Origin of the sequence: Streptomyces sp. ISL-99, from assembly GCF_018614005.1 — a bacterium.
GTDB lineage: Bacteria > Actinomycetota > Actinomycetes > Streptomycetales > Streptomycetaceae > Streptomyces > Streptomyces flavidovirens.
Map to the genome: position 1 here is coordinate 1 of NZ_JAGGPC010000005.1, position 56,731 is coordinate 56,731.

The 56,731-nt window shown below is 70.4% G+C and carries 53 protein-coding genes and 1 pseudogene (1 of these 54 cut by a window edge); 30 read left to right on the forward strand and 24 right to left on the reverse strand.

Going from position 1 to position 56,731, the window contains the following annotated elements:
* The first annotated feature begins 436 nt into the window (after positions 1-436).
* From J7E91_RS02680 to J7E91_RS02695, 4 genes are all read left to right on the forward strand, one after another.
* Positions 437-661, forward strand: coding sequence for a type A2 lantipeptide (locus tag J7E91_RS02680; RefSeq protein ID WP_214898802.1), 225 nt, complete (start codon positions 437-439; stop codon positions 659-661).
* A 183-nt stretch (positions 662-844) separates the two neighbouring features.
* On the forward strand, positions 845-1,651 hold the full coding sequence (locus J7E91_RS02685) for an HlyD family efflux transporter periplasmic adaptor subunit (protein ID WP_214898803.1): 807 nt from the start codon (positions 845-847) through the stop codon (positions 1,649-1,651).
* Positions 1,648-3,915 carry an NHLP family bacteriocin export ABC transporter peptidase/permease/ATPase subunit gene (locus tag J7E91_RS02690; RefSeq protein ID WP_214898804.1) on the forward strand — a complete coding sequence of 756 codons (2,268 nt, stop codon included), beginning with the start codon at positions 1,648-1,650 and terminating at the stop codon, positions 3,913-3,915. The genes J7E91_RS02685 and J7E91_RS02690 overlap by 4 nt, the downstream gene beginning before the upstream one ends.
* A 1-nt stretch (position 3,916) precedes the next feature.
* Positions 3,917-6,751 carry an NHLP bacteriocin export ABC transporter permease/ATPase subunit gene (locus J7E91_RS02695; protein WP_214898806.1) on the forward strand — a complete coding sequence of 945 codons (2,835 nt, stop codon included), beginning with the start codon at positions 3,917-3,919 and terminating at the stop codon, positions 6,749-6,751.
* 6 nt (positions 6,752-6,757) lie between these two features.
* Here the strand turns inward: J7E91_RS02695 and J7E91_RS02700 are convergent, their stop codons facing one another.
* The gene (locus J7E91_RS02700; protein ID WP_214898808.1) at positions 6,758-7,453 is read right to left on the reverse strand and encodes a type 1 glutamine amidotransferase domain-containing protein; all 696 of its coding nucleotides are present in this window, start codon (positions 7,451-7,453) and stop codon (positions 6,758-6,760) included.
* Between the two features lie 50 nt (positions 7,454-7,503).
* Positions 7,504-7,828: pseudogene (locus J7E91_RS02705) on the reverse strand (putative quinol monooxygenase).
* Between the two features lie 313 nt (positions 7,829-8,141).
* Here J7E91_RS02705 and J7E91_RS02710 point away from each other — a divergent pair.
* From J7E91_RS02710 to J7E91_RS02730, 5 genes are read left to right on the forward strand one after another with little or no spacing between them, the layout of a single operon-like run.
* Positions 8,142-9,722 carry a sensor histidine kinase KdpD gene (locus J7E91_RS02710; protein WP_214898811.1) on the forward strand — a complete coding sequence of 527 codons (1,581 nt, stop codon included), beginning with the start codon at positions 8,142-8,144 and terminating at the stop codon, positions 9,720-9,722.
* 4 nt (positions 9,723-9,726) lie between these two features.
* The gene (locus J7E91_RS02715) at positions 9,727-10,137 is read left to right on the forward strand and encodes a roadblock/LC7 domain-containing protein (RefSeq protein WP_214898813.1); all 411 of its coding nucleotides are present in this window, start codon (positions 9,727-9,729) and stop codon (positions 10,135-10,137) included.
* Complete coding sequence (locus J7E91_RS02720; protein WP_028812113.1) at positions 10,134-10,502, forward strand: DUF742 domain-containing protein; 369 nt, start codon at positions 10,134-10,136, stop codon at positions 10,500-10,502. The genes J7E91_RS02715 and J7E91_RS02720 overlap by 4 nt, the downstream gene beginning before the upstream one ends.
* On the forward strand, positions 10,483-11,103 hold the full coding sequence (locus tag J7E91_RS02725; protein ID WP_308375973.1) for an ATP/GTP-binding protein: 621 nt from the start codon (positions 10,483-10,485) through the stop codon (positions 11,101-11,103). The genes J7E91_RS02720 and J7E91_RS02725 overlap by 20 nt, the downstream gene beginning before the upstream one ends.
* Positions 11,100-12,389 (forward strand): cytochrome P450, encoded by a 1,290-nt coding sequence (locus J7E91_RS02730; RefSeq protein ID WP_214898815.1) that lies wholly within the window; start codon positions 11,100-11,102, stop codon positions 12,387-12,389. Before J7E91_RS02725 ends, J7E91_RS02730 begins: the two co-directional genes overlap by 4 nt.
* A 57-nt stretch (positions 12,390-12,446) precedes the next feature.
* Here the strand turns inward: J7E91_RS02730 and J7E91_RS02735 are convergent, their stop codons facing one another.
* The 3 genes from J7E91_RS02735 to J7E91_RS02745 form a co-directional block, all read right to left on the reverse strand.
* Positions 12,447-13,472: a 7-epi-alpha-eudesmol synthase gene (locus J7E91_RS02735; protein WP_214898817.1), complete on the reverse strand. Its 1,026-nt coding sequence runs from the start codon at positions 13,470-13,472 to the stop codon at positions 12,447-12,449.
* Positions 13,473-13,688: 216 nt separating this feature from the next.
* Positions 13,689-15,482 (reverse strand): ABC transporter ATP-binding protein, encoded by a 1,794-nt coding sequence (locus J7E91_RS02740; RefSeq protein ID WP_214898998.1) that lies wholly within the window; start codon positions 15,480-15,482, stop codon positions 13,689-13,691.
* Positions 15,483-15,619: 137 nt separating this feature from the next.
* Positions 15,620-15,871, reverse strand: a complete 252-nt coding sequence (locus J7E91_RS02745) for a hypothetical protein (protein ID WP_214898818.1) — start codon at positions 15,869-15,871, stop codon at positions 15,620-15,622.
* A gap of 384 nt (positions 15,872-16,255) precedes the next feature.
* Here J7E91_RS02745 and J7E91_RS02750 point away from each other — a divergent pair, with 384 nt between their 5' ends.
* From J7E91_RS02750 to J7E91_RS02780, 7 genes are all read left to right on the forward strand, one after another.
* Complete coding sequence (locus J7E91_RS02750) at positions 16,256-16,825, forward strand: TetR/AcrR family transcriptional regulator (protein ID WP_214898820.1); 570 nt, start codon at positions 16,256-16,258, stop codon at positions 16,823-16,825.
* A gap of 89 nt (positions 16,826-16,914) precedes the next feature.
* Positions 16,915-18,099 carry a GDSL-type esterase/lipase family protein gene (locus tag J7E91_RS02755; RefSeq protein ID WP_214898821.1) on the forward strand — a complete coding sequence of 395 codons (1,185 nt, stop codon included), beginning with the start codon at positions 16,915-16,917 and terminating at the stop codon, positions 18,097-18,099.
* Positions 18,100-18,232: 133 nt separating this feature from the next.
* A complete protein-coding gene (locus J7E91_RS02760; RefSeq protein ID WP_214898822.1) occupies positions 18,233-19,780 on the forward strand; it encodes an MFS transporter in 1,548 nt (515 codons plus the stop codon).
* A 118-nt stretch (positions 19,781-19,898) separates the two neighbouring features.
* Positions 19,899-20,891: an alpha/beta hydrolase gene (locus tag J7E91_RS02765; protein ID WP_374224604.1), complete on the forward strand. Its 993-nt coding sequence runs from the start codon at positions 19,899-19,901 to the stop codon at positions 20,889-20,891.
* Positions 20,884-22,050, forward strand: a complete 1,167-nt coding sequence (locus J7E91_RS02770; protein WP_214898823.1) for an acyltransferase — start codon at positions 20,884-20,886, stop codon at positions 22,048-22,050. The genes J7E91_RS02765 and J7E91_RS02770 overlap by 8 nt, the downstream gene beginning before the upstream one ends.
* 25 nt (positions 22,051-22,075) lie before the next feature.
* On the forward strand, positions 22,076-23,404 hold the full coding sequence (locus J7E91_RS02775; RefSeq protein ID WP_214898824.1) for a sensor histidine kinase: 1,329 nt from the start codon (positions 22,076-22,078) through the stop codon (positions 23,402-23,404).
* Complete coding sequence (locus J7E91_RS02780) at positions 23,401-24,069, forward strand: response regulator transcription factor (protein ID WP_214898826.1); 669 nt, start codon at positions 23,401-23,403, stop codon at positions 24,067-24,069. Before J7E91_RS02775 ends, J7E91_RS02780 begins: the two co-directional genes overlap by 4 nt.
* Positions 24,070-24,086: 17 nt before the next feature.
* Here J7E91_RS02780 and J7E91_RS02785 read toward each other — a convergent pair whose 3' ends face one another.
* Positions 24,087-24,695 carry a TetR/AcrR family transcriptional regulator gene (locus J7E91_RS02785; RefSeq protein ID WP_214898828.1) on the reverse strand — a complete coding sequence of 203 codons (609 nt, stop codon included), beginning with the start codon at positions 24,693-24,695 and terminating at the stop codon, positions 24,087-24,089.
* A gap of 143 nt (positions 24,696-24,838) precedes the next feature.
* Between J7E91_RS02785 and J7E91_RS02790 the strand changes: the two genes are divergently transcribed.
* Both J7E91_RS02790 and J7E91_RS02795 read left to right on the forward strand, forming a co-directional pair.
* Positions 24,839-26,230 carry a cytosine permease gene (locus tag J7E91_RS02790; RefSeq protein WP_251015089.1) on the forward strand — a complete coding sequence of 464 codons (1,392 nt, stop codon included), beginning with the start codon at positions 24,839-24,841 and terminating at the stop codon, positions 26,228-26,230.
* A gap of 53 nt (positions 26,231-26,283) precedes the next feature.
* Entirely contained in the window at positions 26,284-27,936 is a 1,653-nt protein-coding gene (locus J7E91_RS02795) for an amidohydrolase (protein WP_214898829.1), read from the forward strand.
* Here J7E91_RS02795 and J7E91_RS02800 read toward each other — a convergent pair.
* Positions 27,931-29,019 (reverse strand): magnesium and cobalt transport protein CorA, encoded by a 1,089-nt coding sequence (locus J7E91_RS02800; protein WP_214898830.1) that lies wholly within the window; start codon positions 29,017-29,019, stop codon positions 27,931-27,933. The two genes, J7E91_RS02795 and J7E91_RS02800, sit on opposite strands and share 6 nt — an antisense overlap.
* Positions 29,020-29,436: 417 nt before the next feature.
* On the opposite strand from J7E91_RS02800, the gene J7E91_RS02805 reads away from it, so the two are divergent.
* On the forward strand, positions 29,437-30,930 hold the full coding sequence (locus J7E91_RS02805) for a UDP-N-acetylmuramoyl-L-alanyl-D-glutamate--2,6-diaminopimelate ligase (RefSeq protein WP_214898831.1): 1,494 nt from the start codon (positions 29,437-29,439) through the stop codon (positions 30,928-30,930).
* Here J7E91_RS02805 and J7E91_RS02810 read toward each other — a convergent pair.
* The 3 genes from J7E91_RS02810 to J7E91_RS35620 all read right to left on the reverse strand — a co-directional run bounded on the left by J7E91_RS02810 (position 30,917) and on the right by J7E91_RS35620 (position 32,177).
* The gene (locus J7E91_RS02810; protein WP_214898832.1) at positions 30,917-31,300 is read right to left on the reverse strand and encodes a hypothetical protein; all 384 of its coding nucleotides are present in this window, start codon (positions 31,298-31,300) and stop codon (positions 30,917-30,919) included. The two genes, J7E91_RS02805 and J7E91_RS02810, sit on opposite strands and share 14 nt — an antisense overlap.
* 92 nt (positions 31,301-31,392) lie before the next feature.
* The gene (locus tag J7E91_RS35615; RefSeq protein WP_308375978.1) at positions 31,393-31,779 is read right to left on the reverse strand and encodes a glycoside hydrolase family 16 protein; all 387 of its coding nucleotides are present in this window, start codon (positions 31,777-31,779) and stop codon (positions 31,393-31,395) included.
* Positions 31,776-32,177: a hypothetical protein gene (locus J7E91_RS35620; RefSeq protein ID WP_251015092.1), complete on the reverse strand. Its 402-nt coding sequence runs from the start codon at positions 32,175-32,177 to the stop codon at positions 31,776-31,778. The genes J7E91_RS35615 and J7E91_RS35620 overlap by 4 nt, the downstream gene beginning before the upstream one ends.
* Before the next feature lie 146 nt (positions 32,178-32,323).
* Here J7E91_RS35620 and J7E91_RS02820 point away from each other — a divergent pair, with 146 nt between their 5' ends.
* Together J7E91_RS02820 and rox are read left to right on the forward strand one after the other, a co-directional pair.
* Positions 32,324-33,292 (forward strand): DUF4331 family protein, encoded by a 969-nt coding sequence (locus J7E91_RS02820; RefSeq protein WP_214898833.1) that lies wholly within the window; start codon positions 32,324-32,326, stop codon positions 33,290-33,292.
* A 225-nt stretch (positions 33,293-33,517) separates the two neighbouring features.
* Entirely contained in the window at positions 33,518-34,951 is a 1,434-nt protein-coding gene (gene rox, locus J7E91_RS02825; protein WP_214899004.1) for a rifampin monooxygenase, read from the forward strand.
* Here the strand turns inward: rox and J7E91_RS02830 are convergent.
* A complete protein-coding gene (locus J7E91_RS02830; RefSeq protein ID WP_374224605.1) occupies positions 34,919-35,785 on the reverse strand; it encodes an AraC family ligand binding domain-containing protein in 867 nt (288 codons plus the stop codon). The genes rox and J7E91_RS02830 overlap by 33 nt on opposite strands.
* A gap of 49 nt (positions 35,786-35,834) precedes the next feature.
* Here J7E91_RS02830 and J7E91_RS02835 point away from each other — a divergent pair, with 49 nt between their 5' ends.
* The gene (locus J7E91_RS02835) at positions 35,835-36,326 is read left to right on the forward strand and encodes a DUF2000 domain-containing protein (RefSeq protein WP_251015093.1); all 492 of its coding nucleotides are present in this window, start codon (positions 35,835-35,837) and stop codon (positions 36,324-36,326) included.
* 16 nt (positions 36,327-36,342) lie between these two features.
* On the opposite strand, the gene J7E91_RS02840 is transcribed toward J7E91_RS02835, so the two are convergent.
* The 5 genes from J7E91_RS02840 to aroQ all read right to left on the reverse strand — a co-directional run bounded on the left by J7E91_RS02840 (position 36,343) and on the right by aroQ (position 40,684).
* Entirely contained in the window at positions 36,343-36,702 is a 360-nt protein-coding gene (locus J7E91_RS02840) for a hypothetical protein (RefSeq protein ID WP_308375980.1), read from the reverse strand.
* 61 nt (positions 36,703-36,763) lie between these two features.
* Complete coding sequence (locus J7E91_RS02845; protein ID WP_214898834.1) at positions 36,764-37,435, reverse strand: TetR family transcriptional regulator; 672 nt, start codon at positions 37,433-37,435, stop codon at positions 36,764-36,766.
* A 51-nt stretch (positions 37,436-37,486) separates the two neighbouring features.
* Positions 37,487-39,295, reverse strand: a complete 1,809-nt coding sequence (locus J7E91_RS02850) for a bifunctional sugar phosphate isomerase/epimerase/4-hydroxyphenylpyruvate dioxygenase family protein (protein WP_214898836.1) — start codon at positions 39,293-39,295, stop codon at positions 37,487-37,489.
* 31 nt (positions 39,296-39,326) lie between these two features.
* Entirely contained in the window at positions 39,327-40,232 is a 906-nt protein-coding gene (locus J7E91_RS02855; RefSeq protein WP_214898837.1) for a shikimate dehydrogenase, read from the reverse strand.
* The gene (aroQ, locus tag J7E91_RS02860; protein WP_214898838.1) at positions 40,229-40,684 is read right to left on the reverse strand and encodes a type II 3-dehydroquinate dehydratase; all 456 of its coding nucleotides are present in this window, start codon (positions 40,682-40,684) and stop codon (positions 40,229-40,231) included. The genes J7E91_RS02855 and aroQ overlap by 4 nt, the downstream gene beginning before the upstream one ends.
* 216 nt (positions 40,685-40,900) lie before the next feature.
* Here aroQ and J7E91_RS02865 point away from each other — a divergent pair, with 216 nt between their 5' ends.
* Both J7E91_RS02865 and J7E91_RS02870 read left to right on the forward strand, forming a co-directional pair.
* Positions 40,901-42,097 carry an MFS transporter gene (locus J7E91_RS02865; protein WP_214898839.1) on the forward strand — a complete coding sequence of 399 codons (1,197 nt, stop codon included), beginning with the start codon at positions 40,901-40,903 and terminating at the stop codon, positions 42,095-42,097.
* 593 nt (positions 42,098-42,690) lie between these two features.
* The gene (locus tag J7E91_RS02870; RefSeq protein ID WP_308375982.1) at positions 42,691-46,185 is read left to right on the forward strand and encodes a phosphodiester glycosidase family protein; all 3,495 of its coding nucleotides are present in this window, start codon (positions 42,691-42,693) and stop codon (positions 46,183-46,185) included.
* A gap of 127 nt (positions 46,186-46,312) precedes the next feature.
* On the opposite strand, the gene J7E91_RS02875 is transcribed toward J7E91_RS02870, so the two are convergent.
* The 6 genes from J7E91_RS02875 to J7E91_RS02900 form a co-directional block, all read right to left on the reverse strand.
* Entirely contained in the window at positions 46,313-46,723 is a 411-nt protein-coding gene (locus tag J7E91_RS02875) for a PTS-dependent dihydroxyacetone kinase phosphotransferase subunit DhaM (protein WP_214898841.1), read from the reverse strand.
* Entirely contained in the window at positions 46,720-47,397 is a 678-nt protein-coding gene (dhaL, locus tag J7E91_RS02880) for a dihydroxyacetone kinase subunit DhaL (RefSeq protein WP_214899009.1), read from the reverse strand. Before dhaL ends, J7E91_RS02875 begins: the two co-directional genes overlap by 4 nt.
* Positions 47,398-47,421: 24 nt before the next feature.
* Complete coding sequence (gene dhaK, locus J7E91_RS02885) at positions 47,422-48,414, reverse strand: dihydroxyacetone kinase subunit DhaK (RefSeq protein ID WP_214898843.1); 993 nt, start codon at positions 48,412-48,414, stop codon at positions 47,422-47,424.
* A gap of 765 nt (positions 48,415-49,179) precedes the next feature.
* Positions 49,180-49,260, reverse strand: coding sequence for a hypothetical protein (locus tag J7E91_RS36655; protein ID WP_374224612.1), 81 nt, complete (start codon positions 49,258-49,260; stop codon positions 49,180-49,182).
* Positions 49,261-49,343: 83 nt separating this feature from the next.
* On the reverse strand, positions 49,344-49,934 hold the full coding sequence (locus J7E91_RS02895) for a YncE family protein (protein WP_374224613.1): 591 nt from the start codon (positions 49,932-49,934) through the stop codon (positions 49,344-49,346).
* Positions 49,935-50,115: 181 nt separating this feature from the next.
* Positions 50,116-51,312, reverse strand: a complete 1,197-nt coding sequence (locus J7E91_RS02900; RefSeq protein ID WP_214898846.1) for an alginate lyase family protein — start codon at positions 51,310-51,312, stop codon at positions 50,116-50,118.
* Between the two features lie 206 nt (positions 51,313-51,518).
* Between J7E91_RS02900 and J7E91_RS02905 the strand changes: the two genes are divergently transcribed.
* Entirely contained in the window at positions 51,519-52,286 is a 768-nt protein-coding gene (locus tag J7E91_RS02905) for an NPP1 family protein (RefSeq protein WP_214898848.1), read from the forward strand.
* Positions 52,287-52,447: 161 nt separating this feature from the next.
* Here the strand turns inward: J7E91_RS02905 and J7E91_RS02910 are convergent, their stop codons facing one another.
* Positions 52,448-52,828 carry a hypothetical protein gene (locus J7E91_RS02910; RefSeq protein ID WP_214898850.1) on the reverse strand — a complete coding sequence of 127 codons (381 nt, stop codon included), beginning with the start codon at positions 52,826-52,828 and terminating at the stop codon, positions 52,448-52,450.
* A 647-nt stretch (positions 52,829-53,475) separates the two neighbouring features.
* Between J7E91_RS02910 and J7E91_RS02915 the strand changes: the two genes are divergently transcribed.
* From J7E91_RS02915 to J7E91_RS02935, 5 genes are all read left to right on the forward strand, one after another.
* Positions 53,476-54,309 (forward strand): alpha/beta fold hydrolase, encoded by an 834-nt coding sequence (locus J7E91_RS02915; protein ID WP_214898852.1) that lies wholly within the window; start codon positions 53,476-53,478, stop codon positions 54,307-54,309.
* A 314-nt stretch (positions 54,310-54,623) separates the two neighbouring features.
* Positions 54,624-54,977 carry a VOC family protein gene (locus J7E91_RS02920; RefSeq protein WP_214898854.1) on the forward strand — a complete coding sequence of 118 codons (354 nt, stop codon included), beginning with the start codon at positions 54,624-54,626 and terminating at the stop codon, positions 54,975-54,977.
* 22 nt (positions 54,978-54,999) lie between these two features.
* Positions 55,000-55,170 carry a hypothetical protein gene (locus J7E91_RS02925; protein ID WP_214898856.1) on the forward strand — a complete coding sequence of 57 codons (171 nt, stop codon included), beginning with the start codon at positions 55,000-55,002 and terminating at the stop codon, positions 55,168-55,170.
* A gap of 555 nt (positions 55,171-55,725) precedes the next feature.
* On the forward strand, positions 55,726-56,214 hold the full coding sequence (locus tag J7E91_RS02930) for an isochorismatase family protein (RefSeq protein ID WP_308375985.1): 489 nt from the start codon (positions 55,726-55,728) through the stop codon (positions 56,212-56,214).
* Positions 56,215-56,340: 126 nt separating this feature from the next.
* Positions 56,341-56,565, forward strand: coding sequence for a hypothetical protein (locus J7E91_RS02935; RefSeq protein WP_214898859.1), 225 nt, complete (start codon positions 56,341-56,343; stop codon positions 56,563-56,565).
* A 22-nt stretch (positions 56,566-56,587) separates the two neighbouring features.
* Here the strand turns inward: J7E91_RS02935 and J7E91_RS02940 are convergent, their stop codons facing one another.
* On the reverse strand, positions 56,588-56,731 hold the 3' end of the coding sequence (locus J7E91_RS02940) for a (2Fe-2S)-binding protein (protein WP_214898860.1). 708 nt of this gene lie beyond the right edge of the window; 144 of the gene's 852 nt are visible here — the last part of the coding sequence; its start codon lies beyond the right edge, outside the window; its stop codon occupies positions 56,588-56,590.

The following is a 56,731-nucleotide window of genomic DNA, read 5'->3' on the forward strand; positions in this document are numbered from 1 at the left end:
CCGCGGCTGCAGTACTAGGCAGCCCGTTCCGGCAGGAAGTCGCGCAGTTTCTCCCCTCGTTGTGAAGTGGCTTTCCGTAATGAGCGGGTCACGCCAGCGAATCTGCACATCGAATGCGCAGGCGGCACACGGTCTCCAGATAACTGCACCCGATCTGACCTGCGGCTATGCGTGTCTGGGCGGTAATGTCCCATTCGGTCCGGCGCTGGGCGAAGGCCGTCCCGCATTCACCTCGGGCGATCTCGTGAAGAACCTGTCGCCAAGTCATGGACGGCCGCGCACGTCGCGGTAATTTCACGCAGAGATGTGCCCGGACCCGCAATGGCCCGACTGGCTGCCCAACAGGCTCACGTGCTTTGATCCTTCGCACTGAGGGCCGGTCCGTCAGGGCCGGTCCCGGTAATTCGAATATTCACCGCGAAGGGAAACTCGCATCATGAACTTCTCCCAGGTTGCCACCCAGGAAATCTCCGACAACGACCTGGACAACGTGTCCGGCGGTCTCCTGGGCGGCGTGGTCGGCAACGCCACCGGCGTCCTGAACTCCGTCGTCCCCGTCTCGGGCACCGTGGGCTCCGCCGTCGGCACCGTCGAGGGCGTCACCGGCCTCAACACGGGCGCGGTCACGGGCATCGCCACCGCCACGGTCGCCGGCGTCTGATTTCGCCCAGCGCCGCCGAGTGGCGCGGTCACCAGCGGTGACTACGGCCCGTCGGCGACCCCTCCTTGCCGACAGGCCGGGCCGTACGCCCCCGGATCCACCCAGGGTCGGGGGCGTACGGCCGTCCTGAATTTCCTGACAGACCATTGCAGTCGGCCCATTTGCGGTTGAGGGAAGAGTGTCGTGCAGTTTCGCCAACAGGCGCTTTCCAAGCTGCAATCGCCCGAAGAAATTGATCTGCCGGTGCGATTCGCCCGCCCCCAGGGCTGGCTTGTTCTGACCGTCACGGTCATCGTCATGATCGCCTCGGCCGTGTGGGCCGTGACCGGCACCGTGTCGTCCACACTCGGCGCCCCCGGAATCCTCACCCACGCCCAGGGCAGTTACGTCCTCCAGAGCCCCGTGGCCGGCCAGGTCACCGCCGTACTCGCCGAGGAAGGCGAGCGCGTCGCCGCCAACGCGCCCCTGCTGAAGGTCCGTACCGCGCAGGGCGACGCCGTCGTGCGCACCATCGCCGCCGGCCGGCTGACGACGCTCGTCGCCGCCATCGGTTCCGTGGTGACCACCGGAGCGGATGTGGCGGCGGTGGAACGGGTGGAGAAGGCCGGCGACCCCCTCATGGCGATGCTGTACGTACCGGCCGAGCGCGGGGCCACCGTGCCCGTCGGCGCCGCAGTGGACCTCACCGTCCAGTCGGTCGCGACGCAGCAGTACGGCGTACTGCGCGGCCGGGTCAAATCCGTCGGCAGGACCGCCCAGACCCGCCAGCGGATCACCGGCTTCCTGGGCAGCAGCCAGCTCGGCGAGGAGTTCTCGAAGCAGGGCCAGCCCGTGTCCGTACTCGTACAGCTCGACCGGTCGGAAGCCACGAAGTCGGGCTATTCCTGGTCGAGTTCGCAAGGCCCGCCGTACGCCGTCGAATCCATGACCCTCGCCACCGGCGCCATCCACCTCGCCGAGCAGCATCCGATCGATTGGCTGCTTCCGTGACCGCACCGAACGATTCCGCGGCCCCGCAGCAGCAGCAGCCGGGCCGCCGCAGGCACCGCCCGGAGCCCGCGTCGGGCGGGCGTCGCCGGGCGCGGCCCGTCCAGGTCAAGAAGCGCAAGGCCGTCCGCACGCCCACCGTTCTCCAGATGGAGGCCGTGGAGTGTGGCGCCGCCGCGCTGGCCATGGTCCTCGCCCACTACGGCCGCCACGTGCCGCTCGAAGAGCTCCGCATCGCGTGCGGGGTGTCGCGCGACGGCTCGCGGGCCAGCAACCTGCTGAAGGCGGCCCGCAGTTACGGCCTGCAGGCCAAGGGCATGCAGATGGAGGCGACGGCGCTCGCCGAGGTGCAGGCGCCCGCCATCCTCTTCTGGGAGTTCAACCACTACGTCGTCTACGACGGCACGGGGCGCAGGTTCGGCCGCCGGGGCGTCCACATCAACGACCCCGACAAGGGCCGCCGTTTCGTGCCGACGGAGGACTTCGACACCAGCTTCACCGGCGTCGTCCTCGTCTTCGAACCCTCAGAGTCCTTCCGCCGCGGCGGCCGCAAACCAGGCGTCATGAGCGCCGTCCCCGCACGCATGCGCGGCACCACGGGCACCCTGCTGGCCGCGCTCCTGGCCAGCCTGCTGCTCGTCGCCGTCGGCGCCGCCGTGCCCGCGCTGAGCCGTACGTACATCGACATGTTCCTGATCGGCAACCAGACGTCGATGCTGGGACCGCTCTTCGCGTCGATGGCCACGATGGTGGCGCTCACCGCCGTGCTGACCGGGCTGCAACAGGCGAACCTGCTGCGCGGCCGCATCATCTCCTCCACGCTGAGCAGCGCCCGGTTCCTGCGGCACCTGCTGAGGCTGCCCGTCACCTTCTTCGCGCAGCGCAGCCCGGCCGATCTCGTACAGCGGCTGCAGTCCAACGACGCCGTCGCCGAGACGCTGGCGCGCGACCTCGCGGCCGCGGGGGTCGACGGGGTGGTCGTGATTCTCTACGCCTTCCTGATGTGGTCGTACGACCCCCAGCTGACGTTCGTCGGAGTGACCGTCGCGCTGCTCAACGTGGTCGCCATGCGCATCGTGATCCGGCTGCGGGCCACGCACACGCAGAAGCTGCGCGCGGACAGCGCACGGCTGACCAACACCTCGTACACCGGTCTCCAGCTGATCGAGACGATGAAGGCCACCGGAGGCGAGAACGGGTTCTTCCGCCGCTGGGCGGGACAGCACGCGACCACCCTGGACGTGCAGCAGCGGCTCGGCGTACCGAGCGCGTTCCTCGCCGTCGTCGCACCGACCCTCGCGACCCTCAACAGCGCGCTGATCCTGTGGATCGGCGGACTGCGGGCCGTCGAGGGCCACATCTCCATCGGCCTGCTCGTCGCCTTCCAGGCGCTGGTGGCGCGCTTCACCGCGCCCATCAGCCGGCTCAACGGAGTGGCGGGCCGCATCCAGGACTTCGCCGCCGATGTGGCCAGGCTGAAGGACGTCGAGAGCTTCCCGGTGGATGTGCTGTACTCGCGCCGCGAGCCGGACGAGAGCACGCGCAGGCTCAAGGGACACGTGACGCTCGAAGACATCACCTTCGGCTACAGCCCCCTCGACAAACCGCTGCTCAACGGCTTCTCGCTGGCGGTCGGACCCGGGCAGCAGGTCGCCCTCGTCGGCGGCTCCGGCAGCGGCAAGTCGACCGTCTCCCGGCTGATCTCGGGGCTCTACATCCCCTGGGAGGGGACGATCCGTATCGACGGACAGCGCCTGGAGGACATCTCCCGCAGCGCACTGGCCGCCTCCGTCTCCTTCGTCGACCAGGACGTCTTCCTCTTCGAGGGCACGGTCCGGGACAACGTGGCGCTGTGGGACCCCTCGATACCGGACGAGGCCGTCGCCGCCGCCCTCCAGGACGCCGCGCTGTACGACGTGATCGCGCGGCGCCCCGACGGCATCCACAGCCGCGTCGAGCAGGACGGCCGCAACTTCTCCGGCGGCCAGCGCCAGCGCCTGGAGATCGCCCGGGCGCTGGTCAGGCGGCCGAGCATCCTCGTACTCGACGAGGTGACGAGCGCGCTGGACGCCGAGACCGAGCGCGTCATCATCGACAACCTGCGGCGGCGCGGCTGCGCCTGCGTCGTCATCGCCCACCGGCTGAGCACGGTGCGCGACAGCGACGAGATCGTCGTACTCGACCACGGTTCGGTCGTCGAACGCGGCCGCCACGAAGATCTGGTCGCCGCCGGCGGAGCGTACGCCGAGCTGGTCAAGGAGCACTGACATGTCGTCCGTACACCCGAACGCGGTCGAGGGCCGTTTTGCCGAAGTCGACGCGGTGACCTACGCGCTGGGCGGACTCGGCGCACCCGTCGACTGCGCCGGTCTGCGCAGTCTGCCGCTGGAGGGGCCGCAGGTGCTGTGGCTCGTCGTGGGCGGCGCCCTCGACCTGTTCGCGGTCGACGCCGTCGAGCAGGGACACTGGCACTTCCTAGGCCGCCTCGAAGCGGGAGCGCTGCTGCTCGGCCCGGTCGAAGGCCCGCAGCACACCCTGCTCGGCAGGCCGTCGCAGGACTGCCTGCTGCGGCGGATCCCGCTGCGGGAGCTGTACCGCCCGCCGGAGTACGCCGATGCCTACGCGGCGTACGAGAGCCCGCTGGACCACGCCTTCGCCCTCGGCATCGGACGCAGCCTGGGCGTGCTGTTCCAGGCCCCGCTGGACGGCCGTCCCGACATCGAGGGGGCCGTGGCCGACGACGACGTCCTGTGGATGCCGGTCTCTCCCGGCAGCGTGCAGTACGGCGCCTCCTACAGCCACGACGCCGCCGGTGATCTGCTGATCGAAACGGCGATGTGGCAGCAACTGGTGAACCAGCAGTACCGGCTGCTGTCCGCCGTCGACCACTGGATCGAAGAGCTCGAACGCGCCCACGAGGACCGTACGGCGGCCGGCATCAAAGCGGGCGCGGCCGTCCGCGCGCGGGCGGACCAGGCCCTGGTCGCCTCCATCGGCCGCCCGGACCGGTCCGGGCGCGCCACGGCGGGCACCGACCGCGCCACCGACGACGCCACCTTCGCGGTCTGCCGCCGGGTCGCGGAGGCGGCCGGGATCACGCTCACCGAGCCGCCGAAGGGCGGCGCCGTCAACGACCGCGTCACCCCCGTCGAACGCATCGCCCTGGTCTCCCGGGTCCGTACCCGCGCGGTCCGGCTCGACGGGCGCTGGTGGCGGACCGACTCCGGACCCCTGGTCGGACACCGGGCCAAGTCCGGAGCCCCGGTCGCGCTGCTGTGGCGCCGCGGACGGTACGAGGCGGTGAACCCGGCCTCGGGCATGCGGATACGGATCGGCAAGGACAACGCGGACGACTTCGAGCCGCGCGCGGTCATGTTCTACCGCCCCCTGCCCGAACGCCCCATGACCCCGTGGAGCCTGCTGCGCTTCAGCCTCCGCGACACCCGCGTGGACATGCGCAACCTGCTCCTCAGCGGGCTGGTGACGGTCGGCCTCGGCGGACTGGTGCCGATCGCGACCGGCCAGGTGCTCGGCGTGTACGTACCGAACGCCGAGAGCGGCCTCATCGTCCAGGTCTCCCTGGCCGTCATGATCACCAGCATCGTCACCGCGTCCTTCATGCTGCTCCAGAACCTCACCATCCTCCGGATGGAAGGCCGCATCGAGGCCACCCTCCAGCCCGCCGTCTGGGACCGGCTGCTGCGGCTGCCCACGAAATTCTTCGCCGCCCGGTCCACCGGCGAGCTGGCGAGCGCCGCCATGGGCATCAGTGCCATCCGCAGGGTGCTGTCCGGGCTCGGCCCGGTGGCCGTACAGGCGAGCACGGTCGGCGCGATGAACGTCGCGCTGCTGTTCTGGTTCAGTGTGCCGCTGGCGCTGGCGGCGATCGCCATGCTGGTCGTCATCGGCGGGGTGTTCCTCGCGATGGGCCTGTGGCAGGTGCGCTGGCAAAGGCGCCTGGTGGAGCTCGGCAACAAGCTCAACAACCAGGCGTTCCAGACCCTGCGGGGACTGCCCAAACTGCGGGTCGCGGCCGCCGAGAGTTTCGCGTACGCCGCCTGGGCCCGCGAATTCGCCCGGTCCCGCGAACTCCAGCAGCGCGCGGGCCGCATCAAGAACCTCACCACGGTCCTCGACGCCGTCTATCTGCCGCTCTGTTCGCTCATCATGTTCATGCTGCTGGCGGGACCGGCCCGTGGCAGCATGTCGGCCGGCGCGTTCCTGACCTTCAGCACGGCCGTGACCATGCTGCTGACGTCGGTCACCCAGCTCACCGGCGCGCTCATCTCGGTCGCCGCGGTGCTGCCCATGTTCGAGCAGATCAAGCCGGTCCTGGACGAGGCTCCGGAGGTACGCGGCGCGAGCGCGCAGCCCGGCACCCTGTCCGGCGCCATCGAGGCCAGGAAGCTCTCGTTCCGCTACACCGACGACGGGCCCCTGGTCCTCGACGACGTGTCGCTCGAAGTACGGCCGGGCGAGTTCGTGGCGATCGTCGGCCCCAGCGGCTGCGGCAAGTCGACCCTGCTGCGGCTGCTCATCGGCTTCGACAAACCGGTATCGGGCAGTGTGCTGTACGACGGCCAGGACCTCGCGGCGCTCGACCAGGCCGCAGTACGCCGTCAGTGCGGCGTCGTCCTCCAGAACGCGCAGCCGCTCAGCGGATCGATCCTGGACTGCATCAGCGGCGCCGAGGTCTTCTCCCAGGAGGAGGTGTGGGAGGCCGCCGAGATGGCCGGGCTGGCCGAGGACATCAGGCGTATGCCGATGGGGCTGCACACGATGATCTCCGGCGGCGGGGCGATCTCGGGCGGGCAGCGGCAGCGTCTGATGATCGCTCAGGCGCTGGTACGCCGCCCGCGCGTCCTCTTCTTCGACGAGGCCACCAGCGCGCTGGACAACGAGACCCAGCGCATCGTCATGGAGAGCACCCGCAGGCTGAGCGCCGGCCGCCTGGTGATCGCCCACCGGCTGTCCACGGTCATGGACGCCGATCGTGTGATCGTCATGGCCGACGGCAGGATCGTCGAGCAGGGCCCGCCCGCGCAGCTGCTCGCCGACACGGGCGGCCGCCTGCACGAACTGGTGCGGCGCCAGCTTGCGTGAAGAGCCTCAGCGCAGCGCCTTGAGCATCTCCCGCGCCAGCGGCCCGGACGACGCCGGGTTCTGACCGGTGTAGAGATTGCGGTCGACGACCGTGTACGGCGCCCAGGGCTCGCCCTCGCGGAAGTCGGCGCCGAGCTCCACGAGGCGGTCCTGGAGCAGCCACTTCGCCTTGTCCGCGAGACCGGCCTGGGACTCCTCGGCGTTGGTGAAGCCGGTCAGCCGGTAGCCCGCGAACGGCGAGCTGCCGTCGGGCAGCTTCGCGGCCAGCAGCGCGGCAGGCGCGTGGCACACGACGCCCAGCGGCTTGCCCGACGCCAGCGCGTCGGTCAGTACCCTGCCGGATTCGGCGCTGACCGACAGGTCCTCCATCGGGCCGTGGCCGCCGGGGTAGAAGACGGCGTCGTAGTCGGCCGGATCCACCTCCTCCAGCTTCAGCGGCTGCTGAAGCCCGGTGAAGGAAGCGAGGCCTCTGACGACCCGGTCGGCTCCCTCCGGGCCGCCGTTGGCCTCCGGGGCGAGGCTGGCCCGGTCCACGGTCGGCACGACGCCGCCCGGGGTGGCGACCACGACCTCGTGGCCCGCGCCGGTGAACGCCTCATAGGGGGCGACGACCTCCTCGGCCCAGAAGCCGGTGGGGTGGCGCGTGCCGTCGGCCAGGGTCCAGTGGTCGGCGCCGGTCACCACGAAGAGGATTTTCGACATGTTGCACTCCCTTGTCGGTCAGCCGGTCAGCGGGTCAGCCGGTCAGTCGATCAGTCGATCTTGAGTTCACCCATCGCGCTCCACCCGTCGGCGCCTTCGATGGTCGTGCTGACGATGTCGGGCGTACGGCGCACCAGCGGGCGCATCGTGTCCAAGGCGGCCTTGAAGTGACCGGAGTTGACATGAGCCGCGGCCGCGTCGTCCTGGAACGCCTCGACCAGGACATACGTGTTCGGGTCCTCGACACCGCGCGACCATTCGAACCAACAGGTTGCCGGGCTCTGCCCTGGTGGCCTCGGTGAAGGCTTCGACGTGCTGCGGCCACTCGTCGGCGTACTCGGGCTTTACTGGAAACTTGACAACAATGAAGATCATTCGGTCATTCTATGCCGCACTTGTTCAAGCTGCGCCAGTCGACCGTCCCAGCCGCAGGCCCGCCCCCGTGATCCTCCGGGGGTGTCCATCGATGCGGAAGGCAGTTGATCACTTCACTTTCCGACCCGCTAAGCTCCCTTGGAGCGCTGCCAGTTGACGTGACCCTGACCCCGTCGTGTCCTGCTGTGCAGCCACGCCTGTCGCGACGCGGATCACCCCCGTGGTCCGGCGAGTGCCGCCACACCGAGGCACCAGCCACGCGACGAGGGCGCCCTTCACTTCCCTGTTCGATCGCGTGGGTTTGAGGATGCAGATGGAACTTGCCACTACGCCGCAGGCGGCCCGGGCCCCGGCCGCCCGGCACACCTGGTGGCTGCTGCCACTCGGATTAGGCGTCGCCTCCGTCGTCGCCGTGGCCGCCGGACCCGAACACGTGCGAATACCCGCCGGCCTGGCTGGGCTCGCGGCCACAGCGGCGACCGCCGCCTGCGTCCGGCTCCTGCTCCGGTCCCAGCTACGACTGCGCCAGTCCGCCGGAGACTTCCTGGCCAGGCAGGCGCAGCACTCCCAGGAGTGGCAGCAGCACATGATCGTCCTGGAGGGGCAGCGGGCCGCCGAGCGCACCGCCCAGGAGGCGCGGCTCGCCGAAGAGGCCCGGGCCTGGCAGGAGCGGCTCGAATACCAGCGGGCGCTCGTCGCCCGGCTCGGGGACGAATTCCTCCCCGACGCGCTGAAGCGGCTGCGCGACGGCGAATCGATCGACGACGTACTCTCTCCCCTCGCCCAGGACCCGGACGCGTCACCGGAGTTCAGGCGCGAACTGCGCAAGATCCTGCGGACCGCGCTGATCGCCGTCGAGGAGGAGTTCAACCGCAGTACCTCCGCCGAACAGGCCGTCATCAGCATCGGCAGCCGCATCCACGTCCTCACCAGCAAGCTGCGCGGCCGGCTGCACGAAATGCAGGGCGAACACGGCCGTCTGCCGGCCGTGGCGCAGGGCCTCATGGACCTGGACCAGGAGATCGGCCCCGCGGACTGTCTGGCCGCGAGCATCGGCGTCCTCGGCGGATCCGACCGCCCCGGCCGTCAGTGGCAGGAGCCGCAGCGGCTGCTCAGCGTGGTCCGCGGCGGCGTCGGACGTATCAAGGACTTCGACCGCGTACAGCTGCGCCACCTCCCCGAACTGGGCGTGGACGGCGGTCTCGTGGACCACCTCACGCTGATCTTCGCCCACCTCCTGGACAACGCCACCCGGTACTCACCGCCCACCGAGCCCGTGATCGTGTCGGGCAGGGAGGTGCCCAACGGCGTCGGCATCGAAATCCAGGACGCCGGAAAGGGGCTGACCGAGGAGAAGAAGCGCCAGGCCCTGGAGTCGCTGGAAGGCGTGGCGGCGGGCCCCGGCCTCGGCGGCCTGTCGGAGGACGCGAACCTGGGCCTGCGCGTCGTGGGCAAGCTCACCCGCAAGTACGGGATCAGGGTGACCTTCGCGGACTCGCCCTGGCTGGGCACCTCCGTGGTCGTGGTCGTACCGCACAAGTACTTCAGCCCCCTGCCCGCGGGCCGGCTGGCCGACAGCCCGACCGGATCGGTGGCGATCCCGGCGCTGAGCGGCCGACCCGCCTCCGCCACCTCCCCGGCCGGGCCGTCCGCAGGCCTCCGCCCCGAATCCGCCACCGAGACCACTCCGGGCGGCCTGCCGAGGCGCAGGAGCCGGCGCGGCGAACCGGCGAAGGCGGCAGCACCCGCGGCCGGCGCCCCGGCCGTCGGACCGACCGCCGCCGCCGACGCCGCGGCCGTGCCGCCGGATTCGTCCTTCTCCGGCCTGGCCGCCTTCGCCACCACCGCCGGACGTGACACACACGAGAAGTCCCGCACCGAAGAGAGCGACTAGCCCCATGACGCAGCAGCACACCGACGTGAGCTGGGCGCTCCGCGACCTGACGGAGAGCATCCAGGAGATCCGCTTCGCCCTCGTGGCGTCCAGCGACGGCAAGGCCATCACCTCGTACGGCGCCGAGGACCCCGACGACGTCGACCGCTTCGCCGCCGTCGTCGCCGGCCTCCAGGCGCTCGCGCAGCCCGTCGCCGCGCAATTCCCCAAGTACAGCGGGCAGTTGCGCCTGGCGATGATCGAAGTCGACGGCGGACACCTCTTCGTGGTCCGGGCCGGGGTGGAGACGTACCTCGGCGTCCTCGCCAGGGAGGGCCTCGACCAGGGCCTGCTCGGCCACCAGATGAGGGACCTGGCCCGCAGGATGGGCGAACTCCTCGGAACCACACCGCGGCTGGAGGAGCACTCTGAATGAGTGACCCCCACCGGCCCACGGACCCGTCCGGTCTCGAGCGCTACTACGTCCTCACCGGCGGTCGCAGCGGACCGGGCGGGGCCGCACTCGGCCTCGACGTGGCGACCCTCGTCGTGTCCCGCTCCGCGCCCGTCGCGGGCATGCAGCACGAGCACGAACAGATCGTGCGCTGGTGCCGCGATCCGCTGTCGGTCGCCGAACTCGGCGCCCACCTCGGACTGCCCTTCAACATTCTCGCGGTGCTGGTGGCCGACCTGCTGGAAGCAGGCCGGGTGGAAGCCCGTGACCCCATCCCGGCATCCGCCGGCCACGGGCCGGACTTCGCGCTCCTCGAGGAGGTACTCAGTGGATTACAAAGGCTTTGACCGCCCGGACTGGCCCAAGCCGTCCGGATCACTGCCGGCCGAGAGCCGTTCGGTCAAGGTGATGATCGCCGGTGGCTTCGGCACCGGCAAGACCACCATGGTGCGCTCGGTGAGCGACATCAAGCCGCTCACCACCGAGGAGACCCTGACCCAGGCCACCGCCGGCGTCGACGACCTGGTCGGCGTGGCGGACAAGGAGAAGACCACGGTCAGCCTCGACTTCGGCCGGATCGGCCTGAGCGAGCAGCTCGTCCTCTACCTCTTCGGTACGCCCGGCCAGGAACGCTTCTGGTTCCTGTGGAACGGCCTGTTCAAGGGAGCACTCGGCGCCGTCGTCCTGGTGGACACCCGCCGCCTGGAGTCCAGCTTCCGGGCCATCGAGGAGATGGAGCGCCTCGACGTTCCCTTCGTCATCGCCCTCAACGTCTTCCCCGATTCCAGGGACCACCCCATCGAGGAGATCAGGGACGCCCTGGACATCACCGACCGCATACCGGTCGTCGCGTGCGACGCGCGCGACCGGGGATCGAGCCGTGACGTGCTCGTCGCTCTGATACGTCATCTCAAGGAACGCTCTGCCGCCGCTCTGGAGCCCCGATGAACTCCCCGTCCGAACACGGTTCGTACGCCGGCACACCGCCCGAGACCGCGCCGGCCGGCTGCCCCGTACGCTCCGCCGAATCCGGCGGGATCACGCGGCTGTACGGGCCCGAGGCGTCGGTCGACCCGCACGGCATCTACGCCGGGCTGCGCGAGCAGTACGGCGCGGTGGCCCCCGTACTGCTCGAAGGTGACGTCCCGGCCTGGCTGGTGCTCGGCTACCGGGAGAACCGGCGGGTCCTGGACAACCCGCGTCAGTTCACCCGCGACTCCCGGATCTGGCGCGACTGGGAGGAGGGCCGGATCGAGAGCACCTCACCGCTCATCCAGATGCTGGGCTGGCGCCCCGACTGCGTCTCGCAGGACGGCGAGCCGCACCGGAGGCTGCGCGGGGCGGTCACGGACAATCTCCAGGCGCTGGCCGGGCGCGGCATCCGCCGTCATGTCACGCACTTCGCGAACAAGCAGATCGACGCGTTCGCCGGGTCGGGGCGGGCCGACCTGGTGGCCGAGTACGCCGAGTACCTGCCCATGCTCGTACTCACGCGGCTCTTCGGCCTCGGGGAGGGCGAGGGGCGGCGACTGGCCACCTCCTGCGCGCAGGTCATCAAGGGCGGCGAGGACGCCCTCCACCACAACGACGTCATCATGCAGGTCCTCGCGGAACTCGCCGAGCGCAAGCGCGACGAACCGGGTTCCGACTTCACCACCGGCCTGATGCAGCATCAGGCGGGCCTGGACGACGAAGAGGTACTGAGCCACCTGCGCCTGGTGCTGATCACCGCGCACACCACGACCAGCAACCTGCTGGCGCGGGTGCTGCAACTGCTCCTCACCCACAGCTCGCACCTGTCAGGACTGGTCAGCGGGCAGCTGAACATCTCCGCGGTGGTGGAGGAAGTCATGTGGAACACGCCGCCGCTGGCCGTGTGTCCGGGGCGGTTCGCCACGGCCGACCTGGAACTGGGAGGCCGGCGCATCCAGGCCGGTGACCTGCTCGTACTCGGCCTGACGGCCGGGAACCTGGACCCGGAGATCCGGCCGGACGCGGGCGTGTCCATCCAGGGGAACCAGGCGCATCTCGCGTTCAGCAGCGGTCCGCACGAGTGCCCGGGCCAGAACGTCGGCCAGGCCATCATCGAGACGGCCGTCGACGTCCTGCTGCACCGGCTGCCCGGGCTGCGCCTCGCCGCCCCGGCCGAGGAGCTGACCTCCACCGCTTCGACGTGGGAGGCGCGACTGGACCGTATCCCGGTCGAGTTCGTGCCGCAGGCCGCCGGGGTCTGACCGCTCCGCCCGCCGGCCGGACCGCCCCTGGGGCGGGATCCGGCCGGCGGCGGTGCGTCAGACCGTGAGCAGGTCGTCCAGGGAGCCGCGGCCCGCCAGTTCGGCGGCGGCCGCGGGCCCGTTCTTCGCGGCGGCGTAACGGCCGGTGGTCAACGCCCATTCGTAGTTGCCGCTGATCCAGTGCCGGATGGCTTCCACGCCCATCCACACCCGGTCGCGTCCGTCGGCGTCGAGGCCGAGCTCGTCGCACATCGCGGGCACCCGCGCCTCCAGCCTCACGTACGCGTCGAGACTCTCACCGGTCATCCGGAACGCCTCGGTGGCGGCCTTCTCCCACGAGTACCCGCGCTCACGGTGGAGCACGGCGATCAGGTTGTGGCCGTCGCCCCGGCGCTTCTCCCGCTCGAAGGAGTGGATGTCGTTCATGAAGCCGATGGTGTCCGCGGCGGCGTCCCGCAGCCCCTCCATGACCGGGTGCGCCTGTGCCTGCGCGGGAACCTCGAAGCGGCGGCTGCGCTCGCCCGCGTCGATGCTGTGGTGTATGCCCACGGTTCGCCTGCGGAACGCGGTGTACGGGCCCACGCCGAGCAGGGTGCCCCGGGCGGCCAGGTCGACCTCCTCGGCGTGCGCGGCGAGAAAGCGTCCCCAGGAGGCGGCGAAACGGGTGCACCAGGTCAGCGACATGCCGTCGGAGAGCTGTTCCCAGACCTCGGCCCAGGCGAGCGTGATCGGGCAGACGACGCGCGGGCGAGTGCCGGCGGGGCGCAGCGGGGTCACGATGAGTTCCCTGGCGACCTCCGTCACCCGGTCGGCGCGGTCGGGACTCGCCGCGTCGAACTGGTCGTCGAAGAGGAAGGCCAGCGAGAACCAGTTCATCAGGACGACCATGTCGTCGGGCGACGCGTGCGGGTAGGTACGTATCGCGGCCTGCGGCAGGTCCCAGGACTGATACTCCTCGAAACCGGCCTGGCTCCTGACGAGTCCCATGTCCCGGACCCATCGCAGATGCTGTTCCCTCGCGTACTCCAGGTGTGCGCTGACCGGGGTGGAGAAGGGGAGATCGAAACGGACGTCCTGCGGCACTCGGGTGCTCCTTGGCGGGGGAGGGCGCGCAGGTCCCCCCGCCTGCGAGCGAAACGGTTTGTCATGCCCATTGATCGAATGGCGCTACCAGCCTGCCCCGCGCGTAAACGATCTATGCCGGAAAGATCGATTCTGCATGCGCCCGGAACGCGAGTCCGTGGACCCGGCGTGCGGGCGCCGGGTCCACGTTCGCGTGATCAGCGGGGCCGAGTGGGCTCAGCGGTCCTGGGACAGGGCGTACAGCTCCGAGAACAGGCCTCCTTCGGCGCGCACCAGCTGATCGAAGCTGCCTTCCTCCCGGATGCGGCCCTTGTCGAGTACGAGGATCCGGTCCGCCATGCGGACGTTCTCCAGCCGGTGGGTGACGACGAGGGTGATGCGGTCCGGTGCCATCTCCCGCAGCGCGTTGAAGATCTGGTGTTCACCGCGGGCGTCCATCTCGCTCGTGGGCTCGTCGAGGATGAGGAAGCCCGGCCGCCGGTACAGGGCACGCGCGCACGCGAGCCGCTGCCACTGCCCGCCGGACAGTTCGTGGCCGCCCCACAGCGACCGGGCGAGCAACGTGTCCATCCCGTCCGGGAATTCGGCCACCGCCTCGCTCATGCCGACCCGCTCGGCGGCCTCCCAGACCAGCTCGTCGCCGTGCCGGCGGGGCTGGCCGAGCGTGATGTTCTCCCTCACCGCGAGCGGCCAGTGCCCGTTCGTCTGGGGTACGAGCCCGATGTGACCCCACACCGATTCGGCGTCCGCCGCGGCCAGATCGGTGCCGTCCCACAGCACACGGCCGCCGGTGGGCACAGTGAGCCCGGTCAGCAGGCGTACGAGCGTGGACTTGCCGGCGCCGTTCTCCCCGACCAGCGCGACCACCTCTCCCCGGCGGAGGGTGAGCGACACGGGGTGCAGCGCCGGCGCGGTCTTCTTCGGGTAGGTGAACGACGCCTCGTCGAGCCGGATTTCCGCCGGAGCCCGCACGGTGACGCTGCCGCGCCGGGTGGTCGTCTCGCGGGCCTGCGCGAGGAACTGGTGATAGTCGTCGAGATAGAGACCGTGGTGGAACATGGCCGCCCCGTACCTGACGATCGAGTTGAGCGCCCGGCCCGCAGTCTGCGAGGCCACGATCGCCGTGCCGGCGATGGCGAGCCCCATCTGCCCCGACAGCACCAGCCCGGCGAGCGAGGCCCACATGCCCACGATGAATACGCCGCTCAGCGTCGCGGCGGCCAGGTTGACGCGGAGGTACTGCGGCGCTGCCGCGAGCGCCTTGCCCTCGATGCGGTCGCACATCGTGCGGTACCAGAAGTGCAGGTAGGGGCGCATGGTGTTGGCACGCAGCTCGTCCGCGAGCGTTGGCGTCGTCAGATACCAGCGCATCATCCCCCGCACGTTGCGGGCGGAGACCGACGCGTCGAACACGCGGTAGTCGATACGGGCGGCGATCACGCCGCCAAGACCGCGCGGGACGACCGACAGCATGAGCACCACGAGCAGAAGCGGGTGCAGAACAGTGAGCACGGAGGCGGCGGAGACGAGCTGCACGAAGCCGTTCGTCAGCGTCTTGGCGTCCTCCGCGATGTCGGCGGCCCGCAGCGCACCGATCTCGGCGGCCTGGCTCCGGTCGGTGAAACCCTCCTGGTCGTACGTCGACAGCTCGACCTTCATGTGCAGGTCCACCATCGTCATATCGGCCGCGGACGCCACCTGGGGGTTGAGGCGGCGCGTCGCCCAGTCGGCCAGGATCCACGACAGCGCTCCCGCCGCCAGCGCGACGGCCGCGACGATCAGCGCCGGGCGCGCCTCGTGAAGCCCGGCCCTGGCGTCGACGGATCCGAAGAGCGGCCCCATGGCCCTGGCGACCGCGGTGAGCATCACAGCCGTACCGATCCCGGACAGCAACTGGCAGACCAGAACGGTGACGACCATGCGCCGGTCCACCGACCAGGCGAGCCGGAAGGTCTGGCCGAGCGCTCCTGGGATGCGCCGCGCCATTTCCCACAGCGTGGCGCCCTGCATGGCGTTGCCGTGGGCGCGCCCGTTGTAGCTGAGTTCGGGCGGCGGGGGCGGCTGAGGCCTGTCGTGCTGCTGAGCGGGGATCACGGCCTCGGGCGAGCCGGGACCGGTGCCGTCGCTGTTGCCGCGTGCGGTGCTGCTCAACGTGGCCTCCTCGGGTGGGCGGTGCTGACGTACGACGGGCCGGCGACACCGAACTGGCTCAGGACGTCCTTCGCGTACGGATGGCGGTCCGGCGGAGGATTGCCGGGCTCGGCCCACACCAGGGCCGTGTGCTTGCGGTGCTCCCGGTTGTACGGCTCACCGCGCCGGCGCCGGGCGGTGAAAGGGAAGCGGATACGGCGCTCGTCCTCCGGGCCCCGGTGGACGACGCTCGTGCGGCGCCCGGTCACGCGAGGGTGTCCATCGCGTCAACCGGGCGCATGCGCCGGATGCGCGGGGTGGGGCCGTACTCGAACGCGAAATGTCCGCCGACGGCACAGACGGTAGCGGGTACGGGATGCATGGTTCCTCCTGGATCGCAGTGCACGCGGACTGGCGGTCGGACAACGCACCTGATCAAGGGGGCGTAACGGGAGGCGCCGGGCGAACTCTCGCGCGGAGATTCGATTGCGGCGCCCGCTGCCGGTCGGCGTCCGGGATGCCCGGCTGTTATGCGGCGTTCGATCACCCGGAAGAGGCCGGGCACCCGATCAGGCGATTGCGGACACCTGTCGCCATTTGCCTAAAGCTATTAGGCAAATGCGTAATCGGTTACGCCGAATGAGAGGACGGGCATGGTACGCATAGGACTGACCCCGGAACGCCTGGCACAGGCAGGGGCGGAGCTGGCCGACGAGGTCGGCTTCGGCCAGGTGACCGTCTCGGCGCTCGCCCGGCGGTTCGATGTCAAGGTCGCGAGTCTGTACTCGCACCTGAAGAACTCCCAGGACCTCAGGACCAGGATCGCCCTGCTCGCCCTGGAGGAACTCGCCGACCGGGGCGCGGCCGCTCTGGCCGGGCGGGCCGGCAAGGACGCCCTGACCGCCTTCGCGAACGTCTACCGCGACTACGCCCGCGAGCATCCCGGCCGCTACGCCGCAGCCCAGCTCAGGCTCGATCCGGAGGCGGCGGCCGCCGGCGCCGGCGGGCGGCACGCGCAGATGACGCGGGCGATCCTGCGCGGCTACGACCTGACGGAGCCGGACCAGACCCACGCGGTGCGGATGCTGGGCAGTGTTTTCCACGGCTACGTCAGCCTGGAGATGGGCGGAGGCTTCAGCCACAGCGCCCCCGATTCGCAGGAAACGTGGACACGGATCCTCGACGCCCTCGACGCCCTGCTGCGGAACTGGCCCGCGCCCTGACCAGCCAGCCCGAGGCCGTCGACGGGCGGCGTATGCGGCGTATTGGCGGATCAGAGCAATCCCACCATTTCGATCAACAGGCTGAGGCAATGGACACCACGCACCACTGGATCACCACGCCCATCACCGCGGAACTCCTGCGCGGCGCCCTCGACCTGGAGCGCACCGCGCACGGTGTGCTGCCGCACCGGCTGCCCGCCCGGGCCCGCGCCCAGTGCGCGGACGGACAACTGGCCATGGCCGAGGCCCAGCCCTCCGGCGTACGACTGGTCTTCCGCACCCGCGCCACGGCCGTCGAACTGGACACGCTGCCCACCAAGCGCGTCTACGTGGGTGCCCCGCCCCGCCCGGACGGCGTGTACGACCTGCTCGTCGACGGCCGCCTGGCCGGCCGGGCCGGCGTGACCGGCGGCAACACCCTGACCATCGACATGACGACCGGCTCCGCCACGCACCGGCCCGGCCCGGCCGGCACCCTCCGCTTCACCGAACTGCCCGACGGCGAAAAGGACGTCGAGATCTGGCTGCCGCACAACGAGACCACCGAACTGGTCGAGCTGCGCACCAACGCCCCCATCGAGCCCGCACCGGACCGGGGCCGCAAGGTGTGGCTGCACCACGGCAGTTCGATCAGCCACGGCTCCGACGCCGCCGGCCCCACCACCACCTGGCCCGCACTGGCCGCCTCCCTCGGCGGCGTGGAACTGATCAACCTGGGCCTGGGCGGCAGCGCCCTGCTCGACCCGTTCACCGCCCGCGCCCTTCGGGACACCCCCGCCGACCTGATCAGCATCAAGATCGGCATCAACCTGGTCAACACCGACCTGATGCGCCTGCGCGCGTTCACCCCCGCCGTCCATGGCTTCCTCGACACCATCCGCGAAGGCCACCCCACCGCACCGCTGCTGGTCGTCTCGCCCATCCTGTGTCCCATCCACGAGGAGACGCCCGGCCCCAGCGTCCCGGACTTCGCCGCCCTCAGCAGGGGCCAACTCCGGTTCCGGGCCGCGGGCGATCCGGCGGAGCGGGCGAGCGGGAAGCTGGCTCTGGGCATGGTCCGCGAGGAACTGGCCCGGATCGTGGAGCAGCGGGCGGCCGAGGACCCGAACCTGTACTACCTCGACGGCCGTGACCTCTACGGTGAGGCCGACTCCGCCGAGCTGCCGCTGCCCGACGAGCTCCACCCGGACGCCGCCACCCACCGCCGTATCGGCGAACGATTCGCCAAGCTGGCCTTCACCACCAACGGCGCCTTCACGGATCGCAGCGCCTGAAGCCTCGAAGCGGGTGCAGGGGTGCTCTCGGGTAATGGATGTGCGCATTGCCGTCTTGTTTGAGACACTGGTGTCTCAAGCGAGACCGTACGGTGTCACCAGGCACCCGCGGCACGACCCGAACAGGACCCCAATGCACCCCGCCCCCGCCCGGCAAGACACCCGGGCTCAGCTCGATCCCCGGCGCTGGGCCGTTCTCACGATCCTCTCCGGCAGCCTGCTGCTGATCGCGATGGACACCACGATCCTCAACGTCGCCTTCCCCTCCCTCGTCGCCGACCTGCAGCCCAGCTCCGTGCAGCAGCTGTGGATCATCGACGTGTACGCGCTCGCCCTGTCCGGTGTGCTGGTCACGGCCGGCGCGCTCGGCGACCGCTGGGGACGCAAGCGCATGCTGCTCATCGGCTTCGGCGTCTTCGCGCTCGCCTCGCTGATCGCCGTGTTCGCCACCGCACCGTGGCAGGTCATCGCCGCCCGCGCGCTGCTCGGCGTCGGCGGCGCGGCCATCATGCCGTCGACCCTGTCGATCCTGCGGCACGTCTTCACCGACGCCCGTGAGCGCGCCCTCGCGTACGCCGTCTGGGCCGCGGTCTTCGGCGGCGGCATGGCGCTCGGCCCGGTCGTGGGCGGTCTGCTCGTCGAGAAGAACGGCTGGCAGTCCGCGTTCCTGCTCAACGTGCCCGTCGCGCTGGCCGTCATCGCCTTCGGCCTGTGGCTGCTGCCCGAATCGCGTCAGCCACGGGAGGGCCGCTGGGACTGGTGGGGCGTTGGCCAGTCGGTCGTCGGCATGCTTGCCCTCGCGGGCGGCATCAAGCAGCTCGGCAAGGGCGGCCCCGCCGACCCGGTCGCCTGGACGCTGCTGGCCCTGGCCGCGGTCGCGCTGACCGTGTTCGTACGCCGCCAGTTGAGGCTTGCCCAACCGTTGTTGCGGGTACGGCTGTTCGCGAGCCGTTCGTTCAGCATCGCCGCCGCAGCGATCTTCCTCGGGATGATCGCGCTGGGCTCGGCGCTGTTCCTGATCACCCAGTGGTTCCAGTACGGCGAGGGCTACACCCCGCTGGAGGCCGGCATCCGGCTGCTTCCCGCGCCCCTCGGGCTGGTCGTCACCTCGCTGGTGACCCCTGCCCTGATGCACCGGCTCCCGATCCGCCACATACTCGGCGGCGGCCTGCTGATGATGACCGCGGGCCTCGCGCTGCCCTGGATCTTCCAGCAGACCGGCGCCCTCGGCTACCCGTCCGTCGCCTTCGCGCTGGCCGTACTCGGCTGCGGCGTCGGCATCGCCACCACGGTCGCCTCGGTGACCCTGATGGCCTCCGCCCCGGCGCGCGACGTCAGCGGCGCCGCCGCCATCGAGGAGACCTGCTACGAACTCGGCGCGGCGATGGGCGTCGCCATCCTGGGCAGCGTCGCCTCCGCCCTGTACCGGGCCCACCTGCCCGAACTCGGCCTGGACGGCGCACAGACGGCGGCCGTACGCGACTCCGTGGGCGAGGCCGCGCACCTGGCCGGACAGACCGGCGGCCCGGCCGGGGCCGCACTGCTCGAAAAGGTCTCCGAGGCCTTCACCGCGGGCATGACGCCGACCTTCCTGCTCGCCGCGGTGCTGCCCCTCGCGGCGGCGGCGCTCACCTGGGCGAAGATCCCCAAGGACCTCCGCCCGACCGAGAACGCGCACTGACGGCGCGCGGCAGCACGCACCCCCTACTCGTAGTACTTCAGAGCTACGCGCAAGGTGCACTCCCTGGTGGGACGCCGACCACAAGGCGTGATCCATAACTTCCGTACCGGAAGCACGCATGACATCCGGTACGGAAGGACCCCCACCCGCCATGTCGCCCCGCCCGCGCCGCACCTTGATCGCCGCACTCGTCATCGCCTCGGTGGCCGTGCCGGTGTCGGGTGCGGCCCGCCCCTCGGCTGTTCCGGCGCCCGTCCCGGCCGCCCTCGCCCCGCTGCGGACAGCGACCCCGGCGGCCCTCGCCGAGCGGTACGCCGCCGGCCGGGACCGCATCCTCGCCGCCGAGCGGACGGCCGCCGGACACGGCGACCGGAAACGGGCAGCCGCGCTGCGCGCCATGGCTGACCCGGCGCGCCACTTCCTCTCCTTCGACGGCCGCGACGGCGGCCGCACCGCCGAGGTCTTCGGCGACCTGTCCCGCGCCGAGCGGATCGCCGTGCTGGTCCCGGGGTCGGACACCAGCCTCGACCGGTACGGACGCCTCCGGGCCGGCGCCGCGGCGCTCCAGCGGGGGCTGGGCGGCGGGTCCGCCGTCGTCGCCTGGCTCGGATACCGGACTCCGGGCACGGTGAGCCCCGAGGTGCTGACCCCCGGCCGCGCCGACGACGCCGCCCCCGCACTGCGCCGGTTCGTGGCGGAGCTGGCGGCGGCAAAGCCCACCGCCCGTACCTCACTCCTCTGCCACTCCTACGGCGCCGTGGTCTGCGGCCGGGCCGCGCACGGCCTGGAAGTCGCGGACATCGTCCTGTACGGCAGTCCCGGCACCGGCGCCGACACCGCCGCCGGGCTGCGCAGCCGCGCCACTGTCTGGGCCGGCCGGGGCGCCGGTGACTGGATCGCCGAAGTACCGCACGCGCGACTCCAACTCCCTTTCACGACAGTCGGGTTGGGGCCTGATCCACTGTCGCCGGAGTTCGGCGCCCGGATCTTCGCGGCGGGCGACGGCGGCCACAGCGACTACCTGAAGCCCGGTTCCGCATCCCTGGAGAACATCGCCCGGATCGTCTCGGGCCGGACCCCTCACGACGCCGGGGAGGGCAGCCGTGCGTGACCTCGTCCGCCGGATCGACTCCGCGACCCCGCCGGGCCGTGACCGCGCCGTCGACGCGCTGCGCGCCCTCGCCGTCCTCGGCGTGGTCCTCGGCCACTGGCTGGTGACCGCCCTGGTCGCGGACAGCGGCACGGTGCGCGCCGCAAGCCCGCTCCAGTACATGCCCCAACTCGCCCCCGCCTCCTGGATGTTCCAGACCCTGGCGGTCTTCTTCCTGGTGGGCGGGCTGGTGGGGGCGAAGAGTTACGCCGCCGGCCGCGCCCGGGGCGCCACGTACGGGCAGTGGCTCGGCGCCCGGACGGCCCGGCTGAGCCGGCCGGTCGTCGCCGTGCTGGTGGTGTGGGCCGTGGCGGCGGGCGTGATGCTCGCCTCCGGGGCGGGGGTGGAGACCGTACGCGCGCTGCTGAAGCTGGTGCTGTCCCCGCTCTGGTTCCTGCTGGTCTTCGCGGCGCTGACGGCGGCGACCCCCCTGGTGGCGAAGCTGCATCCGCTGTGGCCGCTCGCCGTCGTACTGCACATCGACCTGGCCCGGTTCGGCCTGGGCGGTCCCGCCTGGCTCGGCTGGATCAATGTGGCGGCCGGCTGGCTGGTCCCGTACTGCCTGGGTGCGGCCTGGGCCCGCGGCGGCCTGCGGAGCCGTACGACCGGCCGGGTGCTGCTGGCCGGGGGCGCGGCCGCCACCGCGCTCCTCGTCCTGTTCGCCGGCTACCCGGCGTCCATGGTCGGCGTGCCCGGCGCCGGAATCTCCAACCTCAACCCGCCCACTCTCGCAGCCGTCACCTTCGGCCTCGCCCAGTGCGGCGCGGCACTGCTGCTGCTCGGCCCGCTGCGACGGGCGCTGCGACGGCCCGCCGCCTGGGCGGCGGTGGCGCTGGTCAACCTGTCCGCGATGACCGTTTTCCTCTGGCACCAGACCGCGATGATGGCGGTCACCGCGACCGGCCTGCTCGCGGGCGGCGCGCTTCCCGGCCTGCACACCGTCCCGGACGGCTCCGGCTGGATCCTCGCCCGGCTGGCCTGGCTGCCGGTGTTCGTGGCCGCGCTGTTCGTGTGCTGGGCCGCCTTCCATACGTACGAACAGGGGCGGCCGCGCACGAGCGGCAGCCGGGTCGTACGCGAAGGGCATCCCGGCCGGGAGGCGGCGGTGCCGCGCGCCTAGGGTGGATCTTGTGAAGGGGGAGGGCATGACGAAGCGGCTGGTGGCGGCGGTGCGGGCAGTGCCACGCAACCTGCGCGAGGACCTGTGGACCGGGGCCACGACCCCGCTGCCGCGCGACAGACGGCCCGGCTGGATCATCTGGCAGCCGGTCATCGTGCTGGCGCTGGTGCTGTGCGCGGCAGCCCTCACCCTGTACAGCGTGAACGATCTCGCCTTCGACTGGGGCCACGGGGTGGGCACGAGGTACGCCGTCCTGCTCGGCGGGGCCCAGTCGGTGGCGCTTGTCGTCGCCGCGTTCCGGCCGGTGCCGGCGTGGTGGGTGGCGACGGCCGTCATGGTCGTCGTCGCGGGCGTCTCAGGGAACCAGGTCCCTGACAGCCCGATGTACCCCTGGACCGGTGCCGGACCAGGGAATCGGGTCGCCCACGACCTGCTGTTCCCCTGGACCGGCGCCGGGGTCGCCGCGCAGGCCGGCGTGCTGTTCCTGCTGGCGCTGCGGCTGCGCCCCCGCGCCGCGTTCGAGGCGCTGGCGGTCAGTGTCCTGACGGGAGTCGCCTGCGGCATGCTGGTCGAGCAGGCCCCCCTCACCGGGATCGGCCCCGCCGCCGGGATTCTCACCGTGGCGGTGGTGGTCGGCGCCGCGCTGCGCGGCCGCCAGGTGGCCCGTACCCAGCTCGTCGTACAGGAGGAGCTCACCGCCGAGGAGCGGTCCCGGCGCACTCTCCTGGAGGAGCGCAACCGGATCGCCCGCGAACTGCACGACGTCGTCGCCCACCACATGTCGGTCATCTCCATCCAGGCGCAGGTCGCCCCGCACCTGGTCGAGAACCCGTCCGACGAACTGAAGGAAAGCCTCGCAGGCATACGGGAGAACGCCGTCGAGGCACTCACCGAACTGCGCCGCGTACTCGGCGTACTGCGCTCCGAGGACGCCCTGTCGAAGGCGGCGCGGCACGCCCCGCAGCCCACCCTCGACCGGCTGGACGAACTGGTCGACAATGTGCGCGGCGCCGGGCTCACCGTGACCACCCGGACCACCGGAGAGCCCCAGCCGCTGCCGCCCGGCGTCGAGCTTTCGGCGTTCCGTATCGTGCAGGAGGCGCTCAGCAACGTGATGCGGCACGCGCCCGGAGGGGAGGCGCGGGTGGAGATCGGGTACCACGCGGCCGGTCTCACCGTACGGGTCACCAACACCGCGCCGGACGTGGCCGCCGCGCCCTCGCGGAACGCGGGCCACGGCCTGCTCGGCATGCGGGAACGCACCACCATGCTGGGCGGTGAGTTCGCCAACGGGCCGCTGCCCGAAGGCGGTTACGAAGTACTGGCGACGCTTCCCCTGGAGGGCAGTCCATGACCATCCGCGTGCTGATCGCCGACGACCAGATGATGGTCCGCCAGGGCTTCACGGTACTGCTCAACGCCGAACCCGGCATCGAGGTCGTCGGCCAGGCCGTGGACGGCCTCGACGCCGTCGCCAAGGTCGCCGAACTCGGCCCGGACGTCGTCCTGATGGACATCCGGATGCCCGTGCTCGGCGGCATCGACGCGACCCGCCGCATCACCGAACCGGCCGGCGCCACCGTCAAGGTCCTCGTCCTGACCACCTTCGACCTGGACGAGTACGTGTACGAGGCGCTGCGCGCGGGCGCCTCCGGGTTCCTCCTGAAGGACGCCTCGGCCGCCGAACTCGCACAGGCCGTGCGGGTGGTGGCGGCCGGTGACGCCCTGCTCGCCCCGAACATCACCAAGCGCCTGATAGCCGAGTTCTCCCGGCTGACCGACGCGCCCCGCGCCCCGCTCAAGGACCGCGTCGGCGACCTGACGGAACGCGAGACCGAGGTGCTGTCCCTGATCGCGCAGGGCCTGTCGAACGCGGAGATCGCCACGCGGCTGGTGGTGGCGGAGCAGACCGTGAAGACCCACGTGAGCCGGATCCTGGTCAAGCTGGGCCTGCGCGACCGGACCCAGGCCGCGGTCTTCGCGTACGAGACGGGACTGGTGCGCCCGGCCGGATACTGAACCACCGGGCCACCCGGCTACCGGCCTGTCCGGGGAATCAGCCGGCCCGCGGCCGATCGCGCCGCCGTCAGGGCCTGGCGCCGGTCGCCGCCCCGCTGGCCCAGTACGACCCGCGTGCTCAGCCCGTCCAGCAGCGCCAGCAGTTCGGAGGCGTGCGCCGGTATGTCCATCGGCGCGAAGCGCGACCGTGCCACGCCCTTGGTGAGCAGCGCCTCCAGGTCCTCCTGCCACGCCCGGTCCATGGCCTCCTGGGCCTGGCGCAGGTCTTCGTTCGCCGGCGTACGGGCCCACAGCTCGATCCAGAGCATCCAGCGCGGGTCGCGCGGCCCGCGCGGCAGATACAGCTCCAGGAACTGGTCGAGCTTGCGCTCCGCCGTCGTCGGGCGGCCCAGCAGCGCCCGGCGTTCCCCGGTGAGTTCGGTCTCGCTCCAGCGCAGCGCCTCAAGCAGCAGCCGGTCCTTGCTGCCGAAGTAGTACAGGATGTGGCCGCCGCTGGTGTCCAGCCGCTCGGCCAGTGCCGACATGGTGAGCGCGGCGAGGCCGTGCTCGGCGATGACCGCCATGGCCTCTTCGAGCATCCGCTCCTGGGCGATGTGCCCGTCGCGCCGTCGCGCCGCTCCTGCCACCGGTTTCGCCTCCACCGTCCGTACCCGATGCCACGACCTTAGCCGCGGATTCGCGCCGGGGTCTTGACGGGTGGGGGAGCGGAACCGCATCTTGAATGCCGTTCTAACTATTAGAACGGCATTCAAGATCTGGCGGGAGTGGCATGGCGATGCACATGGCGGAGCAGCAGCGGAGCGACGAGGTGTTCCGGGTCGAGACCCATGGCATCGACCCGATCCCGGACGAGGAGCGGCACGGCAGCGCCAAGGACCTCTTCTGGCTCTGGTTCGGCTCGAACCTGACCTTCACCTACGTCATCAACGGCGCGCTCGCCGTCGCCTTCGGCCTGTCCTTCTGGCAGGCGACCGCCGTCGTGGTCGTCGGTGGCCTGGCCTTCTTCGTCATCAGCGCGGCGGGCCTCAGCGGCATCCGTACCGGGACGGCCACCCTCGTGATCTCCCGTGCCGCCTTCGGTACGCGCGGCAACTGGCCCGCCGGAGTGCTCAACTGGATCGTCAGCATCGGCTACACCATCGTCAACACGGTCGTCGGCACGCTCGCCCTCGAAGTCTTCTTCGCCGAAATCGGCTGGCAGGGAGGTGACACCGCCCGCGCCCTCGCCCTCCTGATCACCCTCACCCTGACCTTCGCGGTCGCCATGTGGGGCCACGCCACCGTGCAGTTCGCCGAACGCTGGATGGCCTACGCCCTGGCCGCCGGCTTCGCCGCGCTGCTCGTCTTCGTCCTGCCCGGCGCCGACACCACCGTCCCCGCCGTCGGCCCCGGTGCGGCCGGCTGGAGCCTGGCCTTCGTCGTCATGCTGTCCAGCCCCTTCTCGTACGTCCCGATGCCCGCCGACTACACCCGCTATCTCCCCAGGACCACGACGCTGCGCTCCATCACCTGGAGCGGGGCCCTCGGCGGCTTCCTCTCCTCGGTGGCGCTCGGTGTCGCCGGTGTCGCCGCCGCGACCCAGACCGACATGACCGACGCGGTGGCGGGCACCGAGAAGCTCCTGCCCGGCTGGTTCCAGCCGGTCTTCCTGGCCCTGGTGCTCCTCGGCTCTGTCACCAACTCGATCATCACCCTCTACTCCTCCAGCCTGAACCTCCAGGTGCTCGGCATCCCCTGGAGCCGGTCGCGGGCCATCCTCATCAGCGCCGCCGTCACCGCCGCCGGCTCTCTCTGGGCCCTCTTCTTCGCCGACTTCACCGAGTCGCTGCTGTCCTTCCTCTCCCTGCTGATCATCGTCTTCGCGCCGTGGAGCGGGGTCTTCCTCACCGACATGCTGCTGCGCCGCTGCCGTTACGACGCCCAGGCCCTGCACGCCGGACCAGGCGGCGCGTACGGGTACCGGGCCGGCTACCACCCGGCGGGCATGGCCGCCCTCCTCACCGGCATCGTCTTCGCCGGCCTCACCTGCGACTCCGAACTGTGGACCGGCCCCCTGGTCGCACCACTCGGCGGCGCCGACCTCACGCTCCTCGGCTCGGTCGTCTCCGCGCTCACGTACTGGGCGCTGACCGCCCGTACGCCCATCCGTTCCACCCGCTGAATCACTCGTCTCACCGGTACCACCCGTACCGCAGGCACAGGAGCGCATCCCTCATGACCCGCACCACCCCGGCCGACCTGGTCCTCGTCAACGCCCGCATCCACACCGTCGACCCCCGGCTGCCCGAGGCCCAGGCACTCGCCGTACGCGACGGGCGTATCGCCTGGCTCGGCGCCGACTCCGGAGCAGCGCGGTGGACCGGACCGGACACCGAGATCGTCGACGCGGGCGGCCGCCTCGTGCTGCCCGGCTTCATCGACGCCCACAACCACGTCCGGCTCGGCTCCGACCATGCCTGCGTCCAGCTCGCCGGCGTCCGTACCCTCACCGGCATCCACGAGCGCATCCGCGCCTGGCACACCGCCCACCCCGGCGCCGAGTGGATCGAGGCCGAGGCCTTCGACTACTCGGCGATCCCGGACGGCCGGATGCCGCGCGCCGAGGACCTCGACCCCGTCACCGGCGACACCCCCGCCTTCGTCCTCAGCTACGACGTGCACACCGCCTGGCTCAACACGGCGGCCATGCGCCGGCTCGGCATCGACAAGAGCCGTACGGACCTGTCCTTCGGTGAGGCCGAGACCGATCCGGAGACCGGCGAACCCACCGGATTCATCAAGGACTTCGCCGTCAAGGGACTCTCCCGCGACGGCCACCGCGCCCTGCGGGCGCTCGGCGTTCCGTGGGCCTCGCCCGACCGGCAGTACGGGCGCCTCGCCCAGAGCCTCGACGACGCGATCGCGTACGGCATCACGACCGTCGTCGAGCCGCAGAACTCCCTCGACGACCTCGCCCTGTACGAGCGGGCCCGCGCCGAGCGGCGGCTGCGCTCCCGGATCGTCGTGGCCCTCTTCCACCCGCGCGGCACCACCGACGCCGACCTTGGCGACTTCGCCGCAGCGGCACGGAAGTACGACGACGACCGGCTGAACGTCGGCCCGCTCAAGCTCTACATCGACGACGTCGTCGAGCCCCGCACCGCCGCACTCCTGGAGCCCTACACCGGCTGCGGCGACCACCGGGGCGACACCTTCTACCCGCCCGAGGAGTTCGCCGAGCTGCTGACCCGGCTGGACGCGCGCGGCTTCCAGTGCTTCGTTCACGCCACCGGCGACCGGGGCATCCGTACCGTCCTCGACGCCGTCGAGCGGGCCCGCAGCGCCAACGGCCCGCGCGACGCCCGCCACCAGGTCGTCCATGTCGAATGCCTCGACCCCGAGGACACCCCGCGCTTCAAGGAGCTCGGCGTCGTCGCCTGCATGCAGCCTCGCCACAGCGCCCCCGAGATCGCCGGGCCCGGCAAGGACTGGGCGCGGAACGTCGGTGAGGACCGCTGGCACAAGGCGTGGCCGATGCGCAGTCTCCACGAGGCCGGCGCGGTGCTCGCCTTCTCCAGCGACTGGAACGTCGCCGAGATGGACCCGATGGTGGGCATCTACACCGCCGTGACCCGCCGCCCGCTCGGTGGTGGCGAGCCGTGGATGCCCGGCGAGACGGTCGACGTGGAAACCGCCGTGCACGGCTACACCATGGGCTCGGCGTACGCGAACTTCCTTGAGCATGAACGGGGTTCGCTGACCGTCGGCAAGCTCGCCGACTTCGTGGTCCTCTCCCGCGACATCCTTGAGCTAGCGCCCGAGGACATCCCCGGCACCGTCGCGGAGACGGTCGTGGTGGGCGGCGAAATCGTCGTCACGGCGTCATAGCCAGCCGTTGCGGCGGAAGGCCCGGTGGATGGCGAAGCAGGCGCAGGCCATGCCGGCGAGGGCGAGGGGGTAGCCGTACGTCCAGCGCAGTTCGGGCATGTGGTCGAAGTTCATGCCGTAGACACCGCAGATCATGGTGGGCACGGCGACGATCGCCGCCCACGAGGTGATCTTGCGCATGTCCTCGTTCTGCGTGATCGTCACCTGCGCCAGATGGGCCTGGAGGATCGAGTCGAGCAGCCCCTCGAAGGCGGCGATCTGCTCGGCCGTCCTGGCCAGATGCCCGGCGACGTCGCGGAAGTACGCCCGGATCTCCGGACCGACGCTCGGCATCGACTCCGTCGCCAGCAGCTGGAGCGGCCGGGCCAGCGGCGCCACGGCCCGCTTCAGTTCGAGGAGTTCACGCTTGAGCTGGTAGATCCGGCCGGCGTCGCCGCGCCCCGCCGGCTCGCTGAACACGGCGCTCTCGACCGCGTCTATGTCGTTCTGTACGGCCTCGGCCACCACGAGGTACTCGTCGAGGACGTGGTCCGCGACGGCGTGCAGCACGGCGGCCGGGCCCATGGCCAGCCGCTCGGGCGCCGACTCCAGGACCTCACGGAGCGGCCCGAGCGAGCCGCGCCCGCCGTGCCGGACCGTGATGACGAAGTCGGGGCCCGTGAAGACCATCAGGTCGCCGGTGTCCACGATCTCGCTGGTGGCGGTCACCTCGGCGTGCTCGACGTAGTGGACGGTCTTGAAGACGGCGAAGAGCACGTCGTCGTACCGCTCCACCTTCGGCCGCTGATGCGCCTGTACGGCGTCCTCCACGGCCAGCGGATGGAGCCCGAACAGGGCGGCGAGACCTGCGAACTCCTCCTCGGACGGCTCGTGCAGCCCGATCCAGACGAAGCCCTGCCCGGCCTTGCGGACCCGCGCGAGCGCCTCCTTGGCCGGACAGTCACCGGGCCGGCGCGTGCCGTCCTCGTACACCACGCAGTTGACGACCGAGCTGCCGAGCGGCGACCGGGTGGGGTGGCTCAGATCCACGTTCGGGCGGTAGGCGCGGCGAACCGCCCGGCTGAGAGTGCGGATCAACGGCATGGAGTGCTCCTTCGGCGAATCGGCGGCCAGTGTGCCACCGGGCCACCGGCTCCCCTTCACAGGGGTCTGCGGGCCGTCCCCGGGGCCGTACACTCCAGAGCATGAGTCGCAGCACATACGGAGTGGGGGAGTGCCTGAGCCGGCCTCCTCACGCCCTGTGCCGGGCCCTGCAGCGCCACGGCTAGCGATTCCCCTTCCCGGCAACCGGCAAGAGCCCGGATGCTGCCCGCCGGTTCCTGATCCGGCTCTCTCTGTTCGGCAGGCGTAGCGCTTTCCCCCTCTTTGCCCTCGTTGCCCTTTTTCGTTTCTGCGTGCCGTTGTCATAACTCCGCGATCAGGGCGGCCTCCCAGCCCTGGTCGCCGCCTTTGCCGACGCCGGACGACCGGCCGTCGCCGTACCCCCCCGAGAGGACCCCTGTGAAGTTGAGCGAGTTGCTGGCCGGCCATGACCACGAGGTCCTCGCGGGAGATCCGGAGACGACGATCACCGCGGGCACCTGCTTCGACGCCCACCGGGCATCGCCCGGTTCCCTGTTCATCGCGGTGCCCGGGCACGAGGGTGGCGGCTCCGAGGCGGTCGGCCCCGCGATCGCGCGCGGCGCGGTGGCGGTGCTCGTCCAGGGTGCCGGGGGTACGGGCCAGGACTTGCCCGCGTCGGTTTCCGCGGCCGCCGCGGATGCCTGCGTCGTACGCGTGCCGGACGTCAGGAAGGCAGCCGCGGCCGTTGCTTCCCGTTACTACCGTGAGCCCGGGCGGGCCATGGACATGGTGGCCGTCACCGGCACCAACGGGAAGACGTCCGTCTCGTACATGGTCGAGTCCCTGCTGCGGATCGCCGAGGGCGCGGAGGTGGGCGTCATCGGGACGGGCGGCAGCCGGATCGGGGACGAGGTGATCCCCATGCCGAGGTCGGTGCTGACGACACCGGAGTCGCCGGACTTCCAGTACCTGCTGGGGCGCATGCGGGACCGTGAGGTCTCCACCGTGGTCCTGGAAGCGACGTCGATGGGGCTGCTGACGCACCGGGTGGACGACTCGTTCATCGACGTCGGCATCTTCACCAATCTCAGCCAGGACCACCTGGACGACCACGGCACCATGGAGAACTACCGGGACGCCAAACTGCGCCTGTTCGAAGGGCTCTGCCGGCGGGCGGTCGTCAACGTGGACGACGCGGTGGGCGCCTCGATCGTGGCGATGATGCCGGGCGCGGTGACGACGTACGCCCTGGACACCGAGGCGGACTACCGGGCCACCGACCTCAGCATGGACAGCCAGGGCACGCGGTTCACCCTCCACCACGAGGGACGCAAGTACCCGGCGGCGATTCCCGTGCCCGGCCGGTTCTCGGTCGCCAACGCGCTGGCCACGGTCGCCGCCTGCCACGTGCTGGGCCACGACCTGGCGGGGCTGGTCGCCGCACTGGACCGGATGCCGACGGCCCCGGGCCGCTTCGAGCGGTACCGGACGCCGTCCGGCACGTCCGTGATCGTGGACTACGCGCACTCCCCGGACTCGCTGGACAAGGTCCTCACCACCATCCGCGGCTTCGCCTCGGGCCGGATCGTCACCGTCTTCGGCTGCGGCGGCGACCGTGACATCACCAAGCGTGCCGAGATGGGTGAGATCGCCGGGACGCACTCCGACCTGTGCGTCCTCACCTCGGACAACCCCAGGAACGAGAATCCTGAGGAGATCCTGGACCAGATCACCCCGGGTCTCCAGGTGACCGGCACACCGTTCGAGCGGTACGCCGACCGCCGCAGTGCCATCGCGTACGCGCTGTCTGCCGCCGGGCCCGACGACATCGTGCTGGTCGCGGGGAAGGGCAGCGAGCCGTACCAGATCGTCGGTGAGCGACTGATCCCGTTCAGCGACATGGCGACCGTGCGCGAACTCAGCGGGGCGTAGCCGAAGACGTGGGCCTCACACCGGTTTTCAGGCGTACGGCGTTGGACTGCTCGCCGTACGCGATGGCGCGGATCCGGTAGGACGCCTTCTTCTCGTCGGGGAGGGTGATCAGGCCGAAGGAATCGACACCGTGGCCGAGCACCGCCGCCGGCCGGAATGCGGGGCTGCCCGCCGGCCTGATCTCCAGCAGCTGTGCCTCCTCGTCGGCGGCGTGGTCGGTCCAGGTGAAGTGGATGCCGTTCGCGTGCTTGACCGTCGCCTTCAGGCCCGTGGGCGCGGAGGCGGCGTCCCGTACGGGATGCGTGCGCACGACGCCGCCCCCGGTGGTACGTGGCGGCGCCCACTCGTGGTCGTTCCGCTGGTTCCCCATATGTGAACGTTGTTCATGGGAGGGATCGTGCGAGCGTAGAGCTGCGCAAGTCGACTGGCAATGGGGCGCGTTGACGTCACCCATGAGCTGACTCAGCTCCCCTGCGGCTCGCCCTCGTACACATACGCGGCGACCCACGTGATGTCGAGCTGCGCCGACGAACCCGGCGCGGCCGGCGGACCGTACAGCGCGCTCTCGTTCTGCAGCACCCAGGACAGCGGCTCGGACGGCACGCCGCGCGTGCTCGATCCGATGAGCACGCCGTCCAGGTAGTAGCGGATCTCGTCCGGCGTCCACTCGACGGACGTGGTGTGCCAGTCCGTCCAGCGGGCGCCGGTGGCGAACATGTCCTGCTGCCCGCCGTCGCACGGGTGCGTGAACGCCGTGATCGTGTCGGTCCAGTTCTGCTCCGGGTAGTCGATCTCGCAGCCGTTGCCGTACCAGAGGTGCGCCGACTTGTAGCCCGGCGCGGCCTTCACCACCCGGAAGCGCTCGCTGAACTTCCCGTACGTCTGCCGTCGGCGCCGGACGTCGCGGTGTCCTGCCAACTGCTCGGGTACGCCCACCAGTCGTCCCGGTACGTTCCTCGCAGGCCGCCGCAGTACGCGTCCTTCGTGTCGGCGTGGTGGTCGCAGTCGCTGAAGGAGCCGAGCGGCACCACGTCCCCGTTGAAGTCCTCCGCGAAGACCTGCCGGAACGGCCCGCAGTCACCGCGCGGCATGCTGTCGCCGACGGTCCGGCAGGCGTCCTGCGAGGGCGCGGCGGCGCCGGACGCGGGCATGAGCCACGCGAACAGGAAGGAAACCGAGGCCAGAGCCAGGGCCAGGGCGGCCGGCAGGAGACGGCGCCGTGGGCGCCGGTGCGTGTGTACGGTCATGGGCCCGGTCCTCCAGATACCGATACCTGTTCCGGACGGTGCGCCCCACACCGTACGGGGGCCGGGCTCCGCCGTACACCGGCCGGGGCCCACGGATGGCGGGCGCCACCGTGCGTGGCGGGGGCACGGGGCTGAGGGTGGGTGACATGTCTCATCACCTCAGCGGGCCGAATCTGCGGTCGCCCATGGACGATGCGCGCCTGGATCTGACGGACCTGTTCGCGTTCACGGTGCCGGGCGGGCGCACCGTCCTGATCATGAACGTCCACCCGCTCGCTCCGGCCGCCGGTGCGGCGTTCCACCCGGACGCGGTCTACCGCATCGATGTCGACATGGATGGTGACGACCAGGCCGACGCGGCGTTCAGCTTCATCTTCTCCCCGGCGGTCGACGGGCGGCAGACCGCGACTGTGTACTGGGCGACAGGCGCCCAGGCCCGCAGTCAGGAGCCCGGCGGCCAGCAGATCTTCACCGACGTGCCGGTGGCCCTCGGCCGTGACCCCCACGTGGCCGAGGAGGGCCCGTACCTCTTCTCCGCGGGTCTGCGCAGCGACCCCTTCTTCGCGGACCTGGACGGCATCCTCAAGGACTTCCAGTGGACCGGTGTGGACTGGGGGGCCGACAAGAACGTCCTCGGCATCGTGCTGGAGATCCCGAGCGACGAGCTCTGCCCCGACCCGGTCATCGGGGTGTGGGCGCGGGTGAGCGTGCGGCAGGACGGCCGGCTGAAGTCGGTCGACCGCGGCGCGCACCCGTCACTGACGGCGTACTTCAACGCCGACGAGACGAAGGAGACGTACAACGAAGGGGAGCCCGCCGACGACTGGGCCACGTACAGCCGTCCGTGGACGGAGGTGCTCCGGCACACCGGCGGCTACGACGCGCACGCCGCGCAGGAGATCCTGCGCACCGTCCTGCCGGACATCCTGCGCTTCGACCGGAACCAGCCCGCCCGCTACCCCAACGGCCGGTCCCTCACCGACGACGTCACGTCCACCCGGCTGGCGATGATCTCGGGCGGAAAGGTCGCCGGCGACCACATCGGCCCGCACACCGACCTGTTCCTGGACTTCCCCTACCTCGGTACGCCGCACCCCGACCCGGCAACCGGCTAGTTGTATCGCCGTAAGGCTTGTCCGTCCACAGCGGACGACAAAGGCAAAGGCAAGGAGGTTACCCACTCCTTGCCACTCTCAACATATAGCGCACCGGGGGGCTTGCGGCAAGGCCCGGGTCGTACCGCAGAATGGCCGGCCAAGGCCAGAACCTGCGGAAATTACAGATTCGCGAAGTTCATGGGCTTTTGCTGACGTATGGGTTGGGGGATCTTCGTGATTGACGTGATTGACGTGATCGTGGTCGGCGGTGGGCCGACCGGCTTGATGCTGGCGGGCGAGTTGCGGCTGCACGGTGTGCATGTGGTCGTGCTGGAGAGGTTGACCGAGCCGACCAAGGAGTCCCGGGGGCAGGGCCTGCACGCGCGCAGCGTCGAGATGATGGACCAGCGCGGCCTGCTCGACCGGTTCCTCGCGGTCAGTGAGAAGTTCCAGGTCGGCAGTCTCTTCGGCGGCATCGTCAAGCCCTGGCCGGACCGGTTGGACACGGCTCACCCGTACGGCCTCGCCAACCCGCAGCCGGTCACCGAGCGCCTGCTCAACGAGCGTGCCCTCGAACTCGGTGCCGAGATCCGGCGCGGCTGCGAAGTGGTCGGGCTGAGCCAGGACGACGACGGGGCCGGGGTGACCGTCGAGCTGGCGGACGGCACGCGCCTGCGCTCGCGCTACCTCGTCGGGTGCGACGGCGGCCGCAGTGTGGTGCGCAAGCGGCTCGGCGTCGGTTTCCCCGGCGAGCCGGCCACAGTCGAGACGCTGCTGGGCGACATGGAGATGACCGAGGACCCGGCGACGGTTGCCGCCGTCGTCGAGGAAGTCCGCAAGACCCAACTGCGGTTCGGCGCGATCCCCCAGGGGGACGGGGTGTACCGCATCATCGTGCCCGCCGACGGGGTGTCCGAGGACCGTACGACCGCGCCGACCCTCGAGGAATTCAAGCAGCAGCTGCGGGCCTTCGCGGGCACCGACTTCGGCGTGCACTCGCCACGCTGGCTGTCCCGGTTCGGCGACGCCACCCGGCAGGCCGAGCGCTACCGGGTCGGCCGGGTGCTGCTGGCCGGCGACGCGGCGCACATCCACCCGCCGACCGGCGGGCAGGGGCTCAACCTCGGCGTGCAGGACGCGTTCAACCTCGGCTGGAAACTGGCCGCCGAGGTCAACGACTGGGCGCCGGAGGGGCTGCTGGACAGCTACCACACCGAACGGCACCCGGTGGGCGCCCGTGTGCTGGACAACACCCGCGCGCAGATCACGCTGCTGGGGACCGATCCGGGTGCGACCGCGCTGCGGGAGCTGTTCTCGAAGCTGATGGACTTCGAGGAGGTGAACGAGTACGTGACCGGGATCATCACCGCGGTCGGGGTCCGCTACGACTTCGGCGAGGGCCACGAACTGCTCGGCCGGCGAATGCGGGACGTGAAGCTGAAACAGGGTCGCCTCTACAAGCGGATGCACGCCGGCCGTGGACTACTGCTCGACCAGACCGGCCGGCTCTCGGTGGCGGGCTGGGCAGACCGGGTCGACCACGTCGTCGACGTCAGCGAGGAACTGGACGCGCCCGCGGCGCTGCTGCGGCCGGACGGGCACGTGGCGTGGGTCGGTGAAGACCAGCAGGATCTGCTCAGCCGCCTACCCAAGTGGTTCGGCGCTGCCGCCGCCTGAGCACCCGGTTGTGGCCCGACCCTTGGACCGCAAGCGCTGAACTACGGCGACATCGCCACCATCCTCACCCGGGTCACCGGCCGGACCATCGCCCTCCACCAGCTGACCTACGAGCAGCTGGCCAGTTCCAACAGCGTGTCCTGGCTCAGGCACCACCACCACGGCTAGGGACTGACGGCCTTGGTGGTCGTAGAAGCCTGCAGCGGCCGCCACCTCGCCCGGCGGATGTCCGGCGAGCAGTAGTACGAGATGCGCGGGGTGGGCATGGAGCAGGCGCGCGGCCTCGTCCAAGGTGATGCCTTCGACCAGTCGTTCGTCGAGGAGATCGCGCAGGTTCCGGGCGACGCTGCGGTCGGGCGCAGGGCAGCCGAAGGCGGGGCTGGGGCGCAAGTGCTTGCGCAATCGCTCGGCGATGAGGGCCAGGCGGCTCTCGGCCTCGAACTCCTCCCCCCGGTTCCCGAGGACCGTGTGCAGCTGTCCGACGCGTCTGCGCAGCAGGGGGTCGGTGAGGTCCGGACCGTCCACCGCCGGCCCGATGAAACGCTCGTCCAGCTGGCTCATGTCGAGGTAGAGCACGCGTTTACGAAAGCCCTGGGGGGTGGCAGGTGCGCCGTTGTGCGGGACCTGCGGCGGGAGCAGGCTCACGGTGTCGTGCGGTGTGCCGTGCTCGTGGCGGTCCAGGTCGTAGCGAACCGCGCCCTCGTCGACAATCAGCAAAGTCCAGGCGTCGTGGACGTGCATGGGGTACGCGTGCTCGATGAAGTGGGCGTGGAAGACCTCCACGACACCCGCGACCGGCGGGCGCCAGGCGGAGATCTCCTGCCGGGGCGTCACGCAAAGAACGTACAAGACGGAGAAGGCGTGCACCCCGCAGTCTCAAAGCATGAGAACCGAGAATGAAACCGAGGCCCAAGTGGGCGTTGGAGCCGGCTCCGGGACCGGGGCGCGGGATGAGGACGTGCCTGTCCGCTTCGACACCAAGATCGCTGTCCTGCTGCGCGACGACCTTGAGCCCTGGCAGCGGCTCAATGTGACGGCCTTCCTGGTCAGCGGGCTCGGTACCGCGTCACCCGAGGTGATCGGCGAACCGTACGCGGACGCCGACGACACCGAGTATCTGCCGATGTTCCGCCAGCCCGTGCTGGTCTTCCAGGGGACGAAGGAGACGTTGACCGCCGCGCACACGCGTGCGCTGTCCCGCTCGCTGCCGAGGGCCGTGTTCACGTCGGATCTGTTCGGCACGGGCAACGACCGGGACAACCGGGCCGCGGTACGAACTGTGGGCAAAGACCGGCTCGATCTGGCGGGGATGGCCGTCTACGGGCCGCGCAACGCGGTGGACAAGGTCCTCAGGGGCGCACGCATGCACCCCTGAGCAACGCCGCCTTACCTCAGAGACCGTACCTACGGCCGTCGACCGCTTCCGCCGACGGCCGTAGGCGGTTGCCCGCACACTCGTCCGAGCGCGTTCCTACGCGACCCAGCAGTAGACACCCCGGTCCTGGCCTCTCACGTTGCCGACGAGCGCGGCCAGATCCGCCACGATCGCGTGGGCGGTCTCCGTGTCGATGCGCCTCGACGAGTTCCTCGAAGCGGCCGCCGGCAAGAAGGCATTCCCACTCGACGACAGCCTCCTCGGGATCGAAGTTGCCGAAGGAGAGCGATTCGAACGCACGCACCGGCCCGGTCGGAAGCGCCAGAGCCGCTGACGTGTCATCCGGCGCTGCGAAGAACTTGACCACGATGCTCACCGGGGGATGATGCCCGACTGCCCCGACCGCCCGCCACCATGATCGACCGGACAAGTCCTGGTCACGCGCCCGGAGCGCGCGCCCCTTCGGTGAGGTACGCCGCGACCATGTCGCCGAGCATGCGGCGGTGGCGCGCGCGGTGCTTCGCGGCGGTCAGGTCGCGGCCGAACAGGGCCTCGAAGGTGTGCTGGTTCGCGATCCGGAAGACGCAGAACGCGCTGATCATCATGTGTACGTCGATGGCGTCGGCCGTGGTGACGAACTCACCGCTCGCGCGGCCCGCCTCCAGGATCTTGCCGATCAGGTCGAGCGCGGGCGTACCGAGGTTGGCGAGCGCGGGCGACTTGCGGATGTGCTCGGCCTGGTGGATGTTCTCGATGCTCACCAGGCGGATGAAGTCGGGGTGCGCGTCGTGGTGGTCGAAGGTCAGCTCGGCGAGCGTACGGATCGCCTCGACGGGACCGAGGTGGTCGACGTCGAGGGCACGCTCCGCGGACCGTACTTCGGCGTAGGCCTGTTCGAGGACAGCGGTGTAGAGCTGTTCCTTGCTGCCGAAGTAGTAATAGATCATGCGCTTGGTGGTGCGCATGAGGGACGCGATCTCGTCCACCCGGGCGCCGGTGTAGCCCTGCCGCGCGAATTCGCGCGTGGCGACGAGAAGGATCTCCGCCTTGGTGCGGTCGGCGTCCCGCTGACGGTCCTTGTTGGCCTGTGGGGCCGGTCGCGAGGTCATGGGGCTCCACCGGTCGACGCGTTGACGCACCCATCCTATTGCGCGGGCCGGTCACCGGTCCGGGGCGGGGGCGGCGGGCGCGGGGGCGTGCTGGGCGGCGAGCCGTACCGGGGTATTGGCCATACCGAAGCCGCGGTAACCGCCCACGCGCTGCACGATCTCGAAGAAGACCCGGCCGACGGTGACGGTGTAGAGGTGCAGGAATTCGCCGCCGCCGTCGTCCCTGTCGTACATCAGCCCCAGCTCACGCAGTTCCCGGTGCCGCTCTTCGCCCAGGTCGAAACGGGCCCGCAGGTCGTCGTAGTAGTTGTCGGGAATGGGCAGCAGTACGTCGTCGGGCAGGGCCCGGAGCCGGCGCGCGGTCGCGACGATGTCGTCGTCGGCGAGGGCGATGTGCTGGCCGGGCAGGCCCCTCGCTCCGACGTGCGCGATGTTGAGCGCGAGACGGACCGTACCGGCGGCGTTGGACATGGCACGGCTGCGCAACAGACCGTACGGATCGGCCACTTCGACGCTCTCGTGCGGCCGCAGCCCGAGAACCGAACGGTAGAACAGGGCCGCCTCGTCGAACTGGTCCCAGGGATGGCTCAGCGCCACATGGTCGATACGGCCGATGTGCCCCACGGGCGGCGTCACGGCATCGAAGTCCTCGCGCCACGCCGGCCGCCCGGCGTCGCAGAAGAACAGCTCGGTGCCGTCCGGAGCCGCGACGGCTTCGAGCGGCGCCTCGCCGGGGGCGCGGTGGCGGGGGAGTACGGGCGACAGCAGGGCCTTGGCGCGCTCGGCGGAGAGCGCCGGATCCGGGGATTCCAGGCCGATGGCCACCAGGGACGTGTCGGTGGGGCTTTCGGGGTGCAAGCGGTCGATGAGAATCCTGGCCAGGCCCTGCTCCCACAGCTCGACCGGCTTGGTCTCGTGCTGTCCCGTACGGGCGAATCCCAGCGCACCGAGCAGCCTGCCGAGGCGCTTGTGATCACGTGTCGCGAGCTCGGCGAAGGCGAACCCGTCGGGCTGCACGGGCCGGGGCAGAGGGGAGCCGGTGCCGAGCACCTGGGCGACGGACTCCTCCAGCGTGATCAGGGACCGCATCGCGTCCACGGCCGTCCGCCCGGTGTCCGCCTGCCGGAAGCTGTCGTTGAAGATCTCCAGCGACAGCGGGCCCGCGTAACCGGTGCGCAGGACATGCGCGAGGAGCCCGGCGAGGTCGAAGCCGCCCTGGCCGGGGAAACAGCGGTAGTGGCGGCTCCACTGGAGTACGTCCATGGCGAGCAGCGGAGCGTCGGCGAGCTGGAGGAAGAAGATCTTGTCGCCGGGGATGGCCTCGATGCCGCCGGGGTCCGAACCGCGCGACAGGATGTGGAAGCTGTCGAGACACATACCCAAATTTGGATGGTCAGCCATCCGTACGATCCGCCAGGCATGGAGGTACGTGTCGACGTGCCGGCCCCAGGCCAGCGCCTCGTACGCGATCCTGATGCCGTGGTCCGCGGCCCGCTCGGCGAGCAGCCGCAGCTGCTCGGCCGCGAGCGCGTCGTCGTCGACGGCGCCGGGGGAGACATTCGAGCAGACCAGCATCATGTCGGTGCCGAGCCGCTCCATCACCCGGAACTTGTGCTCGGCCCGCCGCAGATTGTCGGCGAGGCGGCCGGGGGCGACCGCCTCGAAGTCGCGGAAGGGCTGATAGAGGTCGATGCCGAGGCCGAGGCTCTCGACCCGCTCGCGGATCTGCTCCGGCGACAGCGGGCAGCCGAGCAGGTCGTTCTCGAAGATCTCCACGCCGTCGAATCCGGCCCGGGCGACGGCCTCCAGCTTCTCGGTCAGGGAACCGCTGACGGAGACGGTGGCGATGGACTTGCGCATGGGGGGACTCCTGTCCTTGGGGCCGCGGCCCTCAGGCGGCGACGAGGGCGGCCATGTGGGCGAGCATCCTGGCCGGGTCGGGCTCGCGCCCCGTGAACAGCCGGAACGCGTGTGCGGCCTGGAAGACGGCCATGCCGCCGCCGTCCAGCGTGCGGCAGCCCAGCGCGCGCGCCTGGCGCAGCAGCTCCGTGTCGAGCGGCCGGTAGACCACATCGGCGACCCAGAGCCCCGGATGCAGCAGTCCGGCGGGGAACGGGAGCCCCGGGTGGTGGGCCATCCCCATGGGGGTGGCGTGCACCAGCCCGTCGGCCCCGGCGAGCAGCGCGCCGAGCCGCTCCCGCGGGGCGGCGTACGCCCGTCCGTCACCGAAGCGCCCGGTGAGTCCTGCGGCGAGGGCGCGGGCCCGGTCCCGGTCGGCGTCGACGAGGGTGACGCGGTCGGCGCCGAGGGTGAGCAGCGCGTGCGCCACGGCGGCTCCGGCGCCGCCCGCGCCGAGCTGCACGACGCGGCGGGTGGGAGCGTCCTCCAGGCCGCGGGCGAAGGACTGGGCGAATCCGCTCCAGTCGGTGTTGTGCCCGCAGGAGCGGCCGTCCTCGTCGAAGACGACGGTGTTGACCGCGCCCAGCGCCCTGGCGTCCTCGGAGAGGTCGTCGAGGTACGGGATGACGGTCTGCTTGCCGGGATGCGTGATGTTGAGCCCGTCGTACCCGAGCCGGCGTGCCGTGCGTACGAGTGCGCCCACGTCGTCGGGTCCGAGGCCGAGCGTGTCGAGGTCGATGCGACGGTAGAGGTAACGCAGACCGTGGTGCTCGGCCTCGCGCTGGTGCAGCGCGGGACTGAGGGAAGGACCGATTCCGGCCCCGACGAGTCCGATCAGGTATGAGGACCGCGCTGAGGCCGAGGCCGAGGTGGAGGCTGAGGCCGAGGTGGAGCTCATACGGCGTTCTTCTCCAGGAGGTGGGCGACGTGGGTGAGGGCGAGGGCGTATCCGTGCACCCCGGCGCCGCAGATCATCGCGTCGGCGACCTCCGCGATGTAGGACCGGTGCCGGTACGGCTCGCGCTGGTGGATGTTGGTGATGTGCACCTCGACGACGGGCGCGTCCACAGTCGCGAGGGCGTCCCGCAGGGCCACCGAGGTGTGCGTGTAGCCGGCCGCGTTGACGACGACAGCGGCGGCGCCGGTACGGGCCTCCTGCACCGCGTCGATGAGTTCGCCCTCGTGGTTGCTCTGACGGAAGTCCACGTCCAGGCCGTGGCGGGCGGCGACGTCCCGGCACAGGGACTCGACTTCCGCGAGGGTGGTGGAGCCGTACAACTCGGGCTCCCGCAGGCCGAGGAGATTGAGGTTGGGTCCGTTGAGGACGAGCACGCGGGGCGGGTTCGGCATTGGGTTCTCCTTAGCGCAATGTACTGAATGGTTAATTGTTTATAGCCGATCTCCGCGTCCTGAGAAAGTGGCGGCGCGCGGTAGGGTGGCGGGCCCTTGGCGATCCCATCGGAACCCTTGACATGACCGGAACGTGGCTGAAAATGTCGGCATCGCGCTTATGAACTATCTGGTTCGTAACTTCGCCGCGGCGGGACACTCGACGAGGAGTACCACGTGACCGACCAGCCAGTCCGCGCAGATGCCGGCGGACAGGAGCCGCAGGGGACGCCCCGGAAAGCGGCGGTGGCCGCATGGATCGGCAGCGCCCTTGAGTACTACGACTTCTTCATCTACGGCAGCGCCGCGGCGCTGATCTTCTCCCGGGTCTTCTTCGACATGTCCGATCCGGCGACCGCGACGCTCCAGTCGCTCGCCACCTTCGGCGTGGCGTACGCCGCCCGCCCCGTCGGCGCGTTCTTCCTCGGGCACATCGGGGACAAGTACGGCCGCAAGAAGATCATGCTCTTCACGCTGATGCTGATGGGCGTCTCGACCTTCCTCATCGGCTGCCTGCCCACCCGCGACCAGATAGGCGGCCTCGCCCCGGCCCTGCTGGTGTTCCTGCGCGTACTGCAGGGCCTGTCGGCGGCCGGCGAGCAGGCCAGCGCCGGATCGATGTCGCTGGAACACGCACCGGCCGACCGTCGTGGCTACTTCTCCAGCTTCACCCTCAACGGGACGCAGTTCGGCCAGATCATCGCGACCCTCATCTTCATCCCGATCGCCGCGCTCCCCGAGGAGCACCTGCTCAGCTGGGGCTGGCGGGTGCCGTTCTGGCTCAGCGCGGGGGTGACCGTCCTCGGCTACTACATCCGGCGCAGGCTGGAGGAGACGCCCGTCTTCGAACAGGCCGTCGCCGGCGGCACGGTGGCGAGGATGCCGGTGGCCGAACTCTTCCCCCACCACTGGGCCGACGTACTACGCGTCACCTGCGCGGCCTTCATCGCCACCGTCACCACGATCTTCAACATCTGGGCACTCAGCTACGCCACCAGCGACGAGGTCGGCCTGGACAAGGCGGTGATGCTGTGGGTCGGTGTCGTCGCCAACGCCGTGGCCCTGGGGGCCATCCCACTGTGGGCCAACCTCTCCGACCGCATCGGCCGCAAGCCGGTCTTCCTGGTCGGTGCCATCGGCAGCCCGGTGATGATGTTCGCCTACCTGAGCGCCATCAACTCCCACAGCTACCCGCTGGTGTTCCTCACGGGCATCGTCGGCCTCGGCATCTTCACGGCGATCCTGTGCGCGATCAGCGCGGCAGCGATCGCGACGGCCCGCGAAACGTACCGGGTACCGACGGAGGAACTGGGCACGAAGCGGCGTACGCCGGGACGCCGAGAGGAGAAGGACCCCACCTCGGTGCCGGCCTGACACCCCGCCAGGCGGGGGCGGCCGAGCGGGGTGTCAGCCTCGCCCGGTGGGGCCGGCCGGTGCCACTCCACCACTACGGCCCAGCACACACCGAAGCCCCGGCCCGCCGGGTTTCGAGACCGCAGCGCAGCCGAATCCAGCCCGTCCGGCGTTTTCGAGGACACGCCCGTAGGGCGTCCGGGGGTCTGGGGGCTTGCCCCCGGTTTCGGGAAGGGGCGGGTAGGGGAACAGCACCGCAGGGCCACGCCTGACACCGTCCACCCCTTACGCACCTGACGGTTACCCCAGCTCCGCGCCCCCACCGGGCCCAGACGCGTCGGCGGACCAGGGCTTACCGCGCTACGGCCTCCGCCCGCCGTAACGTAATCAGGTCCGCAAACGCGCAAACGCTCAACCGCCGCGCGGGCCTGATGCCTCGTTACCCCATCGGCGCCGCATGTTTCCCCCGAGGACCCCGTCAACCCCTGGTGTGCCGGTGCGCGCGCGGCAATGCTGTGGGTGACAGCGCTTGCTGCCCGCTGCTCCGCCCAACCCGCCGTTCACCAGGAGGACTTGTGGGCCTTGGCACAGTTGGCTCCCTCAGGCGGCCCGTCGTGCTCCTCGCGACGGTGACCGCACTGACGGCCGGGGCGATCGCCCCGGCGACCGCCGATACGACCCCCGATCCCCGCCCCCGTAACTCCGCCGAAATCCTCAGACCCGTCGCACCTCCACCCGCGAGCGCCCCGGTCGGCACGCCCAGATCGGTCGTCGACGGCGACGGCATCGAGACCGCGCGCAGCGCCCGCCCCGTCGCCCCCGGCGTCCGCCTCACCTCGTACGACCGCCTCGAATCCGACAAGTGGCTTCGCGTCGACACGCTCTCCGTCGACCTCGACCTCGGCAACGGCGACGGCAACGGCAGCGGCGTACAGGCCGACTACCTCCACTCCGGCAAGGTCTCCGACCGCCGCTCGGTCTCCGCACTCGCCGCGGCGCACGACCCGGGCAAGGGCCGCCGTACCGTCGCCGCCATCAACGCCGACTTCTTCGACATCAACCAGACCGGCGCCCCGCAGGGCCCCGGCATCAAGGACGGCAAGCCCGTCCACTCCCCGGCGCCCGGCGTCAACCGCGCCGTCGGCATCGGCCCGGGCAGCGCGGGCCGCGTACTCCAGCTGTACTTCGAGGGCACACTCACTCTCCCCACCGGGACACACCCCCTGGCGTCGTACAACGCGGCCAATGTGCCGGCCGGGGCAGTGGGCGCGTACAACTCCGGCTGGGGCGTGGCCGACCGCGCGCTGACGGTGGACGCCGCGACCCCCGTCGCCGAAGCGGCCGTACGGGACGGAAAAGTCGTCGCGGTCGACGACCGGCCCGGCACCGGGCCCATCCCCGAGGGCACCACGGTCCTCGTCGGACGGGAGGCAGGGGCAGCGGTCCTGAACGCGCTCAGGCCGGGCGATCCGGTGGCGATGGAGTACCGGGCGCGCACCGACAGCGGACCCGTGCCGCGCACCGCAGTCGGCGGCCGCGAACTGCTCGTCGTGGACGGCGTACCGCAGAACCACGACGGCCAGGGCAACAACACCGCCGCCCCACGCACCGCCGTCGGTTTCTCCAAGGACGGCAGCGAGATGCAGGTGATGACCGTCGACGGCCGCCAGGCCGACAGCGGCGGCGTAACCCTCACCGAACTCGCGCTCATGATGAAACGCGCCGGATCGCACAGCGCGCTGAACCTCGACGGCGGCGGCTCCTCGACCCTGATCGCCCGCGAACCCGGCAGCGACGCGCTCCAGGTGGAAAACAGCCCGTCCGACGGCAGCGAACGCACCGTACCCAACGGCCTCGCCCTCACCGCCCGAGACGGCAGCGGTCAGCTGCGCGGCTACTGGGTCGAGACGCGTACGCCCGCCGGCAGCGCCCCCACCGCCGACCCGGTCAAGGGCGGCCACCCCGAACGGGTCTTCCCCGGCCTGACGCGCCGGCTCACCGCCGCCGGATACGACGAGACGTACGGTCCGGCGCACGGCGACCCGCACTGGCAGAGCTCCCGCGCGTCCGTCGGAAGGGTCGACGACGACGGGCTGTTCACGGCGCACCGCAGCGGCACCACACAGGTCCGCGCACACCGCGGCCCCGCCGACGGTGGCACCCTGCTGACCGTCCTCGACGACCTCGCCCGCATCGAACCGACCACGCGACGCGTCGGGCTCGCGGACGAGGCGGCGAGCGGCACGTTCGGCATCGTCGGTTACGACGCCCATGGCACCAGCGCCCCGGTCGAACCGCGTGACGTGAAGCTCGACTACGACCGTTCGCTGTTCGACATCCGCGACGACGGCCGGGGCAACTTCACCGTCACCTCCCGTACGGGCAGCGGCGCCGGCCGCATCATGGCCACCGTGGACGGCAAGGTCACCTCGCTCGCCGTCAGCGTCGGCCTGACCGAACAGGCGGTGTCCGCGTTCGACGACGCCGCGTCCTGGACCTTCAGCCAGGCCCGCGCGAGCGGATCGGTCGCGGCGACGCCCGAAGGCCACACCGGCACCGGGCTGAAAGTCACGTACGACTTCACGCAGTCGACGGCGACCCGCGCCGCCTACGCCAACCCGCCGCAGCCACCGGTCACCGTGGCCGGCCAGCCCCAGTCCTTCAAGATGTGGATCAAGGGTGACGGCAAGGGAGCCTGGCCGACCCTGCACCTGAAGGACGCGGCCGGCTCCGACCAGCTCCTGCGCGGTCCGTACGTCACCTGGACCGGCTGGCGGCAGGTCACCTTCGCCGTGCCGCCGGGCGCGGCGACGCCGCTGAAGGTCCACCGCTTCTACCTCGCCGAGACGGCGGCCGCCAAGCAGTACACGGGCGAGATCGTCATAGACACGCTGACCGCGCAGGTGCCACCCACGGTCGTACTCCCCGACCAGAGCGCGCCGGCCGACCCGCTCATCGACCCGGCGGCCGAAACGGAGGCAAGGGACTGGCAGTTCGCGGTGATGTCCGACGCCCAGTTCGTCGCCCGCGCCCCGGACAGCGCGATCGTGGCGCAGACGCGCCGCACCCTGCGCGAGATCAGGGCGGCGAAGCCGGACTTCCTCGTCATCAACGGCGACCTCGTCGACGAGGGCTCACCGGCCGACCTGGCCTTCGCCCGCCGCGTCCTGACGGAGGAACTCGGGGACGCCCTGCCCTGGTACTACGTGCCGGGCAACCACGAGGTGATGGGCGGCAAGATTGACAACTTCGTCGCCGAATTCGGCCCCGCGCAGCGGACGTTCGACCACGAGGGCACCCGCTTCATCACCCTCGACACGTCGAGCCTGAGCCTGCGGGGCGGCGGCTTCGCACAGATCAAGAACCTGCGCGCGCAGCTGGAAGCGGCGTCCGAGGACGACCGCGTCAGTTCGGTCATGCTGATCCAGCACGTCCCGCCGCGCGACCCGACCGTACAGAAGGGCAGTCAGCTGGGCGACCGCAAGGAGGCGGCGCTGATCGAGGGCTGGCTGGCCGATTTCCGGCGTACGACCGGGAAGGGCGCGGGACTCATCGGCAGCCACGTAGGGGTCTTCCACGCCGCGCGCGTCGACGGTGTGCCCTACCTCGTCAACGGCAACTCCGGGAAGACACCGGCGGGCCCGGCGGCCGAGGGCGGCTTCACCGGCTGGTCGCTGGTGGGCGTCGACAAGGTCTCACGCACCGAACAGGCGACGGCCCGCCGGAACCCCTGGGCGGGCGGCCCGGACTGGGTGTCGGTCCAGACCCGCGCCCACGTGGACGCCCTGTCGATCGACGCCCCGTCGGCGCTGCCTCCCGGCCGTGGCGCGCCGGCGAAGGCAACCGTCGCCCAGGGCACGCGCCGGGTTCCGGTGGCCTTCCCGCTGAGCGCGGACTGGACGGGCTCCCTGAACCTCCACATCGGCCCGGCGAAGGACGCCCGGCCACGGCATACGGCGACGTTCGACCCGGCGACGGGAATCCTGACGGCGCTGCGCCCCGGCACGATCACGCTGGCCGTGACGGTCAACGGCACGACACAGCGGACCGAAGTGCGCATCGCGGCAGAGAGGCAGGGCACGACGGAACCGGTCGCGCAAAGCGCATAGGCGGCACGTCGTACGTCGCACACCATGACAGCTTCACGGCGTGCGTCGGTGCCCCCCGAGGCCGCAAGCCAGGGGCCCTGCCTGTCACGCAGGCAGGCCCCAGCCGCCCCAGCGAACACCCGGCGCATCACACCTTGCGGTAGTCGTACGCCTCCTTGGCCGCCGCCTCCACCGCGTCCAGGTCCGCGCCCGCCGACGCGGTCACCACCGCGGCAACCGCCCCCTCCACGAACGGCGCGTCCACCAGCCGTGCCCCGTCCGGCAGTTCGTCACCCTCGGCCAGCAGCGCCTTGACCGTGAGCACCGCGCTGCCGAGGTCGACCAGCACGGCGACCCCCACGCCCCCGTCGACCGACCTGGCCGCTTCGGCGATCAGCTCCGAACTGGTGCCGAGCCCACCGTCGGGCGTGCCACCCGCGGCGGCCACCGGCGCCGTCGCCTTGCCGCCCGCGAGGCCCTTCGCCAACTCGGCGACCGAGGCGGCGACCGGCGCGCTGTGCGAGACGAGCACGACCCCGACGAGCTTCTCCCCGCTCACGCGCCCGCCTCCGCCGAGTCCGCCGAGCCCGAGCCCGAGCCCGATCCCGAATTTGATCCCGAGTCCGAGTCCGAGCCCGCCGTGTCGGCGAGCGTACCGATGAGCAGCGCCGACGACGCCGCCCCCGGATCCTGGTGCCCGATGCTCCGTTCGCCCAGGTAACTCGCCCTGCCCTTGCGCGCCTGCAGCGGTACGGTCGCGACCGCCCCCTCGTCGGCGGCGGTCCGCGCCGCGCCGAACGACAGCGACTCGCCCAGCGCGGCGGCCGCCGGGATCAGCGCGTCCAGCATCGTCTTGTCCCCGGCCTTCGCCCCGCCCAGCTGCGCCACCGCGTCGACGCCCGCACGTAGGGCCGCGGCGAGCTGTTCGGGCGTAACCTCGGCTTCGTCGCCGAGCGCCTTGCCCGTACGCCGCAACAGTGTCCCGTACAGCGGCCCCGAGGCCCCGCCCACGGTCGAAATCAACTGGCGCCCCGCGAGCGCCAGTACGGCGCCGGGCGTGGCGGGCGGCTCCTTCTCCAGCGCGGCGGCGACGGCCGCGAAACCGCGTTGCAGGTTGCTGCCGTGATCGGCGTCGCCGATGGCCGAGTCCAGTTCGGTGAGGCGACCGGCCTCGCGGTCCACGGCGGCTGCCATGGCCGCCATCCAGCGACGGAAGAATCCGGTGTCGAGCACAGTCACAAGATCTCCTTATACGTCTCAACGTCCCCAGCGGAGCGCAGGGGTCTCGACCGGCGCGTCCCACAGGCGCAGCAGTTCCTCGTCCACCTGGCAGAGCGTCACCGAGCAGCCCGCCATGTCCAGCGAGGTGACGTAGTTCCCGACGAGCGTACGGGCCACGACGACACCCCGCTCGGACAGGACGCGCTGCACCTCGGCGTTGAACCCGTACAGCTCCAGCAGTGGAGTGGCGCCCATGCCGTTGACGAGTACGAGAACGGGCCGCGTCGGCCGCAGGTCCTCCAGCACCGCGTCGACCGCGAAGTCCGCGATCTCGCCCGACGTCATCATCGGCCGCCGCTCGCGTCCCGGCTCGCCGTGGATACCGATGCCCAACTCCAGCTCCCCAGGGGGCAGATCGAAGGTCGGCGTGCCCTTCGCGGGTGTGGTGACGGCGCTGAGGGCGACCCCGAAGCTCCGGGAGGACTCGTTGACCTGCCGCGCGACGGCCTCCACCCGCTCCAGCGGCGCGCCCTCCTCGGCGGCGGCGCCTGCGATCTTCTCGACGAAGAGCGTCGCCCCCGTACCACGCCTGCCCGCCGTGAAAAGACTGTCGGTGACGGCGACGTCGTCATTGACGAGCACCTTGGCGACCTGAATGCCCTCGTCCTCCGCGAGCTCGGCGGCCATGTCGAAGTTGAGTACGTCGCCCGTGTAGTTCTTGACGACGAACAGAACGCCCTGCCCACTGTCGACAGCGGCCGCCGCCCGCACCATCTGATCGGGAACTGGCGACGTGAACACCTCACCGGGACACGCGGCGGACAGCATCCCGGGCCCGACGAACCCGCCGTGCAACGGCTCGTGCCCACTGCCGCCACCCGACACGAGCCCCACATGGCCCGCGACGGGCGCGTCGGACCGTACGACGACACGGTTCTCCACGTCGACAGTGAGCCGCGGATGCGCGGCGGCCATCCCGCGCAACGCATCGGCGACGACCGTCTCGGCCACGTTGATGAGCATCCTCATACGTACCTCCTGGTGAGATGAACAGCTGGGCTCATGATCGGCGTCTCCGCAGGTCAGATTGGGTACAGCCGGCCTTGACCTTGGCGCTTGCTGTGAGGTGTCGTTGGCGGTCACGTGGGCGTGCTGGGGCCGGCTGGCTGAGCCCAGTATTATGGGAACCTCGTCGAGGGGCACGTACTGCGATGTACGGGCTGCTCGTTGCACGGGCAGGGCGACGCGGGTAGCCAGCGCGTCCGTGGGCACGCCGAGTGCCTGTGGCGTGGCGGGCAAGGGGAGGGGGCCCGTCGGCAGGTTCTTCTAACCAGCACGAACAGTGCTCTGTGGAGCGGACCTTGGGGTGTTTGGCCCGTGTACGGTCCGGATCTCCGTGAGGCCGGCGACGTCGCAGATGGTGTCGAACCGCCTCGGCTCAGTGAGAGGCAGTGGTCAGACGACCCAGTGCGGCAGTCGGTGCGGTCGCCCGGCTCGACCCGAAGGCGGATGCGCGCAACGGGCGCCCGGGGGAGAGGACCGACGCCCGCAGCGGGGCTCGGGGCGGAGTGCCGCTGTCCTGGCTCCACTCACTTCCGCGTTCGACTTCACCACCCTGAGGTGCCAGGCGGGGCACCGTCGGCCCGCTCGTCCATGTCGGCAGGGCAGGTGAACGCAGGGGAGGCGGACTACGCGCTCGGCTGCGGCGCTACACCAGCGGTAAGGCGCTGGCAGCCGGGCTCGGCGAGGCGGCGTTCGACCGGGCAGCGGTTGGTGCGGACCGGTGGCTCGGGGTCAACGGGGAGTGATGGTGATGCCTTCGGGTTGGTCGCCAGTGGGCAGGGTGGTACGCACCAGTGCGGTGGTGGTGTCGATGACGGATACGGTGTCGGATGCTTCGTTGGTGACCCAGGCCCTTTGACCACCGGGTGAGAGGGCTACGCCTTACGGTCCGGCACCTACCGGAATGCGGGCAGTCGTCGTTCCGGTTTGAGTGTTGGTGATCGGCACGTGTTCGCGGCGGAGTCAGCGATGTAGAGGTGTTTGCCATCGGGGCTGACGGCATTGCCCAGCGGGGCGGTGCCTGCCGGGATGACGGCAGAGACCTTGTTCGTAGCGGTGTCGATGACGGAGACATTGCCCGAGCCGGTGTTTGACACATACAGGGTGTCGCCCTGGGCCGTGGCGCTGATGCCCGTGGGGAAGGTCCCTACCGGGATGGTGGCGATGGTGTGCGGTAGGGCACCTACCGAGACGGTCGCTGTCACGCGAGAGCTTGCAACATCGATAATGGTCGCGGTGTCGGAGCCGTAGTCCGCGGTCAGCACTCGGGTTCCGTCTCGGGTGGGCACGGCGGCGAAGGGCCGGACGCCGACCGGCACGGTAGCGGTCACTTGCCGGGTGGTGGTGTCCACGAATGAGACGGTATTGGATCTGCTGTTGGCAGTGAAGACCGTATTGCCGTCTGGGGCTGAACTGACTCCTGTGGGCCCGGAGCCTACGGTCGAGTCTCCCAGCAGTCGCTCGAGCGGGGCGTCGTAGGCCGACAGGGTGCCAGATCCGCTGTTGGCAACGTAATACGGTCACTCGTACGGGCCAGCCGGAGCCGACCCTCTCGGAGGGCGTGTTCGCTGTTGCGGGGCTGGCGGCCAGCGCAAGCGCGGCCGTCAGCGCCGCGAGAATCGTCGGTGAAGACCCTGGACGGTGACGCCGAGCAGGCGACACCGCCGCTCAGCGCGGATTGGCGGCGTGGGTGAGGGTTTCCCAGGCGACGAAGAGGTTGTTGGTGCCGGCCGGGCGGCCCCGCTCGGTCAGGGCCTGGGTGTTGGTCATCGGGTAACCCATGCGGTGGTGAAGTGCGTTGAAGCCGACTTCGGTGACGGGGCCGAGATGGTCGCGCAGTGTGCCTCCGCACAGCCAGCTCGGAGGTGTCTCGCCCAGTTCGTACTTGGCATGGAGGCCGAGGGCGTGTCGCAGACGATCGGCGACTTCCGGGTAGAGGTCCTGACCCTGTATACGGCTCGTCTCGGCGATGTGGGCGATGGCCGAAATGCCGTAGCCGGTGTGGGCGAGGTCGCGGCAGGTCTCCTGGCTGAGGCCGTTGACGAAGGTGCTCTGGCCCTGCCAGTACCGGATGATCTCGTCGCGGGTGTCGAGGCCGGAGCCGGGCGCGGTCTTCGGCAGGCTCCCGTCGCCGGTGAGGTAGAGGTACGCGGGGACGCGGCCGCGGAACGTGGTGACGGCCCGGTCGTAGGCGGCGCGGTCCTCAAGGAAGACGGCGATGCCGATGGCGGCCTCCGTCATGCTGAGCTCCCAGTTCCCGTTGGAATGGGAGCCGTTCGCCACCTCGGGGAGATAGACGGTCCGCAGCATCGTCTTGAACCGTTCGACGCGGTCCGCCGGCCAGCCGGTGTACGTATAGCGGATGATCTCGGCGGCCCGTGGCCACGAGGAGCCGGCCCAACCCGTCTGGAGCGGGGCATTGGAGTTGGTGTGGTCCTTGATCACGCCTGACCAGGCGTCCATGATTTCGATCGCCTTGCGGGCGTACCGGCTGTCCTGCGTGATGTACCAGGCCAGGGAGAGTGTGTACGCGGCGATCGCGTCCTCACGCTCGTCCGTGCAGCCGTAGTTGGGGTTGGAGTACGACCCGCACTCGACCACGGCGCGCGGCTTGGGAACGCGGGACAGCGAGGCGTACTTACTCGCCATCATCTGATCGAAGGCGCCTTTCCACGGCTGTGCCCCCGCGTTGACCTTCTCGCGGGTGAAATCCAGCTGCCCCCGGGAAACGAGCACTCCGGGGTGGACGAAGGCGGCGGGTGCGGCCTCGGCCCGTTCGGTGGCGGGGCCGCCGATGAGGGAGGCGAGGAGGGTTACGAGGAGCGCGGGTGCGGCGAGAAGCGCGGCACGTCTCGTCCGGGGCATGAGACTGCCCTTCTGTTCAGACTTGTGACTTGGGGTGATGCACGCACGACTCCGCGGCCGAGTCCGTGCGCAGTGCATCCTGCCGACCTTCGACGACGGCGACCTCCTGCACTCCAACGGCAAGGGCACGCGTTCGACCCTATTGATTTGGGCATGACATACAACCGCATCTCGTTTTCCGCAGCGCGGTCGATCAGGAGGACGTATTGAAGACGAGCGGGCGAATCCGCCGGGTGATGGTCACGCTGGGCAGCGCCATCGCACTGGTCATAGCCCTTCCGGGCAGCGCAGTCGCCGCGCCCCCCACTGCTCTGCCCGCCAACGCGGACGGACTCGAGGAGACGTTCCAACCGGCCTACGACTACGACACCGACGGCTGCTATCCCACTCCAGCCATCGGAACCGACGGCACCATCGCCGGCGGTCTCAAACCGAGCGGGGCCCTCAACGGCCAGTGCCGCGACTCGTGGGACCTCGACAACACCAATGGATACGCGCGATACAAGTGCAACAACGGCTGGTGCGCCGTCATGTACGGCCTGTATTTCGAAAAGGACCAGGCCGTCGCCGGCAGCGGGCTGGGCGGGCACGGCCACGACTGGGAGCATGTTGTGGTGTGGGTGCAGAACAACGAGGCCCGGTACGTCTCCACCTCCGCTCACGGCGACTTCGACACCTATGCGCGTGACCAGATCCGATGGGACGGGACGCACCCCAAGATCGTCTATCACAAGGACGGAGTGAGCACGCACTGCTTTCGCCCGGCGAACCCCAACGACGAACCGGCCGAGAACCATTACCACGGCTGGCAGCTTCCCAGGCTGGTCGCCTGGAACGGTTACCCCGCCGGCCTCCGCGACAAGCTGAGCCAGGCCGACTTCGGGAGCGCTGTCTTCGGCCTCAAGGACGGCAACTTCAACCACCACCTGGTGAAGGCCAAACCGGCGAACATCGCGTTCGACCCCCACGCCTGACCCGCCTGGCCGGGAGGTCCACAGCGGCGGGGGGTTCTCGGTGGGTGGCGCGCGGGGCGCGGGGGCGGGGCTGTCGTGGTCCGCGCCCCCGCCGTGTTACGGGTGTGCTCAGGCCGCCCGGTAGGCCGCACCGCACGACCGCGCCGCCTGCTTCGGGTCGACTAGGCTCGCTCATGCGAGGGCTGATCGTGCGGCTGCTTGAACTGCACGTACTCGATGGTCGCGCCGCCGGGGGGTCGCACGGTCAGGTTGCGACCGGTCGGCACCTCGTTGGGGCCGTCGAGGACCTCCCCGCCAAGTTGCTCGGCGATGCGCAGGACCCCTTCGATGGACTCGACGATCGCGGTGGCGTGGGTGCCGCGGTACGGGGCAAGGGCTTCCTCAGAACCTGCGAGAAGCAGATAGCCACCGACGGTCGCGAGTTCCAGGTCGCGATAGCCGAACCGCAATCGTGGCTGTTCTCCGGTGAGCTCGACGAAGGTCGGCAATGCGACGTCCAGATCGTCGATGTAGACGCGGGCAAGGGTGGCGAGCACCGTCACGGCCATCTCCTAGATCATTTCGATATTCCCGAAACATCGAAGCGATCTGCGTACTACGAGTGTCACGCGGACGAAGACGAGGAGGGTCAGTGGGACAGCTCCACCACGCGGACTTGGACATGGCTGTGGTGCTCCGTGCCCTGGGCGATCCGGTCCGGTTGGCGCTGGTCCGCCGGATGGCGGATGGCGGATGGCGGATGGCGGCGAGTGTGTGTGCAGTCCGGACGGCCTGGACGTGCCCAGATCGACGCTGTCCAATCATTGGCGGATCCTGCGCGAAGCCGGAATCACGCAGACCCGTCAGGCCGGAAAGGCTCGTCTGATGTCTCTGCGTCGCGCTGATCTCGATGCCCGTTTTCCGGGACTCCTCGCCGCCGTGTTGGCCGACGACAGGAGATGAGTGCCACAGCCCGGCGGCTCGTCAGGCCGGGCGCGGCTGGTGGCGAGGCGCGGACCAGTGCGCCCGGATCCGCGGCGAGAAAGGCATCCGCTGCGGCGGCAGACCGCTCACGACCGGCCGCCGCATGACCAGGCACTGCGGTGAATTCACTGTCCGAGCACGGCGCTACCTGGCCTATGACTATGCCATCCGGACCCAACCCGGTGATCACCATGGGCCGGAGGCACAACCGAGAGGAACAGCACCCGTGAGTGAATGGCAACTGACCGAGACATTCCGCAGCGCCTCCGGCGACGTCCGCTGGGACAGCCTCGGACAACCCGGCCAGGATCCGGTCGTCCTCCTCCACGGCACACCCTTCTCCTCGTACGTCTGGCGCGCCGTCGCCCGCTCACTCGCCCGCCATCACCAGGTGTTCGTGTGGGACATGCCCGGTTACGGGGCATCGGAGATGTCCGCCGCCCAAGATGTCTCCCTGGCCGCCCAGGGCAGGGTCTTCACCGAACTCTTGGAGCACTGGGGCCTGGAGGAACCGTTGGTGGTCGCCCACGACTTCGGCGGGGCCGTCTCCTTGCGGGCGCATCTGCTCCACGGCGCCCGCTACCGCGCGCTCGCTCTGGTCGACCCGGTTGCGCTGGCGCCGTGGGGGTCCCCGTTCTTCCGCCTTGTCGGCGAGCACTCCGAGGTCTTCGAGCAGCTGCCCCCTGCGCTGCACCACGCCCTGGTACGCGAATACGTATGTTCGGCCAGCAGCCCCGGCCTGCACCCGGCCGTCCTCGACCGGCTCGTCCGGCCCTGGCTCGGCGACCTCGGCCAGGCGGCTTTCTACCGGCAGATCGCCCAGGCCGACCAGCGATACACCGACGAGGTGCAGGACCGGTACAGCGAGATCAGCATCCCGACGCTGGTGTGCTGGGGCCAGGACGACACCTGGATTCCCATGGCGAAGGGACAGGAGCTCGCCACCCGCATTCCGGGCGCGCGACTTGAGCCAATCGCCGGTGCGGGCCATCTCGTCCAGGAAGACGCACCCGCCGAACTCACAGCCGCTCTCATAGCCTTCCTCCAGCACCCGCGCTAACGCCCAACAGCCTGGTGAACCTCTTCAAGCGGTTGAAGCATCGTTCGACCCAGAGTTCCGCGCCGCTGGCGGTTGGCGGTTGGCGATCTGGTCGCGGCGTTCGGGGATCGTGGTGATAATGCCCCGGCGCCGCAGGCTCTGACGGAGCGATCGGCTGAAGTACGCCTTGTTCGGCACGACGCGGTGGGCGGCGGCAGGCCCCCGGCCGTCAACGGCGAGGGAGACCTTGGTCGTCAGCCCGCCTCGGGACGAGCCGAGGCCTGGCGCGAAACCAGTGCCTGTTTTTCGCAGCCTGGGAGGTCTAAGCTCGGCGGATGACCTTGGAATGGGAACAGGTAATCGTTCACTCGGTAGATCCGGTGGCCTTGGGGCAGTGGTGGGCCGAGGCTCTTGGTTGGGTTGTGGTCCACTCCTCTGATGAGGAGTTCGAGATCCGCCCGGAGCCGGATCGCCTGCCGGGGCTGGACTTCGTCCGGCTTGATGAGAGCAAGAAGACTAAGAGCCGACTGCATCTCGACTTCAGGCCTGATGACCAGGACGCCGAGGTGGCTCGTCTGGTGGCTCACGGCGCGGAGCGTGTTGATATTGGCCAGGGTGATCAATCGTGGGTTGTATTGGCAGATCCCGAAGGTAACGAGTTCTGTGTCCTTGGCCAGCGGCGTCAGTAAGGCTCACGCCTGGGTGGGGTCGATGGATGGATCCGTCGTCTTCGATGCTCTGCCCGGCGCGGATGATGGCCATGTGGAGAAGGAAGTCCAGATCGGAAAGCACCGTTGGAATGTGGGCGTCCCTACCGGCAAGAAGGTGATGATGTCCAGCGAAGGTTCCCATGTCATCCATCTGCGTATTTCCAGGTCCTGAACGCTCCATCGCTCATATGGGTCCCGGTCGCTGAAAAGTTGTCACGGGATTGTGGCGGGGGGCGATGTCCGTTGCCCGACAGCCACTCGCGGCCTACGACAACGGCGCTGGAGCAATGAGGACTTCGAAGGTCCTGCGCTTCCGCTGTGCTCTACCTCCGTGAAGGAGGCAAGGAGCCGGTGCAGAGCGTGACCAGCAGCGGCTGTGGGTGTTTCTTTGCGCTCGGCCTGCTCCTGTTCGCCTTGCTCGTGTACCTCGGCGGCCTGGCGGATAGCCGTATCGGCTGAGGGTAGTGGTCCGGCTGGGCCGGGGCCGGGGACCGGCGAAGACGGTGGCGTCGGCAGCGGTGAGGCTCGGGCTGGGCTTTCCGGACCGCGGCAGTCGCCCGGTCGGCCGAATCCGCCGCGCGAAACTGCCGGGCACATGTGCGTACGGTTCAGGCGTGCCGTTGCGTGGGGAGTGTCGGCGTCACCGTACGGGCCGGACTGGGTTCGGGCGCGGAAGCGCTCATCGGTGGACCGTCAAGCCCGCCCGTCGGGCCCTACGATCGTGTGTGTGACCTCTGCTCTGATTCTGATCGACTTGATGCCGCGTATCGTCGCCCTCCCCCTCGCTCCGCACTCCGGCGAGGAGGTGCTGGCTCGCTGTCGTCGGCTGGCCGAGGTGTTCAGGGCCGGTGGCCGCCCGGTGGTGCTGGTCCGGGTGGAGCGGCCGGACGTCGCCGAGCAACCGCCCGGCAGTGGCTTCGTCGACGGGCTGGTCCAGCCCGGCGACATCGTGGTCGTCAAGCACACCGTCGGGGCGTTCCACCGCACCGGTCTGGACGACCAGCTGCGCAGGCATGGCGTGGACACGCTGGTACTCGCCGGGCTGGTCGCCACCATGGGAGTGGAGTCCACCGCGCGGGCAGCCGGCGACCACGGCTATCGGGTGGAGTTCGTCGCCGACGCGATGTCAGGATTCGCCGCCGACGAGCACGACTTCGCAGTGGAGCGGATTTTCCCCCGGTTCGGCGAAGTGCGTAACACGGCGGACTACACCTGAATCGCGACAGTCCGGCAGTCTTAGACCGGTTCGGGTGTATGCGGGGGAGTGGTTCCGGCCGAGAGGGGGAAGGGGCCGTGTCGCCGTCCGGATGCGCCGGGGGTGATCCGGGGGGACGCTGGATCCATGTCCGGACACATGCCTGTGATCGTCCATCCACCGCTCGGCGACGGCGGCCGTCGCGTGACCGTGCGCGGTGAGGACTTCGGCCTCGCGTCGGGCCTGCCCGACCTCGTCGAGTTCCTGAGCCGCGCCGGACTCGACATGGAGGACACCGAAGCCGTGGTGTCCCCGTTGATCGACTGGCGTGGCGGCGGCCCGGACTACTGGGGACCGGAGCCGCGGCTGTGACGCCCGCGACGAGCCGGCCTTCCTAACCCGGTGTGGCGAGCCGCTCCAGACGCTCGCTGTCGCAGACGCGCGGGCAGGTCAGGCAAGCGCTGTCGGGCCGGATCGTGTAGTAGAGGCAGCAGCCGAGCCGGGTGCGCGTCGTGTGCGGCAGGCCGCCGCTGTCGCG

What these genes read in the sequence shown, in the direction of transcription:
- J7E91_RS02750 (WP_214898820.1), top strand. Translation starts at nt 16,256, where the DNA reads ATGGTACGCATAGGACTGACCCCGGAACGCCTGGCACAGGCAGGGGCG.
- J7E91_RS02790 (WP_251015089.1), top strand. Translation starts at nt 24,839, where the DNA reads ATGGCGATGCACATGGCGGAGCAGCAGCGGAGCGACGAGGTGTTCCGG.
- J7E91_RS02740 (WP_214898998.1), bottom strand. Translation starts at nt 15,482, where the DNA reads ATGCAGGGCGCCACGCTGTGGGAAATGGCGCGGCGCATCCCAGGAGCG.
- J7E91_RS02855 (WP_214898837.1), bottom strand. Translation starts at nt 40,232, where the DNA reads ATGAGCTCCACCTCGGCCTCAGCCTCCACCTCGGCCTCGGCCTCAGCG.
- J7E91_RS02780 (WP_214898826.1), top strand. Translation starts at nt 23,401, where the DNA reads ATGACCATCCGCGTGCTGATCGCCGACGACCAGATGATGGTCCGCCAG.
- J7E91_RS02775 (WP_214898824.1), top strand. Translation starts at nt 22,076, where the DNA reads ATGACGAAGCGGCTGGTGGCGGCGGTGCGGGCAGTGCCACGCAACCTG.
- J7E91_RS02925 (WP_214898856.1), top strand. Translation starts at nt 55,000, where the DNA reads ATGGATGGATCCGTCGTCTTCGATGCTCTGCCCGGCGCGGATGATGGC.
- J7E91_RS02710 (WP_214898811.1), top strand. Translation starts at nt 8,142, where the DNA reads ATGGAACTTGCCACTACGCCGCAGGCGGCCCGGGCCCCGGCCGCCCGG.
- J7E91_RS02700 (WP_214898808.1), bottom strand. Translation starts at nt 7,453, where the DNA reads ATGTCGAAAATCCTCTTCGTGGTGACCGGCGCCGACCACTGGACCCTG.
- J7E91_RS02695 (WP_214898806.1), top strand. Translation starts at nt 3,917, where the DNA reads ATGTCGTCCGTACACCCGAACGCGGTCGAGGGCCGTTTTGCCGAAGTC.
- J7E91_RS02845 (WP_214898834.1), bottom strand. Translation starts at nt 37,435, where the DNA reads ATGACCTCGCGACCGGCCCCACAGGCCAACAAGGACCGTCAGCGGGAC.
- J7E91_RS02715 (WP_214898813.1), top strand. Translation starts at nt 9,727, where the DNA reads ATGACGCAGCAGCACACCGACGTGAGCTGGGCGCTCCGCGACCTGACG.
- aroQ (WP_214898838.1), bottom strand. Translation starts at nt 40,684, where the DNA reads ATGCCGAACCCGCCCCGCGTGCTCGTCCTCAACGGACCCAACCTCAAT.
- J7E91_RS02760 (WP_214898822.1), top strand. Translation starts at nt 18,233, where the DNA reads ATGCACCCCGCCCCCGCCCGGCAAGACACCCGGGCTCAGCTCGATCCC.
- J7E91_RS02850 (WP_214898836.1), bottom strand. Translation starts at nt 39,295, where the DNA reads ATGCGCAAGTCCATCGCCACCGTCTCCGTCAGCGGTTCCCTGACCGAG.
- J7E91_RS35620 (WP_251015092.1), bottom strand. Translation starts at nt 32,177, where the DNA reads ATGACCGTACACACGCACCGGCGCCCACGGCGCCGTCTCCTGCCGGCC.
- J7E91_RS02800 (WP_214898830.1), bottom strand. Translation starts at nt 29,019, where the DNA reads ATGCCGTTGATCCGCACTCTCAGCCGGGCGGTTCGCCGCGCCTACCGC.
- J7E91_RS02795 (WP_214898829.1), top strand. Translation starts at nt 26,284, where the DNA reads ATGACCCGCACCACCCCGGCCGACCTGGTCCTCGTCAACGCCCGCATC.
- J7E91_RS02935 (WP_214898859.1), top strand. Translation starts at nt 56,341, where the DNA reads ATGTCCGGACACATGCCTGTGATCGTCCATCCACCGCTCGGCGACGGC.
- J7E91_RS02755 (WP_214898821.1), top strand. Translation starts at nt 16,915, where the DNA reads ATGGACACCACGCACCACTGGATCACCACGCCCATCACCGCGGAACTC.
- J7E91_RS02765 (WP_374224604.1), top strand. Translation starts at nt 19,899, where the DNA reads ATGACATCCGGTACGGAAGGACCCCCACCCGCCATGTCGCCCCGCCCG.
- J7E91_RS02835 (WP_251015093.1), top strand. Translation starts at nt 35,835, where the DNA reads ATGAGAACCGAGAATGAAACCGAGGCCCAAGTGGGCGTTGGAGCCGGC.
- J7E91_RS02720 (WP_028812113.1), top strand. Translation starts at nt 10,134, where the DNA reads ATGAGTGACCCCCACCGGCCCACGGACCCGTCCGGTCTCGAGCGCTAC.
- J7E91_RS02820 (WP_214898833.1), top strand. Translation starts at nt 32,324, where the DNA reads ATGTCTCATCACCTCAGCGGGCCGAATCTGCGGTCGCCCATGGACGAT.
- J7E91_RS02680 (WP_214898802.1), top strand. Translation starts at nt 437, where the DNA reads ATGAACTTCTCCCAGGTTGCCACCCAGGAAATCTCCGACAACGACCTG.
- J7E91_RS02900 (WP_214898846.1), bottom strand. Translation starts at nt 51,312, where the DNA reads ATGCCCCGGACGAGACGTGCCGCGCTTCTCGCCGCACCCGCGCTCCTC.
- J7E91_RS02920 (WP_214898854.1), top strand. Translation starts at nt 54,624, where the DNA reads ATGACCTTGGAATGGGAACAGGTAATCGTTCACTCGGTAGATCCGGTG.
- J7E91_RS02730 (WP_214898815.1), top strand. Translation starts at nt 11,100, where the DNA reads ATGAACTCCCCGTCCGAACACGGTTCGTACGCCGGCACACCGCCCGAG.
- dhaK (WP_214898843.1), bottom strand. Translation starts at nt 48,414, where the DNA reads ATGAGGATGCTCATCAACGTGGCCGAGACGGTCGTCGCCGATGCGTTG.
- J7E91_RS02810 (WP_214898832.1), bottom strand. Translation starts at nt 31,300, where the DNA reads ATGGGGAACCAGCGGAACGACCACGAGTGGGCGCCGCCACGTACCACC.